This window comes from Actinophytocola sp., from assembly GCF_035942955.1.
GTDB lineage: Bacteria > Actinomycetota > Actinomycetes > Mycobacteriales > Pseudonocardiaceae > DASYTH01.
The window spans coordinates 1-45,180 of sequence record NZ_DASZCQ010000310.1; the positions used below are offsets into that span (position 1 = coordinate 1).

A 45,180-nucleotide genomic window follows, 5' to 3' on the forward strand; every position below is an offset into this window, starting at 1 on the left:
CCTGGCGGCCGGCCGGGGCACCCGGCCGGCGACGATCGCGGCGTACTCCTCACAGACGTCGGCGAACACCGCCCCGACGCTCCAGCCGTCCAGCAGCAGGTGGTGCGAGGTCCACACGAGCTGGACCTCGTCGTGCGACAGCCGCCCGATGGCCAGCCGCAGCAGCGGCGGCTCGGTCAGGTCGATGCCCGCGGCGCGATCCTCCGCGAGCAGCCGGCGCAACGCCTCCTCCTGCTCCACATCGGACAGCGCGCGCCAGTCGTGGTGCGCGACGGGCACGGTGACCCGCCGGCGCACGGCAAGCAGCGGCTCCTCAACGCCGTCCCACACCGGTGCGCCGCGCAGCGCGGGAGTCCGGTCGACCACCCGCTGCCAGGCCCGGCCGAAGGCGTACGGATCGCCTACTCCGGACAGTCGCAACCGGAACTGGTCGCAGTACGCGCCCGAGCTGTCGACCAGGCTGTGGAACAGCATGCCGGCCTGCAGCGGGGTCAGCGGGTAGACGTCCTCCACCGTGCGGCCGTCGCCGACGATCCGGTCGACCTGGTGCTGGTTCAGCCGTACCAGCGGGAAGTCCGAGGGGGTGGCGCCGCCGGCGTCCGGCCGGGCGCAGTGCGCCACGATCTCGGCGAGGGCGGCGATTACGTCGTGCGCCAGCGACTCCACCGTGGCCTCGTCGTGCACCTCGCCGGAGTACAGCCAGGACAGCTCCAGCTCGCCGTCCTGGACCGCGCCGACGACGTCCAGCAGGTACGGGCGGGTGCGGCCCGGATCGATGTCCTGGCCGATGCCGGGGCAGTGCGCGTGGTACAAGCCCGTCCCGGCCCCGGCCACGCCCCACTGGCCGTGGTAGTTGAAGGAGATCCGCGGGTGCGGATCGTCCCGCAGCACGCCGGCCGCGGACTCCGCCGGGCTCAGGTAGCGCAGCGCCCCGTAGCTGAGTCCCTTGTGCGGCACCGCACGCAGCTGCTCCTTGACCGACTTGAGCACCGCACCCCAGTCGCCGTCGCCGGGCACGCGCAGCGCAAGCGGAAACTCGGAGGTGAACCAGCCGACCGTGCGGGAAAGGTCGAGCCCGGCGAGGATCTCCTCCCGGCCGTGCCCCTCCACCGCGACCAGCACGCCGTCCCGGCCGGTCCACCGGCACAGCACCCGACCCAGCGCGCTCAGCAACACGTCGTTGACCTGCGTGCGATACACCCCGGGAACCCGGTGCAGCAACGCATCCGTGTCGTCCTTGCCCAACCGCACCGTGACGGCCCTCGTGGTGCCCACGGTGTTCGGACCGTGGTGATCCACCGGCAGGTCGGCCGGCACCGCACCGGCCGTCCAGTACGCCAGGTCGTCGTCGAGGCCACCGGACCGGACATGCTCGCGGAGCCGGTGTGCCCACTGGGTGAACGCGGTTCCCACCGGCTCGAGCGCGACCGGCCCGTTGTCGAGGATCTGGTGGTACGCGGTTTCCAGGTCACCGAGCAGGATCCGCCACGACACCCCGTCGACCACCAGGTGGTGAATGGTCCACAACAGCCGGGGCCGCCGGTTGCCGCCGAGGTGGAACAGCACCACCCGCAGCAGCGGGCCGTGCGTGACGTCCAGGCTCGTCTGAGCCTCGAGCGCGGCCTCGGCCATGGCGACCCGCTGGCCTTCATCGTCCAGATCGGACAGATCACGGCGGGAGAACACGTCCACCGGCTCGCCGGTGTCCTGCAACCAGTGGCCGTCCACGCGGCGGAACCGCATGCGCAGCGCGTCGTGATGGTCCACGACGGCGGCGACGGCCCTGCGCAACGCCAGCTCGTCGAGCTCCCCGGTCAGCTCCACGAGCATGGACTGGTTGAAGTGGTCCGGCCGCTGTCCGGTCTCGAAGAACCGATGCTGGATCGGGCCGAGCGGCGCGGGACCCGCGACCACGGCGACGTCGACCGGTCCGGCCGCGGCCGCCAGGTCGACGTTGGCGACGATGCCGGCAATCGTCTGGTGCACGAAGATGTCCTTGGCGGACAGCCGCAACCCGGCCTGGCGGGCCCTGGACACCACCTGAATGCTGAGGATCGAGTCGCCGCCGAGGCCGAAGAAGTTGTCCTGGACGCCGACCCGCTCGACCTGCAAGAGGTCCGCCCAGATACCCGCCAGCTCCCGCTCGACCGGCGTGCGCGGCGGCACGTACTCCGCTTCCCGCTCCGCGTGCCCCTCCGGCGCCGGCAAGGCCCGCCGGTCCGCCTTTCCGCTCGGCGTCAGCGGTATCGCGTCGAGCACCACGAACGCCGACGGCACCATGTAGTCCGGCAGGACCCGGCTCAGCGCCGCCCGCAGCGCGGGCACGTCGGGCCGGTCGGCGCCGGCCGGCACGAGGTAGGCCACCAGTCGCTTGTGCCCGGTGCCGCCGTCCTCCCTTGCCATCACGACGGCCTCGCCGACCTCCGGCCGCTCGAGCAGCGCGGCCTCGATCTCACCCAGCTCGATGCGGAAGCCGCGGATCTTCACCTGATCATCGGTGCGGCCCAGGTATTCCAGCGCTCCGCGGGCCGTCCACCGGGCAAGGTCCCCGGTGCGGTACATGCGCTCGCCGGCCGGACCGAACGGGTCGGCGACGAACCGCTCGGCGGTCAGGCCGGGCCGGCCGGCGTAACCGCGCGCGAGCTGGACACCGGCAATGTAGAGGTCTCCCGGCACTCCGGGCGGTACCGGGCGCAGCTCCCGGTCAAGCACGTACATTCTGGTGTTCCACACCGGACGCCCGATCGGCACGGTGTCCGACCCGGGCGCGCAGGGCCAGTAGGTCACGTCGACCGAGGCCTCGGTCGGCCCGTACAGGTTGTGCAGCTCCACGTCGAGCACGGCGTGGAACTGCTGTGCGAGGTCGGCCGGCAGCGCCTCGCCGCTGCAGATCACCCGGCGCAGCCCGGTGCAGCTCGCCGCCTGCGGCTCCTGGAGGAACGCGCGCAACATCGAAGGTACGAAGTGGACGGTGGTGACGCCGCGGGACCGGATCAGCTCGGCCAGGTACGCCGGGTCCTTGTGGCCATCCGGCCTGGCCACCACGAGGGTGGCCCCGGTGATCAGGGGCCAGAAGAACTCCCACACCGACACGTCGAAGCTGGCCGGCGTCTTCTGCAGAACCCGATCGTCGGGCCGCAGACCGTACTCGGCCTGCATCCACAGCAACCGGTTCACGATGCCCGCGTGCGGAACCAGCACACCCTTCGGCCTGCCGGTCGAGCCCGACGTGTAGATCATGTACGCCGGGTTCGTCTGGTCGATCCGATCGCCGGCGACCGGGCGGGTGTCCGGCCATTCGCCGACCTCGCGCACGGCGGCCGGATCGTCGAGCACCGCCGCGGGATCGGCGTCGTCGAGCATGAACGCGACCCGCTCGGCGGGCAGGTCCTGCGCGATCGGCAGGTAGGCGGCGCCGGCCTTGAGCACGGCCAGCAGCGCGACCACCAGCTCCACCGATCGCGGCAGCGCGACGGCGACGCACCGTTCCGGACCGACACCCTGACCGATCAGCTTGTGCGCCAACCGGTTCGCCCAGGCGTGCAGCTCGGCGTAGCTCAGCTCGGCCCCGTCGAAGACCACCGCCGGGGCGTCGGGCGTCCGCGCCGCCTGCGCGTCCAGCAACGCCGGCAGCGTGGTCCGGGGAACCTCGTGGCCGGTGTCGTTCCACTCCCGCAGCACCCGGCGGCGCTCGGGCTCGGTAAGCATCGGCAGCCGCGACACCGGCCGGTCCGCATCGGCGGCGATGCCGTCCAGCAACACGCCGAGGTGCGTCGCCATCCGGTCGATCGTGGCGGCGTCGAACAGGTCGGTGTTGTAGTTCACCGCGCCGCGCAGCCCGCCGTCGACCTCGGTGAACTGGATCATGATGTCGAAGTTCGCGGTCACCACCGGCATCGGCAGCGCCTCGACCTCCAGGCCCGGCAGCTCGGGCGCCTCGTCGGGGTTGTTCTGCAGCACCACCATCGCCTGGAACAGCGGGGTGCGGCTGGTGTCGCGCACCGGCTGGAGATCGTCGACCACCCGCTCGAAGGGCACGTCCTGGTGGGCGAACGCGTCCAGGACGGTGTCGCGCACCCGGCCGAGGAACTCGGTGAACGTGTCCGTACCGTCTATTGTGGAGCGCAGCACCAGGGTGTTGACGAAGAACCCGACCAGCCCGGCCAGCTCGGCCCGCTCCCGGCCGGAGACGACCGTGCCCACGGCGATGTCGTCCTGCCCCGACCACCGCTGCAACACCAGCTGGCAGGCCGCGATCAGGCTCATGAACAGCGTGCCGTCCTGGTGCGACGCCAGCTCCTTGAGCCGGGCCGTGACGTCGGCGGGAACGGCGAACTCCAGCACCGCGCCGTTCGTGGTCCGCACGGCGGGCCGCGGCCGGTCGGTGGGCAGCTCCAACGGCGGCACCCCGGCGAGCTGACCCCGCCAGTACTCCACCTGCTCGGCAAGGGCGGTCCCGGCCAGGCTTTCCCGTTGCCACGCCGCGTAGTCCGCGTACTGCACCGGCAGCGGCGGCAGCTCGGGCCGCTCGCCGCGCACGGCGGCCGCGTAGCCGGCGCTCAGCTCGCCGACGATCACGTTGACCGACCAGCCGTCGGTGACGATGTGGTGCATGGCCAGCAGCAGGACGTGCTCGCGCTCGGCCAGCCGCACCAACCGGATCCGCACCGGCGGGCCCTCACGCAGATCGAACGGCCGCCGGCTTTCCGCTGCCAGGAACCGGTCCAGCTCGGCCGCGCGGTCGGCCTCCGGCAGCCCGGTCAGGTCGCGCACCGGTACCCGCACCTCGTGCGGCTCGTGCACCACCTGCACGCCGCGGCCGTCCACCGAGTCGAACGTGGTGCGCAGCGACTCGTGGCGGGCGACGAGCCCGGTCAGCGCGCCGTTGAGGGCGTCGACGTCCAGCTCGCCGCGCAACCGCACGGCCAGCGGGGTGTTGTACTCGATGCCGCCCGGCTCGAACTCGTTGAGGAACCACAACCGTTGCTGGGCGAACGACAGCGGCAGCGGGCCGTCGCGCTCCACGATCGGGATGGTATCGGGGATCGCCGCCTCCGCCGCGATCATTCTCGCCAGCGCGGCGACCGTGGGATGGCGGAACACCGCGCGCGGCGACACGTCCAGCCCGAACGCGGTCCGCAGCCGGGACGCCAGCCGGATGCTGACGATCGAGTCGCCGCCCAGCTCGAAGAAGTTGTCCTCGACGCCGACCCGGTCGAGGCCGAGCACCGCGGCCAGGGCCTTGGCCACCACCCGCTCGGTCTCGGTCCGCGGTGCGACGAACTCCCGTGCGGCCGGCCCCGGGTCCGGCGCGGGCAGCGCGCCGCGGTCGAGCTTTCCGTTGCGGGTCAACGGCAAGGCGTCCAGCGTGACGAACGCCGACGGCACCATGTAGTCCGGCAGCGACCGGCTCAACGCCGCCCGCAGCTCCGCGGGCGCGGGCGGTGGCGCGTCGGGCGCCGGAACCACGTAGGCCACCAGCCGCTTGTGACCGGGCGTGTCCTCCCTGGCCAGCACGGCGGCCTGGCCGACCCCGGCCTGCTCGGCAAGCCTGGCCTCGATCTCGCCCGGCTCGACCCGGAAGCCGCGGATCTTGACCTGGTCGTCGTTGCGCCCCAGGTATTCCAGCATGCCCCGGTCGGTCCACCGCACCCGGTCGCCGGTGCGGTACATCCGCGCGCCCGGCGCGCCGAAGGGGTTGGCCACGAAGCGGTCGGCGGTCAGCCCCGGCCGGTTCAGGTAGCCGCGGGTCACCTGGGCGCCGGCCAGGTACAGCTCGCCGGCGACCCCGACCGGCACCGGGCACAGCGCGTCGTCCAGCACGTAGGCCCGCACGTTGCGCAGCGGCCGGCCGATGACCGGCCGGTCGCCGCCGAGCCGGCAGGTAACTGCGTCCACAGTGGACTCAGTAGGCCCGTAGAAGTTGTAGCTCGCGGTGTGCTCGGCGGCGGCCAGCTCCCGCCAGAGGGGCTCGGCGACGGCCTCGCCGCCGACCACCAGGATCTTCGGCCGGTGCCGCTGGTCGGTCAGCAGCCCGGCGGGGATGGCCTGCTGCGCATAGGAAGGCGTGAGGTTGACGAAGTCGATCCGGTGCTCGGCAACGTAGTCGACCAGCGCGGTCGGGTCGAACCGGACGTCGTCGTCGATCACGTGCAGCTCGTGGCCGGCCGCCATCAGCAGCAGCCCCTCCCACGAGGTGTCGAAGGAGAACGCCGCGGTCAGCGCGACCCGGATGCGCGGCCCGCCGAGCGCGGCGATGTCCCCGGTCTCGCCGCAGTGGTTGGCGAACAGGTTGACCAGGTTGCGGTGCTCGACGACCACACCCTTCGGCCGTCCGGTCGAGCCCGAGGTGTAGATGATGTACGCCGAGTTGCCGGGGCCGAGCGGGCCGAGCCGGTCCTCGGCGGTGGGATCGGTGTCCGGGTACCCCTCGAGATCCGCCGGCCCGGCGGTGGTGAGCACCACGGTGGGTTTCGCGTCGGCCATGACGAACTCGGTCCGATCGCCGGGGAGCTCGGGATCGACCGGCAGGTACACGCCGCCCGCCTTCGCCACGGCGAGCACGGCCACGATCAGCTCCACCGACCGCGGCAGCGCCACGGCCACCACCCGCTCCGGCCCCACGCCCAGACCGATCAGGTGGTGCGCCAGCCGGTTCGCCCGCGCGTTGAGCTCGGCGAAGGTCACCGCCCGGCCCTGGAACACCAGGGCCGTCTCGCCGGGCGTGCGCGCGACCTGAGCCTCGAACAGCTCCGGGAACGTCGTCGCCGGCACCTCGAGGGCGCCGTCGTTGTGCTCGGTCAGGACCCGCCGCCGCTCCGCGGTGGACATCCACGGCAGCCGGGCCGGCGGCTGCTCGGGATCCTCGGCGAACCCGGTCAGCAGAAGGGGAATCCGGTCCGCCATCCGCCGAATCGTGGCGGAATCGAACAGCCTCGGATCGTACGAGAGGATGAAGTCGAGCCGGTCGCTGATGTTGGCCCGCAGGCTGAGCGGGAAGCTCGTCGGGTCGACCGCCGCGACGTCGCGCACCCGTATCCCGGTCTCCGCGATCCCGGCCTCGTCGACCGGGTAGTTCTCGAACGCCACAAGGCTGTCGAACAGCTTCGCCCCTGCCGGCAGGTCGCTCCAGGCCTGGAGCTGGGCCAGCGAGACGAAGTCGAACCGGCGGGACTCCACCTGGGCGTCCTGCAACGCCCGCAGCCACGACACCGTGCTCTGTCCATTGTGGAGTACTGTGCGGGTCGGGACGGTGTTGATGAACATGCCGACCATGGACTCGACGCCGTTCAGCTCGGCCGGCCGGCCGGAGACCGTTGTGCCGAACACGACGTCGCGCTCGCCGCTGTAGCGGGACAGCAGCACCGCCCACGCGCCCTGCACCAGGGTGTTGACGGTCAGCCCGTTGCGTTGGGCCACCGCACGCAACGCGGCGGACTGCTCGGCGGGCAGCGCGAAGCGGACCGATTCCGACGATCCCGCGCGGTGCGCCTCGGTCGGCTGCCGGTCGTACGGCAACGCCGTCGGCGCCGCGAAGCCGGACAGCACCCGCCGCCAGTGCTCCTCGGCCTGCCGCTGATCCTGCTCGCGCAGCCAGCGCAGGTAGTCCCGGAACGGGCGCCGGGTCACCAGCACGGGCTCCCGCCCGCCGACGATCGCCGCGTACTGCTCGCACATCTCGCCGAACACCTCGCCGAGGCTCCAGCCGTCGGTGAGCACGTGGTGCGAGGTCCAGATCAGCAGGACCTGATCGTCCGGCAGGGCCGCGATGGCGATCCGCATCAGCGGCGCCACGGTCAGGTCGATCCCGGCGGCCCAGTCCTCCGCGAGCACCCGGGTCAGCTCCGCGTCGCGGTCCACTTCGGACAGCTGACGCCAGTCGTAATGGGCGACGGGAAGGACGACGCCGCGGTGCACCACCTGCACCGGCTCGTCGAGCCCGGCCCAGGCCAGCGACGTGCGCAGCACCGGCGTGCGGTCGACCACGCGCTGCACGGCCGCGCCGAGCGCGTGCGGGTCCGACACCCCGTCCAGCAGGAACCTGACCTGGTTGACGTACACGCCGGAACCGGCGTCGACCAGGCTGTGGAACAGCATTCCCGCCTGCAGCGGGGTCAGCGGGTAGATGTCCTCCACGGCCGCGGGATCGGTCACCAGCCGGTCGACCTCCGCCTGGCTGAGCCGGGCCAGCGGGAAGTCGGACGGGGTGCGGCCGCCGGCGCCGGGCCGCGCGCAGTGCTCGATGATCTCCCGAAGAGCCGTGATCATCTCCTCGGCCAACCCGGACACCGTGGCCTCGTCGTGCACCTGGTCGGAGTACAGCCAACTCAGCCGCAGCTCGCCGTTGTCGACCACGCCGACGATGTCCAGCAGGTAGCTGCGCGGCTCGTCGGGCGCCAGGTCCGGGCCGGCGCCGGCGCGGCGGGCCCGGTACAGACCCGCCTCCGCCCGCGGGGAGTCCCACTGCCCGTGGTAGTTGAAGCTGATCCGCGGCGGCGCGGCGGACCGCAGGCCGTCGCTCGCGGTGAGATACCGCAGGGCGCCGTAGCTGAGACCGCGCCGCGGAACGGCCCGCAGCTGCTCCTTGACCGCCTTGAGGGTCTCGCCCCAGCCGGCGCCCGCCGGTGCGCGCAGCGCCACCGGGAACTCCGTGGTGAACCAGCCGATCGTGCGGGACAGGTCCAGGTCGTCGAAGATCTCCTCCCGGCCGTGCCCCTCGAGGGCGATCGCCACACCCTCGTGGCCGGTCCACCGGGTCAGGACGCGGCCGAGCGCGGCGAGCAGCACGTCGTTGATCTGCGTCTGGTATACGCCGGGCACCCGGCGCAGCAACGCGTCGGTGTCGTCCCGGCCGAGGCACGCCGTGACCGTCCGCACGGAACCGCCGGTGTTGGCGCCGGACCGGTCGACCGGCAGGCCGGCCGGAACCGCGTCCGACTCCCGCGTCCAGTACTCCAGGTCGTCGTCGAACCCACCGGCCTCGGTGTGCGCGACCAGCCGCTGCGCCCAACGCGCGAACGGTGTGCCGACCGGCTCCAGCTCCACCCGTTGTCCCGCACGGGCCTGGTGATAGGCGGCCTCGAGATCACCGAGCAGGATCCGCCAGGACACCCCGTCCATCACGAGGTGGTGAACGGCCAGGAACAGCCTCGGCCGCCGCCGCTCGCCCATGCGGAACAGCACGGCCGTGATCAGCGGTCCGGTGCCCAGGTTCAGATAGCTCCGCACGGCCAACGCCTCGGCCTCGATCGCGGCCTGCTGGCCCGCATCGTCCAATGCGGACAGGTCGCGGATCTGGAGCACCTCGGTCGGCTCGATCGGCGAGACCTCCTGCAGCCACGCGCCGTCGGCGTGCACGAACCGCATCCGCAACGCGTCGTGGTGCGCGACGACCGCGTCGACGGCCGCCCGCAACGCGCCGTGGTCGGTGTCCTCGGCCAGCTCGACCAGCATGGACATGGTGAAGTGCGACAGGGCGCCGTGGGTGGCGAGGAACCGGTGCTGGATCGGGGTCAGCGGCGCCGGCCCGACGACCGGTTGCCGCTCGGCCCGCTCCGGCGCGACCCGTTCCTCGACCGCCGCGGCGAGCTCGGCGATCGTCTGGTGCAGGAAGATGTCCCGGGACGTCAGGTGGACGCCGGCCCGGCGGGCCCGGGAGACCACCTGGATGCTCAGGATCGAGTCGCCGCCGAGGGCGAAGAAGTTGTCGTGCACGCCGACGCGCTCGACGCCGAGGAACTCCGACCAGATCTCGGCGAGCACCCGCTCGATCGGCGTGCTCGGCGCGACGTAGTCCGATTCGGATCCGTGCGGGGCGTCCGGGGCCGGCAGCGCCCGCCGGTCGACCTTTCCGCTCGTGGTCAACGGAAGCTCGTCGATCCGGACGAACGCGGCGGGCACCATGTAGTCCGGCAGGGTCCGCTTCAACCAGGACCGCAGCTGCGCGCTGCCCGGCACCTCGTCGCCCGCGGGCACGAGGTAGGCCACGAGCCTGGTGTGCCCGCCGTCGTCCCGAGCGACCACGACGGACTCGGCCACGTCGGGGTGGCGCAGCAGCGCGGCCCGGATCTCGCCCGGCTCGATCCGGAACCCGCGGATCTTGACCTGCTCGTCGGCGCGACCCACGTACTCGAGGTGGCCGCCGACCCGCCAGCGGGCGCGGTCGCCGGTGCGGTACATCCGGCTGCCTGGCGGGCCGAACGGGTTGGCCACGAACCGGTCGGCGGTCAGGCCCGGGCGGTTGAGGTAGCCGCGGGCGACCTGAGCACCGGCCAGGTACAGCTCACCGGGAACCCCCACCGGCACCGGGGCGAGCGTGTCGTCCAGCACGTAGGCCCGCATGTTGCGCAGCGGCCGCCCGATGACGGGTTTCTCGCTGTCGCCGACCCGGCCGGCCACCGCCTCGACGGTGCACTCGGTGGGCCCGTAGAAGTTGCACGTGGTCGTTCCGGAAACCGCGGCCAGCTCCCGCCACAGCGGCTCCCCGACGGCCTCGCCACCCAGGATGAGAAACCTCGGGTGATGCCGCTCGTCGCCGAGCAGCCCGGCCGGGATCAGTTGCCGGGCATAGGACGGGGTCACGTTGACGACGTCGATCCGGTTGCCGGCCACGTAGTCGACGAACTGCTCGGGCTCGCGGCGCACCTCCTCGTCGAGCACGTGCAGCTCGTGCCCGCCGGCCATGAGCACAAGGCCCTCCAGCGACGCGTCGAACGAGAACGCCGCGTTCAGCGCCATCCGCAGCCGCCCGCCGGCCAGGTCACCGGTGCGGTGGTCGAACACAAGGTTGACCAGGTTCCGGTGCTCGACGAGCACGCCCTTCGGCCACCCGGTCGAGCCCGACGTGTAGATCGCGTATGCCGGGTTCGCCGGCCGCAGCGCGGCCAATCGGTCCACATCGGTCAGATCGGCATCGGAGTATCCGTCCAATCCGGACTCGGCCACCGGTTCGCGCAGCACCAGCACCGGCGCGGCGTCGCGCAGCATGAAGTCGACGCGATCGGCCGGCAGCTCCGGATCCACCGGGAGGTACACCGCGCCCGCCTTGAACACCGCGAGCATCGCCACGACCAGCTCGGCCGACCGCGGCAACGCAAGGGCCACCACCCGCTCCGGGCCGGCGCCGCGCTCCACCAGATACCGGGCCAGCCGGTTGGCCGCGGCGTTCAGCTCGGCGAAGCTCAGCGCACGATCCCGGAACACCAGGGCGGTCTCGTCCGGGGTACGCCGGACCTGAGCCTCGAACAGCTCGGGGAACGTCATCGCCGGCACGGCAAGACCGGTGTCGTTCCACTCCTCCACGACCTGCCGCCGCTGCTGGCCGGACAGCCACGGCAGCCGCGCCAGCGGCCGGTCCGGATCGGTGGCGATGCCGTCGAGCAGGAGCAGGAGGTGGCCGGCCATCCGCTCGATCGTGTCGGCGTCGAACAGATCCGTCTTGTACTCCAGCATTCCGGCGAGGACGCCGTCGCCCTCCTGGAACTCCGCGGTGAGGTCGAAGTTCGCCGCCCCGCGGGCGAAGCCGACCTCCCCGGCCCGAAGGCCGCCGAACTCGGCCGTGGACCGCTGGACGTTCTGCAGCACCACCATGACGTCGAACAGCGGGTTGCGGCTCGGGTCCCGGTCGGCCTGGACCGCGTCGACCAGCCGGTCGAACGGGACCTCGTCGTGCGCGACCGCGTCCAGCACGGTGCCCTTCACCCGGCGCAGGAACCCGCGGAACGTGGCCGATTTGTCCACTGTGGAGCGAATGACCACGGTGTTGACGAAGAACCCCACCATCCTCGCCAGCTCCGGCCGGTTGCGGCCGGAGGTGACGGTGCCGAGGGCGACGTCGTCCTGGCCGGCGTACCGGGCGAACAGCACCTGGCAGGCGGCGAGCAGGACGGTGAACAGGGTGGTGTCCTCGGCCCGCGCCAGCGCACCGAGGCGCGCCGCGACCTCGGCGGGGATCGTGAACTCGTGCGTGGCCCCCGCCGAGGTCGGCACCGCCGGCCGCGGCCGATCCGTCGGCAGCTCCAGCGGACCGACCCCGGACAGCTGCCGGGTCCAGTACCCGAGCTGCTCGTCGAGCACCGTGTCGGACAGCCGGTTCCGTTGCCACACCGCGAAGTCGGCGTACTGCAGGGAAGGCTCGGGCAGCGCGGCCGGCTCCCCGCGCACGGCCGCCCGGTACAGCGCGCTCAGCTCCTCGGTGAGCACGCCCATCGACCAGCCGTCGATCACGATGTGGTGCGCGCAGAGCATCAGCACGTGCTCGTCGGAGGCCAGGCGCACCAGCAGCACCCGCACCAGCGGTCCACGGCGCAGGTCGAACGGGCGCGAGTACTCCTCGAGCAGCACCCGGTTCAGCTCATCGGGCGCCGGGAGGTCCACCACCGCGATGGGCATCTCCCGCGGCGGGTGCACGACCTGCGCGGGCTTGCCGTCCAGCTCGTCGAACGTGGTGCGCAGCGACTCGTGCCTGGCCACCAGCTCCCGCAGCGCCGCGGACAGCGCCGGCACGTCGAGGGCACCGGTCAGCCGGAGGGTCAGCGCGCTGTTGTACCCCGCCTCGTCCGGCTGGAGCTGGTGGAGAAACCACAGCCGCTGCTGGGCGAAGGACAGCGGAAGGGGTTTACCGCGCTCCGCGGCGGGAATCGTGTCGGACTGCGCGGCCTTGCCCGCCAGCCTGCGGCGCAGCTGCTCCCGCAGCTCCGGCGGCAAGGCCGAGACGCGGTTCTGTTTCGATGACGGCATGGTGTCCACTCCTCACAGGTCCTCGTTGTTGCCGTCACCGAAGGCAACACTTTCCAGTTCGCGCAGGATCTTCTCCTCGACCAGCTCGGCCAGCGCCGAGACGGTGCGGGTGGTGAGGACGTCCCGCGGCGTCAGGGTGACGTCGAACGCCGCCTTCGTCCTCGCGGAGATGTGCAGGCTCTTGATGGAGTCCCCGCCCAGCTGGAAGAAGTTGTCCTCGACGCCGACCCGCTCGACACCGAGCACCTCCGCCCAGATCTCGGCAAGGGCGCGCTCGGCGTCGGTGCTGGGCGGGGTGTAGGGAACCGTCGTCATGGCGACGAAATCCGGCGCCGGCAGGGCGCGCCGGTCCAGCTTTCCGTTGACGTTCAACGGCAACCGGTCGAGCACCACGAACGCCGACGGGATCATGTAGTCCGGCAGGGTCCGGCCGAGGAACTCCGGCAGCGCCGCGGTGTCCGGCGCCGTCCCGTGCTCGGCAACCACGTAGGCCACCAGTCGCTTGGCGCCGGGCTGGTCCTCGCGCGCGACGACCGCGACCTGGGCCAGCTCGGGATGCGCCGCCAGCGCGGCCTCGACCTCGGCCAGCTCGATCCGGAACCCGCGGATCTTGACCTGCTCGTCGGTCCGCCCGACGAACTCCAGCTCGCCCGTTGCGGTCCAGCGGACCACGTCGCCGGTCCGGTACATGCGGGCGCCGTGGCCGTCGAACGGGTTGGCCAGGAACCGCTCCGCGGTCAGCCCCGGCCGGTTCAGGTACCCGCGGGCCAGGCCGGCGCCCGCGATGTACAGCTCGCCGGGCGCACCGGGCGGCACCGGGCTCAGGTCCCCGTCGAGGACGTAGACCCGCATGTTGTCCAGCGGGCGGCCGATGGGCACCACGTCCGGCACCGAGTCCACGGTGGACATCGGGTGCCGGGTGGCGTACGTGGTGGTCTCCGTGGGTCCGTAGACGTCGACCACGAGCACGTCCGGGCAGGCCTGGAGCACCCGGCGCAGCGCGGCGGCCGGCACGGCGTCCCCGCCGGTCCACACCTCCCGCACGCCGGCGAAGCACTCCGGCGACTCCTGGGCGATCATCCGGAACAGCCCGGTGGTGAGGAACAGGCCGGTCACCCCGTGCTCGGTGATCATCCGCCGAAGGACGTCGTCGTCCACGTCACCCGGCGGCGCCACCACGACCTGACCGCCGTTGAGCAACGGCACCCACAGCTCGTAGGTGGTGGCGTCGAACGCCTGCGCCGAGTGCAGCAGCACGCGGTCGTGCCCGCCCCGGAAGTGGCGGTCGAACGCGAGCGCCGCGACGTCCCGGTGCCGCACGGCGACCCCCTTCGGCCGGCCGGTCGAGCCCGAGGTGTACATGACGTACGCCAGCTGGTCGGGGTGCACCGAAATCTCGGGCGAGGTCACCGGTTCCTCGGCCAGCCGCTCGTCGTCCACCACCACCAGATGTCCACTGTGGATGCCCTCGGCGGCCTCCCGCCAGGACGAGTCGACCACCAGGACCGTGGCGCCGGACTCGGCCAGCAGCAACCGCAGCCGGTCGGCCGGGGCCCGCATGTCCAGCGGGAGATATGCCCCGCCCGCCTTGACGATCGCCAGCTCGGCCACGACCAGCTCGACCGAGCGCTCCACCAGCACGCCGACCCGGTCCTCCGGCCGGACACCGAGCCGCATCAGCCGGTGCGCCAACCGGTTCGCCCGTGCGTCGAGCTCGGCGTAGCTCAGCGCGCCGCCGTCGCAGACCACGGCCACGGCGTCGGGCGTCCGGCGCGCCTGCGCGTCGAACAGCTCCGCCAGCGACGCGGACGGGACGTCGCGGTCGGTGTCGTTCCACTCCACCAGCAGCCGGCGCCGCTCGGGCTCGGTCAGCATCGGCACCCGCGACACCGGGCGATCCGGATCGGCGACGAACCCGTCCAGCAGTGTGTCCAAATAGGACGCGATCCGCTTGACGGTGTCGGCGTCGAACAGGGCCGGGTCGTAGCCGAGTCCGATGGACAACCGCGGACCCGGCACCGCCACGACGGTGAGCGGATAGCTGGTCGTCTCCATCGCGTCCACCTCGCGCAGCGCGAGGCCCTGCGCCGCGGCCGCCTGATCGTTGATCGGGTAGTTCTCGAACACCACGATGCTGTCGAACAGGCTCGCGCCGCCGGGCAGCTCGCTCCAGGACTGGAGCTGGGTCAGCGAGACGAAGTCGTACCGCCGGGCCGCCACCTGTGCCTCCTGCAGCGCGCGCAGCCAGTCGGCCACGCCGCTGCCGTCCACCGTGACCCGCACCGGCAGCGTGTTGATGAAGATCCCGGTGATGGCGTCGGCACCGGGCAGGTCGGCCGGCCGGCCCGACACCGTCGCGCCGAAGCAGACGTCCCGTTGACCGCTGTACCGGGACAGCAGCGTCGCCCACGCGCCCTGCACCACGGCGTTGACCGTCAGCCGGTGCCGCTTGGCGAACTCGTACAGCCGGTGGGACTCCTCGTCGCCGAGCGCGAAGGTCAGCCACTCGGAGGAGCGAGCGGCGTGCGTCTGCGCCGGCGCCCGGTCCACCGGCAACGGGGTCGGCGACTCGAAGCCGGCAAGGGCGGCGCGCCAGAATTCCTCCGCCTCCGGACGGTCCTGTTCGGACAGCCAGCGCAGGTAGTCGCCGAACGGGCGCCGAGGGGTGAGCTCGGGGCGGCGGCCACCGGCGAGGGCGGCATGGGCGGCGAACACGTCGGACAGCACCTGGAACACGCTCCACCCGTCCAGCAACACGTGGTGGAAGGTCCACATGACCTGCACCTCGGTGTCGGACAGCCGGGCGAGCACCAACCGCTGCAGCGGAACCACGCTGAGGTCCATGCCCTCCTTGCGGTCGCGCTCGAGCTGCCGGTGCAGCTCGTCCCGGCGGGTCACCTCGGACAGTCCGGTCCAGTCCAGATAGCTGATCGGCAGGCGAACGTCCCGGTGCACGACCTGGACCGGCTCCGGCACGCCCTCCCACACGATCCCGGTGCGGAGGACGGGCGTCCGGTCGGCCACGTGCTGCCACGCCCGGCCGAGCACGTGCGGATCGGCGACCCCGTCCAGCACGAACACCGTCTGCTGGACGTACACACCCTGTTCGCCCTGGGACAGGCCGTGGAACACCATTCCGGCCTGCATCGGGGTCAGCGGGTAGATGTCCTCAATGGACCGGCCGGTGCCGGCGATCCGGTCGACCTGCTCCTGGCTGAGCCCGGCCAGCGGGAAGTCCGACGGGGTGCGGCCGCCCGCGTCCGGCCGCGCGCAGTGCTCGACGATCTCCGCGAGCGCGCCGCGCATGTCGTCGGCCAGCCGCCGCACCGTTGCCTCGTCGTGCACCTCGCTCGAGTAGAACCAGCTCAGCTCCAGGATGTCGTCCTCGACGCGGCCGATCACGTCCAGCGGATGCGCCCGTGCGGCGTCCGGGCTCACGTCGCCGTCCAGCCCGCCGCGGACCGCGCGGAACGGACCGTCCTGCGTCGCGGCAGCCGAGTCGAACTGGCCGAGGTAGTTGAAGCTCACCGCCGGCGCGGTGGGCTCGGGCAGCCCGCTCGCCCCGGCCAGGTAACGCAGCGCGCCGTACCCGATCCCGCGCCGGGGCACGGCCCGCAACTGCTCCTTGACCGACTTGAGCACGGCGGCCCAGTCCGCGGCGCCGGACAGGTCGAGCTCGACCGGGAACATCGTGGTGAACCAGCCCACCGTCCTGGACAGGTCCACGCCGTCGAGCAACTCCTCCTCGCGGCCATGGCCTTCCAGCGCGATGGCGACCCGATCGTCGTTCGTCCACCGGCACAGGGCGCGACCGAGCGCGCTCAACAACACGTCGTTGACCTGGGTGCGGTAGACCCCGGGAACGTCCTGCAACAGCGCCCTGGTCAGCTCCGGATCCAGCCGCACGGTCACCGAACGCGTGGACGCGGCGGTGCCGCTGTCTTCCCGGTGGGCGCCGTGACTCATGCCCGACCAGTACGCCAGCTCGTCGTCGAACCCGCCCGAGGTGGCGCGTTCGGCGAGCCGGATCGCCCAGTCCCGGAACGACGTCGACTTCACGCCGAGGTCGACCCGTTCGCCACGCAGCGCCTGCCGGTACGCGGTGCCGAGGTCCTCGAGCAGGATCCGCCAGGACACCGCGTCAACCACCAGGTGGTGCGCGGCAAGGAACAGCACCGGCCGGCGCCCGGCCGCACCGTCGAACAGCACCGCCCGCAGCAGCGGTGGCTCCGCCAGGTCGAAACCGGCGTGCGCCTCGGCCACCGTCTGCTCCATCGTGGACAACTTGGCCCTGCGCAGCACGTCCACCGGCGCCACCGGGGCGTTGTCCTGCCGCCACGCACCGTCGACGAGCTCGAACCGCATCCGCAGCGCGTCGTGGTGCTCGATCAACGCGGTCAACGCCACGCGCAACGCCGCCTCGTCGACGTCGTCGGCGAGCTCGACCGTCATCGACTGGTTGAAGTGCTCCGGCCGTGCCGTCTGGGTCTCGAAGAACCACCGCTGGATCGGGGTCAGCGGTGCGGCGCCGCTGACCGGTCCCTGCGCAACGACCCGCGGCGCCGCTTCGGACACGGCCGCGGCCAGCGACGCGATCGTCTGATGGGTGAACAGATCCCGGGGCGTGAACGCCAGGCCCACCTGTCGGGCCCTGGACACCACCTGGATGCTCAGGATCGAGTCCCCGCCGAGCTGGAAGAAGTTGTCCTCGATCCCCACGTGCCGCGCACCGAGCACGGCCGACCAGATCCCGGCCAGCTCGCGCTCGATCTCGTTGCGCGGCGGCACGAACCCGGCGGACGGCGCGTCCGGGTCCGGCTCCGGCAGGGCCCTGCGGTCCAGCTTTCCGTTGGGGCTCAACGGCAACTCGTCGAGCAGCACGAACGCCGACGGCACCATGTAGTCCGGCAGCGCCCGGCCGACGAACTCGCGCAGCTCGGCCGTGCTCGGTCGGATGCCGGGCGCCGGCACCAGGTAGGCCACCAACCGCTTGTGCCCGGCCGACTCCCTGGCCACCACCACGGCCTGCGCGATCCCGTCGTGCCGCAGCAGCACGGACTCGACCTCACCCAGCTCGATCCGGAACCCCCGGATCTTCACCTGGTCGTCGGCCCGCCCGACGTAGTGCAGCTCGCCGTCGGCGCTCCACCGCACCACGTCGCCGGTGCGATACATCCGCGCCCCCGGCGGGCCGAACGGGTTGGCGACGAACCGCGCGGCCGTCAGACCGGGACGGTTCAGGTAGCCGCGCGCGAGGCCACCGCCGGCGACGTACAGCTCGCCGGGAGCGCCGACCGGCACCGGCCGCAGATCCGCGTCCAGGACATAGACCTTGGTGTTCCAGATCGGCCGGCCGATCGGCGGCGTCCCGCCAGGGGACAGCGGCTCGCTCCACGTGGTGACCACTGTGGACTCGGTCGGGCCGTAGGCGTTGATCATCCGGCGGCCCGGCGCCCAGCGGGCGACCAGCTCCGCCGTGCACGCCTCCCCGCCCGCGATCACGGTGCGGAAGGCCGGCAGCTCGGTGGCCGGCACGGTGGCCAGCGCCACCGGCGGTATCAACGCGTGCGTCACGGCGTGCTGCGCGAGCACCTCCGCCAGCGTCTCGCCGAGCAGCACGCCCTGCGGTGGCACCACCAGCGCCGCCCCCGCCGGCAGCGACATGCACAGCTCCAGCACCGACGCGTCGAAGCTCGGCGAGGAGAACTGCAGCACGCGGTCGCCCGGCCGGACGGCGAACCGGTCCACCTCCGCGGCCGAGAAGCTCGCCAGGCCGGCGTGTGGGACCACGACGCCCTTGGGCCGTCCGGTCGAGCCCGACGTGTAGATCACGTACGCCGGGGAGGTCAGGCGCAGCGGCGCGGTCCGGTCGCCGTCGGTCGGTGCGCGCTCCGGCATCGCACCCAGCGCATCCACAGTGGACGGATCGTCCACGATCAGCACCGGCAGGTCGTCCACCCTTGGCAGGTTCCCGGCCAGCCCGGCCGAGGTGATCACCAGCACCGGATCGGCGTCGGCCAGCATGAAGGCGATCCGCTCCGCCGGATAGTCCGGGTCGATCGGCAGGTAGGCCGCACCCGCCTTGGTCGCCGCCAGCTGCGCGACCACGATGTCCACCGACCGCGGCAGGGCGAGCGCCACGATCCGCTCCGGCCCGGCGCCCCGCGCGATCAGCAGGTGCGCAAGGCGGTTGGCCCTGGTCTCCAGCTCCGCGTAGGTCAGCGCTCCCCCGTCGAACAGCACGGCGGGCGCCTCCGGGGTTCGTCCCGCCTGCGCCTCGAACAGCTCCGGGAACGTGGCGGGGGCGACGGCGCGGTCGGTGTCGTTCCACTCCACCAGCAGCCGATGACGTTCGGCGTCGCCGAGCAGACCGACGCGGCGCAGTGAGCCCGCGGGATCGGCGATGAGGGTCTCGAGCACGTGGGTCAGCTGGCCCGTGAGCCGCTCGATCGTGGTGGCGTCGAACAGGGCTGGGTCGTAGCCGAGCCCGATCCACAGCCGCCGGCCGGGCGCCACCGCGACGGTGAGCGGGTAGCTCGTCGTCTCGATCGACCGCATGTCGCGCGCCGTAAGGCCATGGGTGGCGGCGACCTCGTGGTCGATCGGGTAGTTCTCGAACACGACGATGCTGTCGAACAGGTTGACCCCGCCGGGAACCCCGCTCCACGCCTGCAGTTGCGGCAGCGCAAGGTGCTCGTACCGGCGTGCCCGCGCCTGCCCGTCCTGCAGCTCGCGCAGCCAGCCGGCGACCTCGCCCGTGCCGTCGACCGAAACCCGCACCGGCAGGGTGTTGATGAAGATCCCGGTGATCGCCTCGGCGCCGGGCAGATCGGCGGGCCGGCCCGACACCGTGCTGCCGAAGCAGACGTCGCGCTGCCCGCTGTACCGGGACAGCAGGATCGCCCATGCCCCCTGCACCACCGTGTTCATCGTCAACCCGTGCTGCTTGGCGACCTCGCGCAGGCGCCCGGACTCGGCCTCGCCGAGCTCGACGGTCAACCACTCCGACGAGCGGGCGGAGTGCGCCCGCGCCGGCACCCGGTCGTACGGCAGCGGCGTCGGCGACTCCAGGTCTCCCAGCACCCCGCGCCAGAACTCCTCGGCCTCCGGGCGGTCCTGTTCGGACAGCCAGCGCAGGTAGTCGCCGAACGGGCGCCGGGCCGCCAGCTCCGGCCGCCGGCCCTCGGCCAGCGCGGCGTGGCAGGCGAACACGTCGGACAGCACCTGGGCCACGCTCCACCCGTCCAGCAGCAGGTGATGGAACGTCCACAGCACCTGGACCTCGGAGCCGGACAGGCGCGCAAGCGTCAACCGCTGCAACGGGGCCGTGGCGAGGTCCAGACCCTCCGCGCGGTCGCGCTCCAGCAACCGGTCGAGCTCGGCCAGCCGGTCCGCTTCGGACAGGCCGGTCCAGTCGAGGTACGCGATCGGCAGGCCGGCCTCCCGGCGCACCACCTGGACCGGCTCCGGCACGCCCTGCCACACCACGCAGGTGCGCAGCACCGGGGTCCGGTCGACGACGTGCTGCCAGGCCCGGCCGAGCAGGTGCGGATCGGCGACACCGTCCAGGACGAAGGCCGCCTGCTCGAAGTAGACCCCCTGCTCCCCTTGGGACAGGCCGTGGAACACCATCCCGGCCTGCGTCGGGGTCAGCGGGTAGATGTCCTCGACGTCCGATCCGTTGCCCACCAGGCGATCCACGCTGGCCTGGTCCAGCCGGGCGAGCGGGTAGTCGGACGGGGTGCGGCCGCCGACGCCCGGTTGCGCGCAGTGCTCCACGATCTCCCCGAGCGCCGCCAGCGTGTCCTCGGCCACCCGCCGCACCGTTGCCTCGTCGTGCACTTCGGCGGAGTAGAGCCAGCTGAGCTCGAGGCGCCCCCGCTCGACCCGGCCAACCACGTCGAGCAGGTGCGGGCGGACGGCCTCGGAGCTCGAGTCCCCGCCGAGCCCGCCGGGCACGGCCCGGAACAGTCCGTCCTCTGTGGACCGATCGAGCTGGCCGAGGTAGTTGAAGCTGAGCTGCGGGGCCGCGGCCAGACCGGTCCCGCCCTTGAGGTAGCGCAGGGCACCGTAGCCGAGACCACGCCGGGGGATGGCGCGCAACCGCTCCTTGACCGACTTGATCGCCGTGCCCCAGTCCGCGCCGCTCGACCCGTCGAGTGCGACCGGGAACATGGTGGTGAACCAGCCCACCGTGCGGGACAGGTCGACGCGACCCACGTCCTCGCGGCCATGGCCCTCGAGGTCGACCAGCACCCGCTCGTGCCCGGTCCACCGGCTCAGCGCCCGGCCGAGAGCGCTCAGCAGGACGTCGTTGATCTGCGTGCGGTAGACCCCTGGCACGTCCTGCAGCAGGGCCTGGGTCTGCTCCGGCGCCAGCCGCACCGTGACCACCCGCGCGGAGCCCACGGTGTTGGCGCCGTGGCGGTCGACCGGCAGCGAGGGGTCGCCGGCTTCGATCACGCCCGACCAGTAGTCGAGCTCGCCGTCGAACCCGCCGCCCGCGGCGTGCTCGCTCAACCGCGTCGCCCACTCCCGGAACGACGTGGTCTTCGGTCCGAGGTGGACGATCTCGCCACGCGCAGTCTGCCGGTAGGCGGTCTCCAGGTCCGCAAGCAGGATCCGCCAGGACACCGCGTCGATCACCAGGTGGTGCGCGGCCAGGAACAGCACCGGTCGCCGCCCGGCGCCGAGGTCGAACAGCACCGCCTGCAGTAGCGGCGGCCGGCCAAGATCGAAGCCGGCGTGCGCCTCGCCTGCGGCCCGCTCCACGGCCGCCCACTGGGAACTGGGGTCCACATCGGACAGATCGCGCCGCTGCAGCACCTCGACCGGCTCGACGGGCGCGTTGTGCTGGCGCCAGGTGCCGTCGACGACCTCGAACCGCATCCGCAGCGCGTCGTGGTGGGCCAGCACCGCGTCGAACGCCCGGCGCAGGGCCGGCTCGTCCGGGTCCTCGGTCAGCTCGACGAGCACCGACTGGTTGAAATGCTCGGGCCGTGTGGTCTGGGTGTCGAAGAACCAATGCTGGATCGGGGTCAACGGCACCGGGCCGCTGACCGGACCCTGCTCGGCGACCGGCGCCGCCTCGGTCAGGTTCGCCACCAGCGAGGCGACGGTCGGGTGCTGGAACAGGTCGGCGGGCATCAGGTTCAACCCGGCCCGGCGCGCCCTGGACACGACCTGCAGGCTCAGGATCGAGTCGCCGCCGAGCTCGAAGAAGTTGTCCTCGACCCCGACCCGGTCCACGCCGAGCACGTCCGACCAGATCTCGGCGACGGTGCGCTCGGCCTCGGTGCGGGGCTCGACGAAGTCGGCCCGGATCAGCGCTCCCGCATCCGGGGCCGGAAGCGCCCTGCGGTCGAGCTTTCCGTTGGGGCTCAACGGCAATTCGGCGAGCGTCACGAACGCCGCGGGCACCATGTGGTCGGGCAGCGTCCGGCCGAGGAAACCGCGCAGTCCGGCGGGATCCGGTGTGCGGCCGGCTGCCGGCACCACGTAGGCCACCAGGCGCTTGTGCCCGGGGCGGTCCTCCCTGGCGAGCGCCACCGCACGGGTCACGTCCGGATGCCCCTCAAGGGCGGCCTCGATCTCGCCGAGCTCGATCCGGAACCCGCGGATCTTCACCTGGTCATCGGTGCGGCCCAGGTACTCCAGCTCACCGCCGGCCGTCCACCTGCCGAGATCTCCGGTGCGGTACATCCGGCTTCCCGCCGGGCCGAACGGGTCGGCCACGAACCGCTGCGCCGTCAACCCGGGCCGCCGCAGGTATCCGCGGGCCAGCTGCGCCCCGGCGATGTACAGCTCGCCGGGCGCGCCCGGCGGCACCGGCCGCAGATCCCGGTCCAGCACGTAGACCCGCGTGTTCGTCACCGGGCGGCCGATCCGCGGCCGGACACCGGTCACCCTGGCGATCGCGGAGTTCACCGTGCACTCGGCCGGACCGTAGAAGTTGTACGTCGTCGTGCCCGGCGCGGCCGCCAGCTCGTTCCACAATGGATCCGGCACGGCCTCCCCGCCCACGAGAACCGCCGCCGGGCGGTGCCGGTCCCCGGACAGCAACCCGTCCGCGACGAGCCGCTGCAGGTACACCGGCGTCAGATTGACGACGTCGATCCGGTGCCGCTCCACGTACCCGGCAAGGGCGACCGCATCCGGATAGGTCGTCTCGTCCAGCACGTGCAGCTCCACGCCGCCGACCAGCCACAGCACCGGATCCCAGGACGCATCGAAGGAGAACGACGCCGAGTGCGTCATCCGCGGCCGCCGGCCGACCGCCCGCACGATGCCGGGCAGGATCGCCGACTCGTGATGCGCCAACAGGTTGGCCAGGCTCCGGTGGCCGACCAGCACCCCCTTCGGCGTGCCGGTCGACCCCGACGTGTAGATCAGGTACGCCGCATCGGCCGGATCCGGCCGGCCGAGCTCGCCCGCCGCCACCGGGCCGGCCTCGTCGAGCATCAGCAGCGGGACGCCGGTCGCGGGGAGGCGACCGGCCACGGCGCCCGTGGTGACCACGCACACCGGATCGGCGTCGGCGAGCATCAACGCCAACCGCTCGGCCGGATACTGCGGATCCAGCGACAGGGCCACCCCGCCGGCCTTGAGCACGGCGAGCAACGCGATCACCATGTCCGACCGCGGCAGCGCGAGGGCCACCACCCGTTCCCGGCCGGCGCCCCGCGCGACCAACCGGCGCGCCAACCGGTCGACACGGGCGTCGAGCTCGGCGTAGCTGAGCCGAACGTCCCCGCACACCAGGGCCGTCTCGTCGGGTGTCCGCGCAACCTGAAGCGCGAACCGCTCCGGCACGGTCATGCCGGCAACGGCCCTGGCGGTGTCGTTCCACTCCACCAGCACCCGGTTCCGCTCGGCCTCGCTCAGCATCGGAAGGTCGGCCACCGGGCGCTCGACGTCGTCGGCGATTCCGGTCAGCAACGCCGTCAGGTGCGCCGACAGCCGCTCCACGGTGTCTACTTCGAACAGATCCGGGTCGTACCCGAGGGTCAACTCCAGCCTGCTGCCCGAGTAGGCCACCAGGCTGAGCGCGTAGTTGGTCGTCTCGACGGCGTCCATCTCGCGCGCCCGGAGGCCGCTCGCCGCGGCGGCCTGCTCGTTGATCGGGTAGTTCTCGAACACCACGATGCTGTCGAACAGGTTGACCTCACCCGGAACCCCGCTCAGAGCGTGCAGCCGGGTCAGCGCCACGTACTCGAACCGGCGGGCTTCCGCCGCCTCGGCCTGCACGGCGCGCAGCCAGGACAGGGCCGGCACGGCGCCGTCCAAGCGGACCCGCACCGGAATCGTGTTGATGAACAGGCCGGTGATCGCCTCGGCGCCGGGCAGGTCGGCCGGGCGCCCGGACACCGTGGTGCCGTAGCACACGTCCGGCTGGCCGCTGTGCCGGGACAGCAGCAGCGCCCACGCGCCCTGCACGACCGTGTTGAGCGTCAAACCGTGGCGGCGCACCGAATCCCGCAGCCGCTCGGACACGTCCTGGCTCAGCTCGACGGTCAGCTGCTTCGAGGAGCGGGTCGAGTGCACCGGCCCGGGGGCGTGGTCGTACGGCAGCGGGGTCGGCGACTCGAAGTCCCCCAGCATGCGCCGCCAGTACGCCTCCGCCTCCGGACGGTCCCGTTCGGACAGCCAGCGCAGGTAGTCCCGGAACGGCGGCCTGGCCACCGGTTCCGGCGGCCGGCCGGCGGCCAGCGCGGCGTGCGCGGCGAACACGTCGGACAGGACGTGGAACACGCTCCACCCGTCGAGCAGCAGGTGGTGGAAGGTCCAGACCACCTGGACCGCGGAGTCGGGCAGGCGGGCCAGCACGAGCCGCATCAGCGGGGCGGTGGTCAAATCCAGGCCCGTCAACCGGTCGCGGGCCAGCAACCGGCGCAGCTCCTCCCGCCGGCCCGACTCGGACAGGTGCGTCCAGTCGAGATAGCTGACCGGCAGCCGGACGTCCCGGTGCACGACCTGCAGCGGCTCGGGTACGCCCTCCCACACCACGCCGCTGCGCAGCACCGGGGTCCGGTCGACCACCCGCTGCCAGGCCGCGCCGAGCACGTGCGGGTCGGCGACCCCGTCCAGCACCATGGTGGCCTGCTCGAAGTAGATGCCCAGCTCGCCGTGGGACAGCCCGTGGAACACCATCCCCGCCTGCATCGGCGTCAGCGGGTAGACGTCCTCCACCGACCGCCCGTCGCCGACCAACCTGTCCACAGTGGCCTGATCGAGCCGGACGAGCGGGAAGTCCGACGGGGTGCGGCCACCGGATCCGGGTTGCGCGCAGTGCGCGACGATGTCGCGCAGCGCGCCGAGCAACTTCTCCGCCAGGGCGGCAATCGTGCCCTCGTGGTGCAGGTGCTCGGAGTAGAACCAGGTGAGCTCGAGGCACTGCCGCTCGACCCGTCCCACGACGTCCAGCACGTGCGGCCGGACGGCCCCGGCGAACGTGTCCGACTCCATCCCGGTCCGCATCGCCCGGTACAGCCCGTCCCCCGTGGCCGGCCAGTCGAACTGGCCGAGGTAGTTGAAGCTCACCTGCGGCTCGCCCGCGCCGGCCAACTCGTTCGGGTCGGCGAGGTAGCGCAGCGCCCCGTAGCCGAGGCCACGCCGGGGCACCGCGCGCAGCCGCTCCTTGACCGACTTCAGCACCGCGCCCCAGTCCCGGCCGGCGGGCAGTTCGAGGGCGACCGGGAAGATCGTGGTGAACCAGCCAACGGTCCTCGACAGATCCACGCCGTCCAGGAGGTCTCCCTCGCGGCCGTGCCCTTCCAGGTCGACCAGGACCCGGTCGTGCCCGGTCCAGTCGGCGAGCACCCGACCCAACGCGGCGAGCAGCACGTCGTTGATCTGCGTGCGGTACGCCCCCGGCACGTCCTTCAGCAGCGCCCTGGTCTCTGCCGGGTCCAGGCGCAGCGTGACCGAACGGGTCGAGGCGATCGTGTTGTCCCCGTTGCCATCCGTCGGCAATGCCGGAGCGCGCTCGGCGGACACCGCGGTCCAGTGGTCCAGCTCGTCGGCAAGGCCGCCGGCGCGGGTGTGCTCGGCCAGCCGCCGCGCCCAGTCCCGGAACGAGGTCGTCCTGCGCCCGAGGTCCACCCGGGAGCCGCGGGACGCCTGAAGGTAGGCGGATTCGAGATCGGCCAGCAGGATCCGCCAGGACACCCCGTCGACCACCAGGTGATGCACGGCAACCAGCAGCACGGGTGAGGCGCCGGCGCCGAGCTCGAACAGCACCGCCCGCAGCAGCGGCGGCTGCCGCAAGTCGAAGCTGGCGTGCACCGCGGCGGCGACCCGCTCGATCGCCGCCCGCTGGCGGTCATCGTCCAAACCGGACAGATCGAGCCGCTGGAGCACGTCCACCGGCTCGACCGGCGTGTTCTCCTGCCGCCACGCGCCGTCGACGAGCTCGAACCGCATCCGTAGCGCGTCATGGTGCTCGATCACCGCGGCCAGTGCCGCGCGCAGGGCGGCCTCGTCGACCCCGTCGACCAGCTCGGCCATGACCGACTGGTCGCAGTGCTGCGGCGCGGCCGGGTTCGTGTCGAAGTACCAGTGCTGGATCGGGGTCAGCGGCACGGGCCCGCTGACCGGTCCCTGCTCGGCCGTCGCCGGCTCGGCGGTCTCGGTCACCTTGGCGGCCAGCGAGACGATCGTCGGATGCGCGAAGAGGTCCCTCGGGGTCAGACCGTCCAATCCGGCCTGCCGGGCCCGGGACACCACCTGAATGCTCAGGATCGAATCGCCGCCCAACTCGAAGAAGTTGTCCTCGACGCCGACCCGGTCCACGCCGAGCACGCCGGCCCAGACCTCGGCCAGGACGCGCTCGGCCCTGGTGCTCGGCTCCGCCGGCCCGGTGGGCACCACGGCGGTCGCGTCGGGCTCGGGCAGCGCACGCCGATCCAGGCTCCCGTCGGGCTTGGCCGGCAACCGGTCGAGGACGACGAACGCCGACGGCACCAGGTAGTCCGGCAGCGCCCGGCGGAGGAACTCCCGCAGCGCGGCGGTGCGCACGGTCACGCCGGGCGCCGGCACGACATAGGCCACCAGCCGCGGGTGCCCGGAATCCTCCTGCCGGGCAACGACAACGGCGTCGGCCACGTCCTCGTGCCGAGCAAGGTGGGACTCGATCTCGCCCGGCTCGACCCGGAACCCGCCGATCTCCACCCGGTGATCCGACCGCCCCAGGTACTCCAGCTCGCCCCGGACGGTCCAGCGCACCACGTCCCCGGTGCGGCACAGCCGCGAACCCGGCTCGCCGAAGGGGTCGGCGACGAACCGCTCCGCGGTGAGCCCCGGCCGGTTGAGATATCCCCGGGCCAGGCCACCACCGAGGTACAGCTCACCGGGAACGCCCACCGGCACCGGGCGCAGCGCCGCATCCAGCACGTACGTCCGGGTGTTGGCGATCGGCCGCCAGACCGGCGAGACCTGATCGCCGTCCGAGCACCACGCGGCGGCGCAGACCGTCGCCTCCGCCGGCCCGTGGACGTTGGCGATCCGGGCGCCGGGCAGCGCTTCCCGAACCTCCCGCACCGCGCCCGTCGGCAGCGCCGCACCCGCCAGCACCACCCAGCCCGCGGCGATCTCCACCGCGCCCCTGCCGAGCAGCTCGGCGAATGCCGACGGCGCCGCGCTGATCAGGCTCACCGGCCACCGGTCGGCCCGGGGTTCGGCCAGCGCGAGCAGATCCCGCACCACCTCGACGCCGCCGCCGGCCACCAGCGGGCAGAGGATCTCGAAGACCGAGAGGTCGAGGGTGAGCGGGGTCGAGGCCACCACTCGGGACAGTCCCGCGGCGCCGAACCGCGCGGCCGCCCAGAACGCCAGCTCCACGACGGTCTCGTGGGTGACCACGACGCCGTTCGGCCGCCCGGTCGATCCCGAGACGTACTGCACGTACGCCGGGTGGGTCGGCAGCAGCGGCCGGATCCGCTCAGCGTCGGTCGGATCGCCGGCCGGCCGGCCCGCAACGGCCTCGATGGTCGAGGCGTCGTCGAGCACCAGCCGCGCCACACCGGACGGCAACCGCTCGGCCAGCTCGCTCGTGGTCAACGTCAGCACCGGTCGTGCGTCGTCGAGCAGGAACGCGATCCGCTCGGCCGGGTCCTCCGGGTCGACCGGCAGGTAGGCCGCGCCCGCCTTCAGCACGGCCAGCAGCGCGACGACGAGCTCCGCCGAGCGCGGCATCGCCAGCGCGACGAGCCGCTCGGGACCGGCGCCCCGCTCGATCAGCAGGTGCGCCAACCGGTTCACCCGGTCGTTCAAGTCCACATAGGACAGCTCGGTGTCCTCGGACACGAGGGCCACCGCGTCCGGCGACCGGCGAACCTGCGCGGCGAACAGGTCCGGCAGCGTCGTCGACGGGACGGCGCACCCGGTGTCGTTCCACCGCGCCAGCAGCCGGTGCCGCTCGGGCTCGGTCAGGATGTCGACCCGGCCAACGGCGATCGTGGGGTCGGCGCAGAAGACGTCGAGGACGCGGGCGAGATGTCCCGCCATGCGCTCGATGGTCGCCGCGTCGAAAAGGGCCGGGTCGTAGCCGAGCTCGATCGACAGCCGCCGCCCCGGGAACACGCCGATGCTCAGCGGGTAGTTGGTCGTCTCGATCGCCTTCAGCCCACGCAGCCGAAGGCCGTGCGCCGCGGCCGCCTCGTCGTTGATCGGGTAGTTCTCGAACACCACGATGCTGTCGAACAGGTTGACGCCACCGGGAACCCCGCTCCAGGCGTGCAACCGGGTCAGCGCCACGTGCTCGAACCGGCGGGACTCCGCCGCCGCGGCCTGCAGCTCCCGCAGCCAGGAGACGACCGGCGCGGTGTCGGCCAACCGAGCCCGCACCGGGATCGTGTTGATGAACAGGCCCGGGATGTCGTTCGCGCCCGGCAGGTCGGCCGGCCGGCCGGACACCGTCGCGCCGAAGCAGACCTCCCGCTGCCCGCTGTACCGCGACAGCAGCAGCGCCCAGGCGCCCTGCATGATGGTGTTGACGGTGAGCCCGTTGCGCTGCGCGATCTCGCGCAACCGGGCGAACTTCTCCTCGTCCAGTTCGAACGACAGCCACTCGGCCGAGGTGCTGGTGTGCGCCTGCGCCGGCACCCGGTCGTAGGGCAACGGGGTGGGCGACTCCAGGCCGCCGAGCACCGACCGCCAGTACCGCTCCGCCTCGGTCAGGTCCTGTTCGGCCAACCACCACAGGTAGTCGCGGAACGGGCGCCGGGCGACGAGCCTCGGCACCCGGCCCTCGGACAGTGCGGCGTGGCTGGCGAACACGTCGGTGAGCACCTGGAACGCGCTCCAGCCGTCCAGCAACACGTGATGGAACGTCCACAGCACCTGGACCTCGGTGTCCGACAGGCGCGCCAGCACCACCCGCATCAACGGCGCGGTGGTCAGGTCGAGTCCCTCGGACCGGTCCCGCTCCAGCAACCGCCGCAGCTCGCGCTCTCGGTCCTCTTCGGACAGCGCACGCCAGTCGAGCTGGGTCAGGGGAAGCGTGACCTGGCGGTGAACCATCTGCAGCGGCTGGTACACCCCCTCCCACACCACGCGACTGCGCAGCGCGGGCGTGCGGTCGACCACGTGCTGCCACGCCCGCCCGAGCACGTACGGGTCGGTGACGCCGTCGAGGACGAACACCGTCTGCTGGAAGTAGACCCCCTGCTCGCCCTGGGACAGGCCGTGGAAGGCCATGCCCGCCTGGGTGGGCGTCAGCGGGTACACGTCCTCGACCAGCCGGCCGTCGCCCACGAGCCGGTCGACGCCCGCCTGGTCGAGGCCGGCCAGCGGGAAGTCCGACGGGGTGCGGCCACCCACGCCCGGTCGCGCGCAGTGCTCGACGATGTCCCGCAGGGCCCGGACCAGCTCCTCGGCCAGCCCCCGCACGGTCGCCTCGTCGTGCACGTCGGCGGAGTAGAACCAGTTGACCTCCAAGCACTTGTGCTCGATCCGGCCCACGACGTCCAGCAGGTGCGGGCGCCCGGCATCCGGGCTGGCGTCGGCGCTCAGCCCACCGCGCATTCCGTGGAACAGCCCGTCGGTCGCCGCGTCGGCCCAGTCGAACTGGCCGAGGTAGTTGAAGCTGATCTGCGGTCGGGTCCGCTGGGCCAACCCGTCGGTGAGGTAGCGCAGCACCCCGTAGCCGAGGCCACGCCGCGGCACCGCCCGCAGCCGCTCCTTGACCGACTTGAGCACCGCACCCCAGTCCCCGAGGCCGGCCAGGTCGAACGCGACCGGGAACATCGTGGTGAACCAGCCCACCGTGCGGGACAGGTCGACGCCGGCAAGCACTTCCTCGCGGCCGTGCCCCTCGAGGTCGACCAGCACCCGGTCGCGGCCCGTCCACCGCTGCAGGACCCGGCCCAGCGCGCTGAGCAGCACGTCGTTGATCTGCGTCCGGTACACCCCCGGCACGTCCTGCACCAGCGCCCTGGTCAACTCCTGATCGAGCCGCACCGTCACCGAACGCGTCGACGCGACCGTGTTGGCGCCCGGCTTGTCCACCGGCAGTGGCGCCTCACCGTCCAACTCGGACCAGTGGGCCAGCTCGTCGTCGAACCCACCGGCGGCCGCGTGGTCGGCCAGCCGCGTCGCCCACTCCCGGAACGACGTCGACTTCGGACCGAGATCGACCAGCTCGGCGCGCCGCGCCTGCCGGTACGCGGTTCCCAGATCCTCCAGCAGGATCCGCCACGACACCCCGTCAACCACGAGGTGATGCACCGCAACGAGCAGCACCGGCCGCCGACCGGCGCCCAGGTCGAACAGCACCGCCCGAAGCAGCGGCCCCCGCTCGAGGTCGAAGCCCGCGTGCACCTCGGCGGCGTCCCGCTCGACCGCCGCGCGCTGGCCGGAATCGTCCAAACCGGACAGATTGCGCCTGCGGAGCACGTCGACCGGCTCGATCGGCGCGTTGTGCTGGTGCCACCGGCCGTCGCGGCACTCGAACCGCATCCGCAACGCGTCGTGATGCTCGAGCACCGCGGCCAACGCCGCCCGCAGCGCCGCCTCGTCGACGTCGGCGGCCAGCTCCATCATGACCGACTGGTCGAAGTGCTCCGGACGGACCGTCTGGGTCTCGAAGAACCACCGCTGGATCGGCGTCAGCGGCGCCGTCCCGGTCACCGGCCCCTGCTCGGCCACCGGCGTCAGCCCGGTGACGTTGGCGGCCAGCGACGCGACCGTCTGGTGCACGAACAGATCCCGCGGAAGCAGGCCGAACCCGGCCTGCCTGGCCCGGGACACCACCTGAATGCTGACGATGGAGTCGCCGCCGAGCTCGAAGAAGTTGTCCTCGACGCCGACCCGCTCAGCGCCGAGCACCTCGGACCAGATCCCCGCGAGGATCCGCTCGGTCTCGGTGCGCGGCGGCACGTACTCGGCCGACAGCGCATCGACGTCCGGCGCGGGCAACGCCTTGCGGTCGAGCTTTCCGTTGGGGCTCAACGGAAGCTCGGCAAGCGTGACGAACACCGACGGCACCATGTAGTCGGGCAGCACCCGGCCCACGAACTCCCGCAGCGCGGCGGTGTCCAGCACCGCCCCCGGCGCCGGCACGACGTAGGCCACCAGGCGCCTGTCCCCAGGACGGTCCTCCCGTGCGACCACCGCCGCCCGCGCCACCTCGTCGTGCCGCAGCACGGTGGCCTCGATCTCGCCGAGCTCGATCCGGAACCCGCGGATCTTCACCTGGTCATCGGTGCGGCCCAGGTACTCCAGCTCACCGCCGGCCGTCCACCTGGCCAGGTCCCCGGTGCGGTACATCCGGCTTCCCGCCGGGCCGAACGGGTCGGCCACGAACCGGTCCGCCGTCAACCCGGGCCGCCGCAGGTATCCGCGGGCCAGCTGCGCCCCGGCGATGTACAGCTCGCCGGGCGCGCCAGGCGGCGCCGGCCGCAGATCCCGGTCCAGCACGTACATCCGGGTGTTCCACACCGGACGCCCGATCGGCACCGCGGCCGCGCGCTCGCCCGGCGGGCACCGCCAGTACGTCACGTCGACCGAGGCCTCGGTCGGCCCGTACAGGTTGTGCAGCTCCACGTCGAGCGTGGTGTGGAACTGGTGGGCCAGGTCCGGGGGCAGCGCCTCCCCGCTGCAGATCACCCGGCGCAGCCCGGTGCACCGTGCCGCGGCCGGATCCTGCAGGAACGCCCGCAACATCGATGGTACGAAGTGGACGGTGGTGACGCCGCCGGCCTGGATCAGCTCGGCCAGGTACGCGGGATCCCTGTGCCCCTCGGGTTTGGCCACCACCAGCGTGGCGCCCACGATCAGCGGCCAGAAGAACTCCCACACCGACACGTCGAAGCTCGACGGCGTCTTCTGCAGCACCCGGTCGTCCTCGTGCAGCCCGTACTCGGCCTGCATCCACAGCAACCGGTTCACGATCCCGGCGTGCGGGACCTGCACACCCTTGGGCCGGCCGGTCGAGCCGGAGGTGTAGATCACGTACGCCGGGCTGAGCGGGTGCGGCGTTCGTCCGGTCGGGTCGGTGTCCGGGTAGCCGTCGGTGGCGCGCACGGCCTCGAGCCGGTCGAGCACCACCGCGGGACGGGCGTCGTCGAGCATGAAGGCGGTCCGCTCGGCCGGCAGGCCCGGGTCCAGCGGCAGGTACGCGGCGCCGGTCTTGAGCACCGCGCACAGCGCGACCACCAGCTCCACCGACCTCGGCAACGCCACCGCGACCCGGTGCTCGGGCCCGACCCCCTGGTCGATCAGCTTGTGCGCCAGGCGATTTGCCCAGGAGTGCAACTCCGCGTACGACAGCGAGGTCCCCTCGAACACCACGGCGGTGGCCGTGGGCGTGCGCGCCGCCTGGGCGGCCAGCAGCTCCGGCAGCGTGGTCTCGGGAACCGCGCACCCGGTGTCGTTCCACTCCACCAACGCCCGGTCCCGCTCGGCCTCGCTGAGCATCGGGAGGTCGGCCACCCGGCGCTGCGGCTCGGCGACGATTCCGGCCAGCAGCACCCGAAGGTGCTCGGCCAGCCGCGCCGCGGTGCCGTCGTCGAAAAGGGCCGGGTCGTAGCCGAGCTCGATCACCAGCCGCCGGCCCGGCGACACCATGACGCTGAGCGGGTAGTTGGTCGTCTCGTTGGCCCGAAGCTCGCGCAACCGGAGACCATGCGCGGCCGCGGCCTCGTCGTTGATCGGGTAGTTCTCGAACACCACGATGCTGTCGAACAGGTTGACCGCGCCGGGAACCCCGCTCCAGGCGTGCACCCTGGTCAGCGGCACGTGCTCGAACCGGCGCGCCTCCGCCTGCGCGGCCTGCAGCTCCCGCAGCCAGCCGACCACGTCGGACCGGTCGTCCACGGCGACCCGGACCGGCATCGTGTTGATGAAGATGCCGGCGATGTCGTCAACGCCGGGAAGCTCGGCCGGGCGGCCGGACACGGTCGCGCCGAAGCAGACGTCCCGCTGCCCGCTGTACCGGGACAGCAGCAGCGCCCACGCGCCCTGCACGACCGCGTTGACCGTGAGATGGTGCCGCCTGGCGAACTCGGCCAGCCGGCCGGACTCGGCGTCGTCGACCTCCACCGAGACCCGCCCTGAGGAGCGGGCGGTGTGCGCCCGCACCGGCGTCCGGTCGTAGGGCAACGGCGTCGACGACTCGAAGTCCCCGAGCACCCGCCGCCAGTACGGCTCCGCGCCGCCGTCGTCGCGGCCGCGCAGCCACTCGACGTAGTCCCGGAACGGCCGCCGGTGCGGCAGCCCGAGATCGCTGTCCCGCCGCAGGAGCGCGGCGTGGCAGGCGAACACGTCGGACAGCACGCCGAACACGCTCCACCCGTCCAGCAGGACATGGTGGAACGTCCACAACACCCGAACCTCGTTGTCCGAGAGACGGGCCAGCGTCACCCGCAACAGTGGCGCGGCGCCGAGGTCCAGGCCCCGCGCGCGATCCTGCTCGAGCAGCCGGTCCAGCTCGGCCTCTCGCTCCACTTCGGACAGCTGAGTCCAGTCGAGATGGGTCACCGGCAGGGTGACCTCGCGGTTGACCACCTGCCGGGGTTCCGACTCCCCCTCCCACACCACGTGGGTGCGCAACACCGGCGTGTGGTCCACGACGTGCTGCCAGGCCCGGCCGAGCACATGCGGATCGGACACACCGTCGAGCACGAACGTGATCTGCTGGAAGTAGACGCCCTGGTCACCCTGGGACAGCCCGTGGAACACCATCCCCGCCTGCATCGGGGTCAGCGGGTAGCTGTCCTCGGAGTACCCGGCCGGGGCCGGCGCCCGCTCCGGCTCCACCTGCCCGACGTACGGGGCCAGCTCGGCGATGGTCTGGTGCAGGAAGATGTCCTTGGAGGACAGCAGAAGGCCGACCCGGCGGGCGCGGGAGACCATCCGGATGCTCAGGATCGAGTCGCCGCCGAGCTCGAAGAAGTTGTCCTCGACGCCGACCCGCTCCAGGCCGAGCACCTCGGCCCAGATCTCCGCCAGCGCCCACTCGGTCGCGGTGCTGGGTTCCACGTAGTCGGCGCCCGACGCGGTGCCCCAGTCCGGCGCGGGCAGCGCCCGCCGATCCAGTTTTCCGTTGGGGCTCAACGGCAACCGGTCGAGCACGACGAATGCCGAGGGCACCATGTAGTCCGGCAGCGTCCGGCTCAGGAATCCCCGGAGCGCGGCGGGATCCACCGCCGCGTCCGGGGTCGGCACCACGTAGGCCACCAGACGTTTGTGCCCGGCGTCCACGCGGACGAGCGCGACCGCTTCGGCCACGTCGTCGTGCCGGAGGAGGGACTCCTCGACCTCGCCGAGCTCGATCCGGAACCCGCGGATCTTGACCTGCTCGTCGGCCCGCCCGACGAACTCCAGCTGCCCGTCGGCCGTCCAGCGGACCACGTCCCCGGTGCGGTACATGCGCTCGCCGGGAAGCCCGAACGGGTTGGCCAGGAAGCGATCCGCGGTCAACCCTGGCCGGCCGAGATAGCCGCGGGCCAGCCCGACGCCCGCCACGTACAGCTCGCCGGGGACGCCAACCGGGGTCGGCTGCAGACCACGGTCCAGCACGTAGGCCCGGGTGTTCCAGATCGGCCGGCCGATCGGCGGCACCCCGCCGGGCGACAGCGGCTCGCTCCACGTCGAGACCACTGTGGACTCGGTGGGCCCGTACGCGTTGATCAGCCGCCGGCCCGGCGCCCACCTGGCCACCAGCTCGGCCGACGAGGCGTCACCGCCGACCACGACCGACCGGAAGTCCGGCAGCCCGTCCGCCACCGCGGTCTCCGGCACGGTCGCCAGCGCCACCGGCGGAATCAGCGCGTGCGTCACCCGTTGCTCGGCAAGCACGTCCGCCAGCGCCTCGCCGAGCAGCGCGCCGGGCGGCGGAACCACGAGGGCCGCCCCGGCCGGCAGCGACATGCACAGCTCGAGCACCGAGGCGTCGAAGCTCGGCGAGGAGAACTGCAGCACCCGGTCCCATGGCCGGACCGCGAACCGGTCGATCTCGGCGGCGGAGAAGCTCGCCAGCCCCGCGTGGGAGACCACGACGCCCTTGGGCCGTCCCGTGGACCCGGACGTGTAGATCACGTAGGCCGGATGCGCGAGCCGCAACGGAACGGACCGGTCCGCGTCGGTCGGCGGACGGCCCGGCATGGCGTCCACTGTGGACTGGACGTCCGGATCGTCGAGCACCAGCACCGTGGTGCCCGCAGGGCAGGACAGTCTCGGCGCCAGCTCGGCCAGCGTGATCACCACGACCGGCTCGGCGTCGGACAGCATGAAGGCGATCCGCGCGGGCGGGTACGCCGGGTCGACGGGCAGGAAGGCCGCGCCCGCCTTGGCCACCGCCAGCTGCGCGACCACGATCTCCACCGACCTCGGCAGGGCCAGCGCGACGATCCGCTCCGGACCCGCACCCGACGCGATCAGCAGGTGCGCCAGCCGGTTCGCCCGCGTCTCCAGGTCCTGATACGTCAACGTGCTGCCGGCACAGATCACGGCGGGCAGGTCCGGCGTCCTGGCGACCTGCGCCTGGAACAGCTCGGGCAGCACCACCGGTGCCACCGCGTGCTGGGTGTCGTTCCAGTCGACCAGCAGCCGGTGCCGCTCGTCGGCGGTGAGCATCGGATACTCGGCCACCGGCCGGCTCGGGTCGGCGGTGACGCCGGCAAGCAGCACCTCGAGGTGACCGGCCAGCCGCTCGATGGTCCGCTCGTCGAACAGGTCGGTGTTGTACTCGATCGTCAGGTTCAGCGTGTCGTCGCGGGGCCAGAACTCCACCACGAGGTCGAACCGGGCGGCGGGGCGGGGCAGGTCGTGCTCGGCGATCCGCAGGCCGGCCGTCTCGCGCGGCCGCACCATCGAGTTCTGCTGGACCACGAGGGCCTGCACGAGCGGCGTGCGGCTCGGGTCCCGCTCCGGCCGCAGCACCTCGACCAACCGGTCGAACGGCACCTCGCCGTGGGCGAACGCCTCCAGCACCGTGTCCCGGACCTCGTCGAGCAGCTCGCCGAACGGCGCGGCGGGCTTCACCTGGGAGCGCAGGACGAGGGTGTTGACGAAGAACCCGACCAGATCCTCCGTCTCGGCGCGGTCCCGGCCCGAGGTCACCGTTCCGAGGGCGATGTCGCGCTGGTCGCAGTAGCGCGCCAGCAGGACCTGCAGCGCCGCGGTCAGCGTCATGAACAGCGTCGCGCCATGCGCCTGCCCCAACCTCGTCGCCCGCCGGACCAGCTCGGCCGGCAGCTCGTGCCGGTAGACCGTGCCGCGGGAGGTCCGAACCGGTGGCCGGGGCCGGTCGGTGGGCAGCTCGAGCGGCGCGAGGTCGGCGAGCTTGTGCTTCCAGTACTGCAGATGCTCGTCCAGACCGGACCCGGACAGCCGTTCGGAGTGCCACACGGCGAAGTCCGGATACTGGATCGGCGGCTCCGGCAGCTCGACCGCGGTGCCGGTGACCGCGGCCGCGTACAGCTCGGCCAGCTCGTCGGTCAGCACGCGAATCGACCAACCGTCGGTGATGATGTGGTGCTGGGTGAGCAGCAGCACGTGGTCGTCCTCGGCGATCCGCACCAGCAGCGCCCTGGCCAGTGGGCCGCGCCGCAGGTCGAAGGGAACGCTCAGCTCGTCGGCCAGCGCCCGGTCCAACTCGTCCATAGTGGACACGCTGAGCTCGCGGAGCGGAATCTCGCCGGTCGCCGCGACCACCTGAACCCCGTGTCCGTCGACGGTCTCGAACGTGGTGCGCAGCGCCTCGTGCCGGCGCACCAGCGCGGCAAGGGCAGCCCGCAACGCCTCGACGTCCAACCCGCCGGACAGGCGCAGCCCGACCCCGGTGTTGTACTCGATCCCACCGGGGTTCAGGTCGTCCAGGAACCACAACCGCTGCTGCGCCGGGGAAAGCGGCAGCGCCCGGTCCCGCGCCGCCGGAGTGATCGGCGCCTGCCGGGCGCCGGGACGCGCCGGCAGCAGCCGCGCAAGCACCGCGATGGTCCGGTTGTCGAACAGCGCGCGAGCGGACAGCTCCGCCCCGAAGGTCGCCCGGATCCGGGACAGCGCCCGGATGCCCACGAGGGAATCCACACCAAGGTCGAAGAAGTCGTCGTGGACGCCGACCCGCTCGACGCCGAGCACCTCGGCAAAGATCGTGGCCAGCGCCCGCTCCGTGTCGGTCGTCGGGGCGGCGTACCTGGCGCCGGCCAGCGCGCCCCAGTCCGGCGCCGGCAGGGCGCGCCGGTCCAGCTTTCCGTTGCCGCTCAACGGAAGCTTGTCCAGCGTCAGGAATGCCGACGGCACCATGTAGTCGGGCAGCGACTCGGCGGCGAGGGCACGCAGGCCGGCCGGCTCGGGCGCCGTGGCGCCGGACTCGGGAACCACGTAGGCCACCAGCCGCTTGCGGCCCGCCGCGTCCTCCCTGGCGATCACGGCGACGTCGGCGACGTCCGGGTGGGCGGCCAGCACCGACTCGATCTCGGCCGGCTCGATCCGGAATCCCCGGATCTTGACCTGGTCGTCCACCCGGCCGACGAACTCCACGATGTCGCCGGGCAGCAGGCGCACCACGTCGCCGGTCCGGTACATGCGCGCGCCCGCGGGCCCGAACGGGTTGGCGACGAAGCGTTCCGCCGTCAGCCCCGGCCGCCCCAGATATCCCCGGGCCAGCCCGGCGCCGGCGATGTACAGCTCGCCGGCGACCCCGGGCGCCACCGGCGTGAGGCCGCCGTCCAGGATGTGCACCCGCATGCCGTCCAGCGGGCGCCCGATCGGCACCACCTCCGGGACCGACTCGAGGTCCGGCATCGGGAACGAGGTGGCGAACGTCGTGGTCTCGGTCGGCCCGTACCCGTCCACCACCGTCACGCCGGGGCAGGCCTGCATCACCCGGCGCACGGCCGCGGCGGGCACCACGTCGCCACCGGTCCAGACCTCCCGCACGCCAGCGAGGCACTCCGGCGCGTCCTGCGCGATCAGCCGGAACAGGCCGGAGGTCAGCCAGAGCCCGGTCACCCGGTGCTCGGCGATCACCCGGCGCAGCACGTCCGGGTCGACGTCGGCCGGAGGGGCCACGATCACCCGGCCCCCGTTGAGCAGCGGCACCCACAGCTCGTAGGTGGTCGCGTCGAACGCCAGCGGCGAGTGCAGCAGCACCCGCTCGTGCCCGCCGCCCCGGAAGCGGCCGTCAATGGCGAGCGCGGTCACGTCCCGGTGGCGAACCGCGACGCCCTTTGGTGTGCCGGTCGAGCCGGACGTGTACATGATGTACGCCAGGTTGTCCGGGTAGACCCGCACCTCGGGCCGGTGATCGGGCTCGTCGAGCGGGTCGGCGTCCAGCACGACGATATGTCCACTATGGACATCACGGGCGACGGTCTGCCACCGGTGCTCGGTCAGCACCACCGAGATCCCCGCCTCGGCCAGCAGCAGCCGCAACCGGTCCACCGGGGCCCTTGTGTCCAGCGGCACGTAGGCCGCCCCGGCCTTGAGGACGGCCAGCTCGGCCACGACGAGATCGATCGACCGCTCCATGAGCACCCCGACCCGGTCCTCCGGGTCGGTTCCGAGCCGGAGCAGCCGGTGGGCCAGCCGGTTCGCCCGCGCGTCCAGCTCCCGATAGGTCAGCGCGCCGCCGTCCGCGGCGCGGACCGCCACGGTGTCGGCCGTGCGCTCGACCTGCTCGGCGAACAGATCCACCACGGTCGCGTCGGGAACCTCGTGGTCGGCCGGGGTGTCCTTGGCAAGCATGAGTTCTCGGACCTTTCGAGCGCGTGGTGTATCGACGCCGCCAGTCCGCGATGTCACGGACGGCTCAGCTCAGTGGATTTCGGGGTGTTGCCGACGGACGATCGACAGAGGTCAACATCGCTCGGTCGCCGAGGCGAGGGGAATTCGCGGCACCCGCCGACGGGCGAACCGGCCCATGGTGTGAATTCCGTCGATTCCACGGCTGATCGGGTCGCGATGAAAACGACCCATATTCATCCGCGTGCCGGACACGGGATCGTGCAGCGAAAAGGTCAGATCGTCGAAAAAGACCAACCGCGCGATGACCTCACCGTCGAGCGCCAGGTAGAGATAACCGTCGCGTTGCGCGATCACGTCGTAGTCGTCGTCTCCGTTGGAGTACCTGCCGACGCAGTCGGCCGCGGGCAGGGTCGACCGCCCGGGTGGCATCTCGACCTCCTGCCCGCCGACGCAGATGCCCGCCTCGAGCAGCTCGGTGAGCAGGTCCTGCCACAGGTAGGCCCCGGAGTTGGCGTTGCTGGTCAGCGCCACCACGCAGCCACCAACGGGATCGATGCGCAGATAGCACGCCGTGCCGTCGGCGTTGCCGTCGTGGCCCACCCAGTCGGTGGTCTCGTCCCGGAATATGGCCAGGCCGAGACCCCAGGCGTCGGCAAGTCCGAACGGGTCCGCGGTGGCGACGGCGTGGCGCATCCGCTCGGCGTGGTCGGGCGGGAGCACCTCCGGCAGACCGGGGCCGACGTGCATGAGGCCGAGGGACACGAGGTCCTCCGCGCTCACCGCGAGGCTCCCCGTCGGGGCCTCGACCAGCGGCTCGTTCTGCTGGACCGACACGGTCCGGCCGCTGACCCGGTTGACGGAGTGGCCGGTCGCGATCGGTCGCTCCGGGGTGTACGTGGGTGGTGCGGTGATGAAGCTGGGGATGATGCCAAGCGGCTTCAGCAGGATCAGCTCCACGGCCTCCCACCAGCTCATCCCGGTGATCGTCTCGATGAGATGACCGGCGAGCACGTAACCCACGTTGGAGTAGGAGAAGGCGGTGCCCGGCGGCAGGACGAGGTTCTGCTGCCGGCAGTGGTCGAGCACGTAACGGCGGATGGAGCCGCTGGTCACCGAGTCCGGTCCGGTGGGCAGCCCGCTGGTGTGGCTCAACAGCTGACGAAGCGTGATCCGTGCGAAGCAGTCGTCCGACTCGGCCGCCTGCTTCGGGAGGTACTCGCCGACCGGCGCGTCCAGCTCGAGGTCGCCGTCGGCGACGAGAACCATCGCGACGGTCGCGGTGAAGGCCTTGGTGATCGAACCGACCGGAAACGCGGTATCCCGGCGAACCGGATTCGCGGAGCCGTACTCCGTTTCCCCGACCGCGACCGCCACCGTGTGGCCACCCCGGTGTATGGCGAGCTGGGCGCCGGGGACCTGGTGTTTTGCGGCGGACGCGGACAGGGCGTCGGCTAAGCAATCAGCGCCCTCTTCGAGGCAAGACAACATTGAAAACACGACCCTATCTTCTTCTCCAACTGAACGGTTTCGGGGCCCGTGAGACGGGGTTAAGGATGAATCCGGCCGGCCGCAGCCGACACCGCCAGCCGGAGCATTGGCACTCCCAACATGTGTCATCCGGTAACGCAACCAGATCCACACTGCCCGAAGGTCATTTAATGGTCACCACGGGAGCGGCACGGCGATAGCAATCGCCGGCAATAAGTCTGGATGGGCTTGGTGAACGGCGCGTTGACCGCGGAATGCGATCTGCTGGCAGCCACATGGAAATCCGGACCAGCGGTGGCCCCCGCACCCGGCCGGCCGGGCGGCCGCGGGGCGAGCACCGCCGTTGATCGGCGAGGTACTCCGCGTCCGGCGCGTTCCGCACACAATCTCCGCCGGAGATCGGCGACGCGGCCAGGGTCGTGGTGAAAGTCTTGGTAATGGATCCGACCGGAATCCTCGATTCTCCGGTCAGAGCCACGTTTCCCCGATGTTCCTCCTCGCCGACCTCGATCAACCGGACTGCGCCGTGGTGGAGCACGGCCAGCTGCCCGCCGGGAAGAGCCGAACTGCCGAGACCCTCGGATAACTTCGCGGGATCCATCTCTCCTCACAGATGAACATGCTCACCCCCTCTGGACGAGATTGGGTCGCGCGCACCTTGCACAGGGATACCGCTGCTTTCGTACCCGCGCGCACCGCCGCGCTCGACTGCGCTTACTGCTGGGAAGCCGACCGGTTACGTCGGCCTTGAACATGCGCAGGGCCTGGACGAGAACCGGATCCCCGGCAAGGGGGCGTTGTACCTAGGCATCCGCCGCTCCCTTAGGTGGCTCCCGGTTCCGCCATCCATCCCAGCGATGGACCAGTCAATATTCACCAAGACCGACCAGCCAACGCGACCGCCGAATGGAGCAGTTGCACTTGTGAAATTGCACTAATTGTGCGTACATCCAGCGGTAACTCGCTGCTCAGCGTCTCGGCGCAAGTTCATCCGAACGGAGTAGTTTAGCCGGAGATTGTGGTGATCACCTGCGTAATCGCGGATAGGACATGTTCTCATTGGCCGATGCCGGATAGTGACCGCGCACCGGAAAGTCCACCCGAATGGCCGAGTTTGGCGGCGCGACGACGGCAATTACCTGGGGCTTCACCCCGCGCATGGTGCGCGGTGCAGCATTCGCGGCGCCCACCCGGCGCCGGCGACCGCGAAGTGGGTCGTCCGGCTCGCCGGCCTCCCGGCCGGCGGGAGGCTAGACCGGATCACCGACATCGGCCGGGCATACCCTTGTTACTCCGCTGAGTGACCGCTAGGTTGCCCATACTGAGGGGAAGGGGGCGCAGGGTTTCGCCGGAGCGTGGTGCTGGGGTCATCTATACGCTCAATCTCTAGATGCCGTGTACACACGCGCGGTCGGACGCCTCCGTCAACCCTCCACGGGCAACGACCGGAGGTCTGAAATGCGTATCGGCAGACGGCTCGCGCTCGCGGGAACGGTTCTCGCGCTCGCGGTCGGCACCACCCAGCCGGCGTCGGCGGATCCACGATCGGCGGCCGGCCCCTGGCCGGCCGACCCGGACGGATCCACGTCGGTCACCCTCGTCACCGGCGACCGAGTGATCGTCTCGGGAGCGACCCGGGCGGTCCGGCCGGCCCCCGGCCGGACGGCCATGGCCTTCTCCACCTTCACCGCGGCCGGCCACCTGTACGTCATCCCGGCCGACGCGCTCGGGCTGGTCGCCTCCGGCCGGCTGGACCGCAGGCTGTTCGACGTCACCACCTTGATCGAGTCCGGCTATGCCGACGCGCGCCGGGACACGCTGCCGCTGATCGTCGCCTACGAGGGCGGCGTCCGGGCGAACCTGGCCGCGGGCACCGTCACCCGCGACCTGCCCAGCATCAACGGCGCGGCGATCTCCGCCGGCAAGGCCGACGCCGCCGCGCTGTGGAACGCGGTCACCAGCGGCGGCCCGGCCGCGCGCGGCCTGCGCACCGGCGTGGCGAAGGTGTGGCTGGACGGCACCCGTCGGTCTACTTTGGACCGCAGTGTGGCGCAGATCGGCGCGCCCGCGGCCTGGGCGGCCGGCTACACCGGCACCGGCGTGAAGATCGCCGTGCTGGACACCGGAGTGGACCAGACCCACCCGGACCTGGCCAGCCGGGAGGTCGCCGAGCGGAACTTCAGCGACGCCCCGGACGCCGTGGACCGCTTCGGCCACGGCACGCACGTGGCGTCCATCGCCGCCGGCACGGGCGCCAAATCCGGTGGGAAATACCGGGGCGTCGCCCACGACGCGAGCATCCTGGACGGCAAGGTGCTCAACGACGACGGCTTCGGTCAGGAGTCGTGGATCATCGACGGGATGGAGTGGGCCGCCGAGCAGGGCGCCAAGGTCGCCAACCTGAGCCTGGGCGGCCCGGACTCCCCCGAGCTCGACCCGCTCGAGGAGGCGGTCGACAGCCTGTCCGCCCGGCACGGCGTGCTCTTCGTGATCGCCGCCGGCAACTCCGGCGCCGCGGAGACGATCGGCTCCCCCGGCAGCGCCGACGCCGCGCTCACCGTGGGCGCGGTCGACCGCGACGACAGCATCGCCCCGTTCTCCAGCCGCGGACCGCGCACCGGTGACGGCGCGATCAAGCCGGACCTCACCGGTCCCGGCGTGAGCATCGCCGCCGCCAAGGCCGCCGACGGCGTCATCGGGGAACCGGTGGCCGACGGCTACGTCTCGCTGTCCGGCACCTCGATGGCCACCCCGCACGTCGCCGGCGCCGCCGCCCTGCTCGCCCAGCAGCACCCGGACTGGACCGGCGCCCGGCTCAAGGCCGCCCTCACCGCCTCGGCCACGCCGAACGCCGCGCTCACCGCGTTCGACCAGGGCTCCGGCCGCGTCGACGTGGCCAAAGCCATCACCACGACGGTGACCACCGAGCCCACCAACGTCAGCCTCGGCACCGTGGCCTGGCCGCACGGCGACGACCAGCCGGTGACCAGGCCGCTGACCTACCGCAACGCCGGCCCGACCGACGTCACGCTCACCCTGGCCGTCGACGCCAAGGGCCCGGACGGAAATCCCGCGCCCGCCGGCATGTTCTCCTTGAGCGCCAACCAGATCACCGTGCCCGCCGGCGGCGAGACCCGGGTCGATCTCACCGGCGACACCCGGGCCGGCACCCTCGACGGCGGCTACACCGGCAGGATCGTCGCCACCGCGGGCGAATCGGCCGTCACGACGCCGATCGCGATCAACCGCGAGGTGGAGAGCTACACCCTCACGATCAACGTCCGCGATCTCGCCGGCGCCCCGACCGACCGGTACTCGATGCTGCTGCTCGGCCTGGACAGCACCAGGTTCGCCTTCCCGTTCGACCCGGACGGCACGGTCACCACCCGGCTGCCAAGGGGTCGGTACCTCGTGGACACCCTCGTGCTCACCGGCGACGAGCAGACCCCGCACTACCACCTGCTGCCCTACCCGTCGCTGTCGCTGACCGGGGACACCACGGTCGACGTCGAGGCCGGGGCCGCCAAACCGATCAGCATCACCACCCCCGACCCGGCCGCCACGTTGGCTCTCGGCGACATCGGCTACGACGTCCGGACCGGCGGCATCGGCCTGAGCCGGTCGTTCCTGACGACCGACCTCGCCGAGCTGTCCATCGCCCACCTCGGCCCGGCCCTGCCCGCCGAGGCGTTCTCGGCCCGCATCAACACCCAATGGACCGTCCCCAGCGGACAGTTCTACGGCCTGGCCTGGTTCCAGTCCGGCAGCCTCCCAACCGGGTTCAGCCGGGTGGTCACGCCACGGGACCTCGCCACTCTCAGGGCCGACTTCGGCCCGGCGCCCGAGGGCCGCATCGGCGCCCGGTTCGCCTTCCCCAGGCCGGACACCGGTCCCACCGGCGCCTGGGCCGTGCTCCTCGACGTCCCCATGCCCGGCCGGCGCACGGAGTTCTACAACACCGAGGGCCGCTGGCAGACCGGCCTGCTCCAACTGGTCGAAGACCCCTTCGACATCGAGCTCGACCTCAGCTCCGAGTTCCGCGCGTTCCGCCCCGGCCGCACCTACCAGGCCCGGTTCGCCTTCGCCGTGTTCGGCCCGGCATTCCCCCGGTCCGACTCGCCGTGGGCCGCCCGCCTCGGCGACGAGCTGCGCCTCTCCCTCCCCCTGTTCAGCGACTCCGCCGCCAACGCCGGCTTCTCCGCCGTGGAGTCCGGCAGCGCCAAGCTGTTCCACAATGGACGGCTCATCGGCGAGTCCCCGTCCCCCTACGGAGGCCTGTTCGAGGTCCCCGCCACCCCGGGCACCTACCGCCTCACCACCGAGGCCACCCGCCCGCCACAGTTCGACGTGACCACCGCGCTGAGTGCCAGCTGGACGTTCCGCTCCGGCCACGTCCCCGGCACGAATCCCGAACCCCTACCCCTGCCGGCGATCCGCTTCACCCCGCAACTCGACGCGGCCAACTCCGCCCCCGCCGGCCGCCCCTACCTGGTTCCCCTCATCCTCCAACACCAGTCGGGCAGCCTCGCCCGCCCGCACCGCGTCTCCGTCGACGTCTCCTACGACGAAGGCAAGACCTGGCGCAGGGCGGACGTCCTGGTCAACCTCGCCGTCCTCCTGCACCACCCGGCCGACGCCACGTCGGTCTCCCTCCGGGCGACGGCGACCGACCGCAACGGCACCACCGTCGAGCAAACCCTCATCCGCGCCTACAAGTTGAGGAGCTGACCGAACGAGCGGTGGCCCGGCCCCCCGGCCACCGCGTGC

General features: G+C 72.1%; 5 protein-coding genes. 1 reads left to right on the forward strand and 4 read right to left on the reverse strand.

Features of this window, described 5'->3' with window-relative positions; all coding sequences use genetic code 11:
* From VGX25_RS30780 to VGX25_RS35850, 4 genes are all read right to left on the reverse strand, one after another.
* Positions 1–12,738: non-ribosomal peptide synthetase (locus VGX25_RS30780; protein WP_326921457.1), on the reverse strand; the 12,738-nt coding region annotated here is incomplete at its 3' end.
* Positions 12,739–12,750: 12 nt separating this feature from the next.
* Complete coding sequence (locus VGX25_RS30785; protein ID WP_326921458.1) at positions 12,751–38,925, reverse strand: non-ribosomal peptide synthase/polyketide synthase; 26,175 nt, start codon at positions 38,923–38,925, stop codon at positions 12,751–12,753.
* Positions 38,926–39,036: 111 nt separating this feature from the next.
* On the reverse strand, positions 39,037–40,542 hold the full coding sequence (locus tag VGX25_RS30790; RefSeq protein ID WP_326921459.1) for a serine hydrolase domain-containing protein: 1,506 nt from the start codon (positions 40,540–40,542) through the stop codon (positions 39,037–39,039).
* A gap of 34 nt (positions 40,543–40,576) precedes the next feature.
* Positions 40,577–41,014, reverse strand: a complete 438-nt coding sequence (locus VGX25_RS35850; RefSeq protein WP_414636040.1) for a serine hydrolase — start codon at positions 41,012–41,014, stop codon at positions 40,577–40,579.
* An 857-nt stretch (positions 41,015–41,871) separates the two neighbouring features.
* Here VGX25_RS35850 and VGX25_RS30795 point away from each other — a divergent pair.
* Complete coding sequence (locus VGX25_RS30795; protein WP_326921460.1) at positions 41,872–45,141, forward strand: S8 family serine peptidase; 3,270 nt, start codon at positions 41,872–41,874, stop codon at positions 45,139–45,141.
* Positions 45,142–45,180 lie beyond the last annotated feature (39 nt).

Coding starts and splice junctions, on each gene's coding strand:
- VGX25_RS30795 (WP_326921460.1), top strand. CDS start 41,872: ATGCGTATCGGCAGACGGCTCGCGCTCGCGGGAACGGTTCTCGCGCTC.
- VGX25_RS30790 (WP_326921459.1), bottom strand. CDS start 40,542: ATGACACATGTTGGGAGTGCCAATGCTCCGGCTGGCGGTGTCGGCTGC.
- VGX25_RS30785 (WP_326921458.1), bottom strand. CDS start 38,925: ATGCTTGCCAAGGACACCCCGGCCGACCACGAGGTTCCCGACGCGACC.
- VGX25_RS35850 (WP_414636040.1), bottom strand. CDS start 41,014: ATGGATCCCGCGAAGTTATCCGAGGGTCTCGGCAGTTCGGCTCTTCCC.